Origin of the sequence: Amycolatopsis sp. NPDC059021, assembly GCF_042739895.1 — a bacterium.
Classification (GTDB): Bacteria; Actinomycetota; Actinomycetes; order Mycobacteriales; family Pseudonocardiaceae; genus Amycolatopsis.
In genome coordinates this window covers 373-47,858 of record NZ_JBHYIQ010000017.1, presented here as the reverse complement: position 1 = coordinate 47,858, position 47,486 = coordinate 373, and the positions used below count along the sequence as shown (strand labels likewise).

The 47,486-nt window shown below is 67.3% G+C and carries 66 protein-coding genes and 1 pseudogene; 48 read left to right on the top strand and 19 right to left on the bottom strand.

What is annotated here, in order from left to right; translation table 11 throughout:
- Nucleotides 1-286: 286 nt before the first annotated feature.
- The 3 genes from ACFWX1_RS13140 to ACFWX1_RS13130 all read left to right on the top strand — a co-directional run bounded on the left by ACFWX1_RS13140 (nucleotide 287) and on the right by ACFWX1_RS13130 (nucleotide 2,298).
- Nucleotides 287-838: a hypothetical protein gene (locus tag ACFWX1_RS13140; RefSeq protein ID WP_378386857.1), complete on the top strand. Its 552-nt coding sequence runs from the start codon at nucleotides 287-289 to the stop codon at nucleotides 836-838.
- Nucleotides 839-1,045: 207 nt separating this feature from the next.
- Nucleotides 1,046-1,975 carry a universal stress protein gene (locus ACFWX1_RS13135; protein WP_378386855.1) on the top strand — a complete coding sequence of 310 codons (930 nt, stop codon included), beginning with the start codon at nucleotides 1,046-1,048 and terminating at the stop codon, nucleotides 1,973-1,975.
- A 107-nt stretch (nucleotides 1,976-2,082) separates the two neighbouring features.
- Nucleotides 2,083-2,298 (top strand): DUF397 domain-containing protein, encoded by a 216-nt coding sequence (locus ACFWX1_RS13130; RefSeq protein ID WP_378386853.1) that lies wholly within the window; start codon nucleotides 2,083-2,085, stop codon nucleotides 2,296-2,298.
- 37 nt (nucleotides 2,299-2,335) lie between these two features.
- On the opposite strand, the gene ACFWX1_RS13125 is transcribed toward ACFWX1_RS13130, so the two are convergent.
- Complete coding sequence (locus tag ACFWX1_RS13125; RefSeq protein ID WP_378386851.1) at nucleotides 2,336-3,034, bottom strand: nitroreductase family protein; 699 nt, start codon at nucleotides 3,032-3,034, stop codon at nucleotides 2,336-2,338.
- A gap of 323 nt (nucleotides 3,035-3,357) precedes the next feature.
- Here ACFWX1_RS13125 and ACFWX1_RS13120 point away from each other — a divergent pair, with 323 nt between their 5' ends.
- Nucleotides 3,358-4,587, top strand: a complete 1,230-nt coding sequence (locus tag ACFWX1_RS13120) for a tyrosine-type recombinase/integrase (RefSeq protein WP_378386849.1) — start codon at nucleotides 3,358-3,360, stop codon at nucleotides 4,585-4,587.
- A 40-nt stretch (nucleotides 4,588-4,627) separates the two neighbouring features.
- Here the strand turns inward: ACFWX1_RS13120 and ACFWX1_RS13115 are convergent, their stop codons facing one another.
- Together ACFWX1_RS13115 and ACFWX1_RS13110 are read right to left on the bottom strand one after the other, a co-directional pair.
- Complete coding sequence (locus ACFWX1_RS13115; RefSeq protein ID WP_378386847.1) at nucleotides 4,628-4,792, bottom strand: hypothetical protein; 165 nt, start codon at nucleotides 4,790-4,792, stop codon at nucleotides 4,628-4,630.
- 134 nt (nucleotides 4,793-4,926) lie between these two features.
- The gene (locus ACFWX1_RS13110) at nucleotides 4,927-5,307 is read right to left on the bottom strand and encodes a helix-turn-helix domain-containing protein (protein ID WP_378386845.1); all 381 of its coding nucleotides are present in this window, start codon (nucleotides 5,305-5,307) and stop codon (nucleotides 4,927-4,929) included.
- A gap of 304 nt (nucleotides 5,308-5,611) precedes the next feature.
- On the opposite strand from ACFWX1_RS13110, the gene ACFWX1_RS13105 reads away from it, so the two are divergent.
- From ACFWX1_RS13105 to ACFWX1_RS13055, 11 genes and pseudogenes are all read left to right on the top strand, one after another.
- Nucleotides 5,612-5,851 carry a helix-turn-helix domain-containing protein gene (locus ACFWX1_RS13105; RefSeq protein ID WP_378386843.1) on the top strand — a complete coding sequence of 80 codons (240 nt, stop codon included), beginning with the start codon at nucleotides 5,612-5,614 and terminating at the stop codon, nucleotides 5,849-5,851.
- 77 nt (nucleotides 5,852-5,928) lie between these two features.
- Nucleotides 5,929-6,117 (top strand): hypothetical protein, encoded by a 189-nt coding sequence (locus tag ACFWX1_RS13100; protein WP_378386841.1) that lies wholly within the window; start codon nucleotides 5,929-5,931, stop codon nucleotides 6,115-6,117.
- Nucleotides 6,114-6,338: a hypothetical protein gene (locus tag ACFWX1_RS13095; RefSeq protein ID WP_378386840.1), complete on the top strand. Its 225-nt coding sequence runs from the start codon at nucleotides 6,114-6,116 to the stop codon at nucleotides 6,336-6,338. Before ACFWX1_RS13100 ends, ACFWX1_RS13095 begins: the two co-directional genes overlap by 4 nt.
- A gap of 224 nt (nucleotides 6,339-6,562) precedes the next feature.
- Nucleotides 6,563-6,946, top strand: a complete 384-nt coding sequence (locus tag ACFWX1_RS13090) for a hypothetical protein (RefSeq protein WP_378386838.1) — start codon at nucleotides 6,563-6,565, stop codon at nucleotides 6,944-6,946.
- Nucleotides 6,943-7,938: a YqaJ viral recombinase family protein gene (locus ACFWX1_RS13085; RefSeq protein ID WP_378386836.1), complete on the top strand. Its 996-nt coding sequence runs from the start codon at nucleotides 6,943-6,945 to the stop codon at nucleotides 7,936-7,938. Before ACFWX1_RS13090 ends, ACFWX1_RS13085 begins: the two co-directional genes overlap by 4 nt.
- A gap of 29 nt (nucleotides 7,939-7,967) precedes the next feature.
- A pseudogene (locus ACFWX1_RS13080) lies at nucleotides 7,968-8,777 on the top strand (recombinase RecT); the annotation flags it as partial.
- Nucleotides 8,774-8,911, top strand: coding sequence for a hypothetical protein (locus tag ACFWX1_RS13075; protein WP_378386834.1), 138 nt, complete (start codon nucleotides 8,774-8,776; stop codon nucleotides 8,909-8,911). The pseudogene ACFWX1_RS13080 and the gene ACFWX1_RS13075, both read left to right, overlap by 4 nt.
- Nucleotides 8,908-9,240, top strand: a complete 333-nt coding sequence (locus tag ACFWX1_RS13070) for a hypothetical protein (RefSeq protein ID WP_378386832.1) — start codon at nucleotides 8,908-8,910, stop codon at nucleotides 9,238-9,240. Before ACFWX1_RS13075 ends, ACFWX1_RS13070 begins: the two co-directional genes overlap by 4 nt.
- A gap of 8 nt (nucleotides 9,241-9,248) precedes the next feature.
- Nucleotides 9,249-10,106 carry a YfdQ family protein gene (locus ACFWX1_RS13065; RefSeq protein WP_378386831.1) on the top strand — a complete coding sequence of 286 codons (858 nt, stop codon included), beginning with the start codon at nucleotides 9,249-9,251 and terminating at the stop codon, nucleotides 10,104-10,106.
- A gap of 28 nt (nucleotides 10,107-10,134) precedes the next feature.
- A complete protein-coding gene (locus ACFWX1_RS13060; RefSeq protein ID WP_378386829.1) occupies nucleotides 10,135-11,004 on the top strand; it encodes a hypothetical protein in 870 nt (289 codons plus the stop codon).
- Between the two features lie 600 nt (nucleotides 11,005-11,604).
- Nucleotides 11,605-12,444: a hypothetical protein gene (locus tag ACFWX1_RS13055; protein WP_378386827.1), complete on the top strand. Its 840-nt coding sequence runs from the start codon at nucleotides 11,605-11,607 to the stop codon at nucleotides 12,442-12,444.
- Between the two features lie 69 nt (nucleotides 12,445-12,513).
- Here ACFWX1_RS13055 and ACFWX1_RS13050 read toward each other — a convergent pair whose 3' ends face one another.
- The 9 genes from ACFWX1_RS13050 to ACFWX1_RS13010 form a co-directional block, all read right to left on the bottom strand.
- Entirely contained in the window at nucleotides 12,514-12,909 is a 396-nt protein-coding gene (locus ACFWX1_RS13050; protein ID WP_378386825.1) for a hypothetical protein, read from the bottom strand.
- The gene (locus tag ACFWX1_RS13045) at nucleotides 12,909-13,310 is read right to left on the bottom strand and encodes a helix-turn-helix domain-containing protein (protein WP_378386823.1); all 402 of its coding nucleotides are present in this window, start codon (nucleotides 13,308-13,310) and stop codon (nucleotides 12,909-12,911) included. The genes ACFWX1_RS13050 and ACFWX1_RS13045 overlap by 1 nt, the downstream gene beginning before the upstream one ends.
- Nucleotides 13,311-13,413: 103 nt before the next feature.
- On the bottom strand, nucleotides 13,414-13,716 hold the full coding sequence (locus ACFWX1_RS13040) for a hypothetical protein (protein WP_378386821.1): 303 nt from the start codon (nucleotides 13,714-13,716) through the stop codon (nucleotides 13,414-13,416).
- 98 nt (nucleotides 13,717-13,814) lie between these two features.
- Nucleotides 13,815-14,075 (bottom strand): hypothetical protein, encoded by a 261-nt coding sequence (locus ACFWX1_RS13035; protein ID WP_378386820.1) that lies wholly within the window; start codon nucleotides 14,073-14,075, stop codon nucleotides 13,815-13,817.
- Nucleotides 14,075-14,515, bottom strand: a complete 441-nt coding sequence (locus tag ACFWX1_RS13030; RefSeq protein ID WP_378386818.1) for a hypothetical protein — start codon at nucleotides 14,513-14,515, stop codon at nucleotides 14,075-14,077. Before ACFWX1_RS13030 ends, ACFWX1_RS13035 begins: the two co-directional genes overlap by 1 nt.
- Nucleotides 14,512-14,724 (bottom strand): hypothetical protein, encoded by a 213-nt coding sequence (locus tag ACFWX1_RS13025; RefSeq protein WP_378386816.1) that lies wholly within the window; start codon nucleotides 14,722-14,724, stop codon nucleotides 14,512-14,514. Before ACFWX1_RS13025 ends, ACFWX1_RS13030 begins: the two co-directional genes overlap by 4 nt.
- Nucleotides 14,717-14,911: a hypothetical protein gene (locus ACFWX1_RS13020; RefSeq protein WP_378386814.1), complete on the bottom strand. Its 195-nt coding sequence runs from the start codon at nucleotides 14,909-14,911 to the stop codon at nucleotides 14,717-14,719. Before ACFWX1_RS13020 ends, ACFWX1_RS13025 begins: the two co-directional genes overlap by 8 nt.
- Nucleotides 14,908-15,099 (bottom strand): hypothetical protein, encoded by a 192-nt coding sequence (locus ACFWX1_RS13015; protein WP_378386812.1) that lies wholly within the window; start codon nucleotides 15,097-15,099, stop codon nucleotides 14,908-14,910. Before ACFWX1_RS13015 ends, ACFWX1_RS13020 begins: the two co-directional genes overlap by 4 nt.
- A complete protein-coding gene (locus tag ACFWX1_RS13010; protein ID WP_378386811.1) occupies nucleotides 15,099-15,344 on the bottom strand; it encodes a hypothetical protein in 246 nt (81 codons plus the stop codon). The genes ACFWX1_RS13015 and ACFWX1_RS13010 overlap by 1 nt, the downstream gene beginning before the upstream one ends.
- A 340-nt stretch (nucleotides 15,345-15,684) precedes the next feature.
- Between ACFWX1_RS13010 and ACFWX1_RS13005 the strand changes: the two genes are divergently transcribed.
- The 6 genes from ACFWX1_RS13005 (at nucleotide 15,685) to ACFWX1_RS12980 (ending at nucleotide 21,908) form a co-directional block, all read left to right on the top strand.
- Nucleotides 15,685-16,815, top strand: coding sequence for a DUF932 domain-containing protein (locus ACFWX1_RS13005; protein WP_378386809.1), 1,131 nt, complete (start codon nucleotides 15,685-15,687; stop codon nucleotides 16,813-16,815).
- A gap of 713 nt (nucleotides 16,816-17,528) precedes the next feature.
- Nucleotides 17,529-18,266 (top strand): hypothetical protein, encoded by a 738-nt coding sequence (locus tag ACFWX1_RS13000; protein ID WP_378386807.1) that lies wholly within the window; start codon nucleotides 17,529-17,531, stop codon nucleotides 18,264-18,266.
- Between the two features lie 10 nt (nucleotides 18,267-18,276).
- Nucleotides 18,277-18,636, top strand: a complete 360-nt coding sequence (locus ACFWX1_RS12995; RefSeq protein WP_378386806.1) for a hypothetical protein — start codon at nucleotides 18,277-18,279, stop codon at nucleotides 18,634-18,636.
- Between the two features lie 209 nt (nucleotides 18,637-18,845).
- Nucleotides 18,846-19,304 carry a phage terminase small subunit P27 family gene (locus ACFWX1_RS12990; RefSeq protein ID WP_378386804.1) on the top strand — a complete coding sequence of 153 codons (459 nt, stop codon included), beginning with the start codon at nucleotides 18,846-18,848 and terminating at the stop codon, nucleotides 19,302-19,304.
- Nucleotides 19,264-20,955 (top strand): terminase large subunit, encoded by a 1,692-nt coding sequence (locus tag ACFWX1_RS12985; protein WP_378386802.1) that lies wholly within the window; start codon nucleotides 19,264-19,266, stop codon nucleotides 20,953-20,955. Before ACFWX1_RS12990 ends, ACFWX1_RS12985 begins: the two co-directional genes overlap by 41 nt.
- A gap of 29 nt (nucleotides 20,956-20,984) precedes the next feature.
- Entirely contained in the window at nucleotides 20,985-21,908 is a 924-nt protein-coding gene (locus ACFWX1_RS12980) for a glycoside hydrolase domain-containing protein (protein WP_378386800.1), read from the top strand.
- Here the strand turns inward: ACFWX1_RS12980 and ACFWX1_RS12975 are convergent.
- Complete coding sequence (locus ACFWX1_RS12975; RefSeq protein WP_378386798.1) at nucleotides 21,891-22,127, bottom strand: hypothetical protein; 237 nt, start codon at nucleotides 22,125-22,127, stop codon at nucleotides 21,891-21,893. The genes ACFWX1_RS12980 and ACFWX1_RS12975 overlap by 18 nt on opposite strands.
- A 119-nt stretch (nucleotides 22,128-22,246) precedes the next feature.
- Between ACFWX1_RS12975 and ACFWX1_RS12970 the strand changes: the two genes are divergently transcribed.
- From ACFWX1_RS12970 to ACFWX1_RS12935, 8 genes are all read left to right on the top strand, one after another.
- Nucleotides 22,247-23,686, top strand: a complete 1,440-nt coding sequence (locus ACFWX1_RS12970) for a phage portal protein (RefSeq protein ID WP_378386796.1) — start codon at nucleotides 22,247-22,249, stop codon at nucleotides 23,684-23,686.
- Nucleotides 23,683-24,666 carry a hypothetical protein gene (locus ACFWX1_RS12965; RefSeq protein ID WP_378386794.1) on the top strand — a complete coding sequence of 328 codons (984 nt, stop codon included), beginning with the start codon at nucleotides 23,683-23,685 and terminating at the stop codon, nucleotides 24,664-24,666. The genes ACFWX1_RS12970 and ACFWX1_RS12965 overlap by 4 nt, the downstream gene beginning before the upstream one ends.
- An 80-nt stretch (nucleotides 24,667-24,746) precedes the next feature.
- Nucleotides 24,747-25,388, top strand: coding sequence for a hypothetical protein (locus tag ACFWX1_RS12960; RefSeq protein WP_378386792.1), 642 nt, complete (start codon nucleotides 24,747-24,749; stop codon nucleotides 25,386-25,388).
- Nucleotides 25,389-25,442: 54 nt separating this feature from the next.
- Nucleotides 25,443-26,432: a DUF5309 family protein gene (locus ACFWX1_RS12955; protein ID WP_378386987.1), complete on the top strand. Its 990-nt coding sequence runs from the start codon at nucleotides 25,443-25,445 to the stop codon at nucleotides 26,430-26,432.
- Between the two features lie 112 nt (nucleotides 26,433-26,544).
- The gene (locus ACFWX1_RS12950) at nucleotides 26,545-26,730 is read left to right on the top strand and encodes a hypothetical protein (RefSeq protein ID WP_378386790.1); all 186 of its coding nucleotides are present in this window, start codon (nucleotides 26,545-26,547) and stop codon (nucleotides 26,728-26,730) included.
- A 3-nt stretch (nucleotides 26,731-26,733) separates the two neighbouring features.
- The gene (locus ACFWX1_RS12945) at nucleotides 26,734-27,096 is read left to right on the top strand and encodes a hypothetical protein (protein ID WP_378386788.1); all 363 of its coding nucleotides are present in this window, start codon (nucleotides 26,734-26,736) and stop codon (nucleotides 27,094-27,096) included.
- Nucleotides 27,093-27,422 carry a hypothetical protein gene (locus ACFWX1_RS12940; RefSeq protein ID WP_378386787.1) on the top strand — a complete coding sequence of 110 codons (330 nt, stop codon included), beginning with the start codon at nucleotides 27,093-27,095 and terminating at the stop codon, nucleotides 27,420-27,422. Before ACFWX1_RS12945 ends, ACFWX1_RS12940 begins: the two co-directional genes overlap by 4 nt.
- The gene (locus ACFWX1_RS12935) at nucleotides 27,422-27,739 is read left to right on the top strand and encodes a hypothetical protein (RefSeq protein ID WP_378386785.1); all 318 of its coding nucleotides are present in this window, start codon (nucleotides 27,422-27,424) and stop codon (nucleotides 27,737-27,739) included. Before ACFWX1_RS12940 ends, ACFWX1_RS12935 begins: the two co-directional genes overlap by 1 nt.
- 346 nt (nucleotides 27,740-28,085) lie before the next feature.
- On the opposite strand, the gene ACFWX1_RS12930 is transcribed toward ACFWX1_RS12935, so the two are convergent.
- Nucleotides 28,086-28,712: a hypothetical protein gene (locus ACFWX1_RS12930; RefSeq protein WP_378386784.1), complete on the bottom strand. Its 627-nt coding sequence runs from the start codon at nucleotides 28,710-28,712 to the stop codon at nucleotides 28,086-28,088.
- Nucleotides 28,713-28,790: 78 nt separating this feature from the next.
- Here ACFWX1_RS12930 and ACFWX1_RS12925 point away from each other — a divergent pair, with 78 nt between their 5' ends.
- The 13 genes from ACFWX1_RS12925 (at nucleotide 28,791) to ACFWX1_RS12865 (ending at nucleotide 39,659) form a co-directional block, all read left to right on the top strand.
- Complete coding sequence (locus tag ACFWX1_RS12925) at nucleotides 28,791-29,480, top strand: hypothetical protein (RefSeq protein ID WP_378386782.1); 690 nt, start codon at nucleotides 28,791-28,793, stop codon at nucleotides 29,478-29,480.
- Nucleotides 29,481-29,593: 113 nt separating this feature from the next.
- Nucleotides 29,594-29,800 carry a hypothetical protein gene (locus ACFWX1_RS12920; protein WP_378386780.1) on the top strand — a complete coding sequence of 69 codons (207 nt, stop codon included), beginning with the start codon at nucleotides 29,594-29,596 and terminating at the stop codon, nucleotides 29,798-29,800.
- A 77-nt stretch (nucleotides 29,801-29,877) separates the two neighbouring features.
- Nucleotides 29,878-30,102 (top strand): hypothetical protein, encoded by a 225-nt coding sequence (locus ACFWX1_RS12915; protein WP_378386778.1) that lies wholly within the window; start codon nucleotides 29,878-29,880, stop codon nucleotides 30,100-30,102.
- A 98-nt stretch (nucleotides 30,103-30,200) separates the two neighbouring features.
- The gene (locus tag ACFWX1_RS12910) at nucleotides 30,201-30,539 is read left to right on the top strand and encodes a hypothetical protein (protein ID WP_378386776.1); all 339 of its coding nucleotides are present in this window, start codon (nucleotides 30,201-30,203) and stop codon (nucleotides 30,537-30,539) included.
- A gap of 7 nt (nucleotides 30,540-30,546) precedes the next feature.
- Entirely contained in the window at nucleotides 30,547-34,314 is a 3,768-nt protein-coding gene (locus ACFWX1_RS12905; RefSeq protein WP_378386774.1) for a tape measure protein, read from the top strand.
- A gap of 9 nt (nucleotides 34,315-34,323) precedes the next feature.
- Entirely contained in the window at nucleotides 34,324-35,274 is a 951-nt protein-coding gene (locus ACFWX1_RS12900; RefSeq protein ID WP_378386773.1) for a hypothetical protein, read from the top strand.
- 35 nt (nucleotides 35,275-35,309) lie between these two features.
- Nucleotides 35,310-35,642 carry a hypothetical protein gene (locus ACFWX1_RS12895; RefSeq protein WP_378386771.1) on the top strand — a complete coding sequence of 111 codons (333 nt, stop codon included), beginning with the start codon at nucleotides 35,310-35,312 and terminating at the stop codon, nucleotides 35,640-35,642.
- Between the two features lie 3 nt (nucleotides 35,643-35,645).
- Complete coding sequence (locus ACFWX1_RS12890) at nucleotides 35,646-36,845, top strand: hypothetical protein (RefSeq protein WP_378386769.1); 1,200 nt, start codon at nucleotides 35,646-35,648, stop codon at nucleotides 36,843-36,845.
- A 2-nt stretch (nucleotides 36,846-36,847) separates the two neighbouring features.
- Nucleotides 36,848-37,987, top strand: coding sequence for a hypothetical protein (locus tag ACFWX1_RS12885; protein ID WP_378386768.1), 1,140 nt, complete (start codon nucleotides 36,848-36,850; stop codon nucleotides 37,985-37,987).
- Complete coding sequence (locus ACFWX1_RS12880; RefSeq protein WP_378386766.1) at nucleotides 37,987-38,526, top strand: hypothetical protein; 540 nt, start codon at nucleotides 37,987-37,989, stop codon at nucleotides 38,524-38,526. Before ACFWX1_RS12885 ends, ACFWX1_RS12880 begins: the two co-directional genes overlap by 1 nt.
- A 21-nt stretch (nucleotides 38,527-38,547) precedes the next feature.
- Nucleotides 38,548-38,805, top strand: coding sequence for a hypothetical protein (locus ACFWX1_RS12875; protein WP_378386764.1), 258 nt, complete (start codon nucleotides 38,548-38,550; stop codon nucleotides 38,803-38,805).
- A complete protein-coding gene (locus tag ACFWX1_RS12870) occupies nucleotides 38,798-39,313 on the top strand; it encodes a hypothetical protein (RefSeq protein ID WP_378386763.1) in 516 nt (171 codons plus the stop codon). Before ACFWX1_RS12875 ends, ACFWX1_RS12870 begins: the two co-directional genes overlap by 8 nt.
- Before the next feature lie 58 nt (nucleotides 39,314-39,371).
- The gene (locus ACFWX1_RS12865; RefSeq protein ID WP_378386761.1) at nucleotides 39,372-39,659 is read left to right on the top strand and encodes a hypothetical protein; all 288 of its coding nucleotides are present in this window, start codon (nucleotides 39,372-39,374) and stop codon (nucleotides 39,657-39,659) included.
- On the opposite strand, the gene ACFWX1_RS12860 is transcribed toward ACFWX1_RS12865, so the two are convergent.
- The 4 genes from ACFWX1_RS12860 to ACFWX1_RS12845 form a co-directional block, all read right to left on the bottom strand.
- Nucleotides 39,656-40,030, bottom strand: a complete 375-nt coding sequence (locus tag ACFWX1_RS12860; RefSeq protein WP_378386759.1) for a hypothetical protein — start codon at nucleotides 40,028-40,030, stop codon at nucleotides 39,656-39,658. The genes ACFWX1_RS12865 and ACFWX1_RS12860 overlap by 4 nt on opposite strands.
- Nucleotides 40,031-40,096: 66 nt before the next feature.
- Nucleotides 40,097-40,405, bottom strand: a complete 309-nt coding sequence (locus ACFWX1_RS12855; protein ID WP_378386758.1) for a hypothetical protein — start codon at nucleotides 40,403-40,405, stop codon at nucleotides 40,097-40,099.
- Nucleotides 40,405-40,866 carry an Lsr2 family protein gene (locus ACFWX1_RS12850; RefSeq protein WP_378386756.1) on the bottom strand — a complete coding sequence of 154 codons (462 nt, stop codon included), beginning with the start codon at nucleotides 40,864-40,866 and terminating at the stop codon, nucleotides 40,405-40,407. Before ACFWX1_RS12850 ends, ACFWX1_RS12855 begins: the two co-directional genes overlap by 1 nt.
- Before the next feature lie 11 nt (nucleotides 40,867-40,877).
- Complete coding sequence (locus tag ACFWX1_RS12845) at nucleotides 40,878-41,288, bottom strand: hypothetical protein (RefSeq protein ID WP_378386754.1); 411 nt, start codon at nucleotides 41,286-41,288, stop codon at nucleotides 40,878-40,880.
- Nucleotides 41,289-41,495: 207 nt separating this feature from the next.
- On the opposite strand from ACFWX1_RS12845, the gene cutA reads away from it, so the two are divergent.
- Nucleotides 41,496-41,819: a divalent-cation tolerance protein CutA gene (gene cutA, locus ACFWX1_RS12840; RefSeq protein ID WP_378386753.1), complete on the top strand. Its 324-nt coding sequence runs from the start codon at nucleotides 41,496-41,498 to the stop codon at nucleotides 41,817-41,819.
- Here the strand turns inward: cutA and ACFWX1_RS12835 are convergent.
- Nucleotides 41,816-42,850 (bottom strand): hypothetical protein, encoded by a 1,035-nt coding sequence (locus ACFWX1_RS12835; RefSeq protein WP_378386751.1) that lies wholly within the window; start codon nucleotides 42,848-42,850, stop codon nucleotides 41,816-41,818. The two genes, cutA and ACFWX1_RS12835, sit on opposite strands and share 4 nt — an antisense overlap.
- 569 nt (nucleotides 42,851-43,419) lie before the next feature.
- Here ACFWX1_RS12835 and ACFWX1_RS12830 point away from each other — a divergent pair.
- The 5 genes from ACFWX1_RS12830 to ACFWX1_RS12810 all read left to right on the top strand — a co-directional run bounded on the left by ACFWX1_RS12830 (nucleotide 43,420) and on the right by ACFWX1_RS12810 (nucleotide 47,350).
- Nucleotides 43,420-43,803: a hypothetical protein gene (locus tag ACFWX1_RS12830; RefSeq protein WP_378386749.1), complete on the top strand. Its 384-nt coding sequence runs from the start codon at nucleotides 43,420-43,422 to the stop codon at nucleotides 43,801-43,803.
- 110 nt (nucleotides 43,804-43,913) lie between these two features.
- Nucleotides 43,914-44,300 carry a hypothetical protein gene (locus ACFWX1_RS12825; protein WP_378386747.1) on the top strand — a complete coding sequence of 129 codons (387 nt, stop codon included), beginning with the start codon at nucleotides 43,914-43,916 and terminating at the stop codon, nucleotides 44,298-44,300.
- A gap of 592 nt (nucleotides 44,301-44,892) precedes the next feature.
- Nucleotides 44,893-45,147 carry a hypothetical protein gene (locus tag ACFWX1_RS12820; RefSeq protein WP_378386745.1) on the top strand — a complete coding sequence of 85 codons (255 nt, stop codon included), beginning with the start codon at nucleotides 44,893-44,895 and terminating at the stop codon, nucleotides 45,145-45,147.
- 8 nt (nucleotides 45,148-45,155) lie between these two features.
- The gene (gene tgmB, locus ACFWX1_RS12815) at nucleotides 45,156-46,175 is read left to right on the top strand and encodes an ATP-grasp ribosomal peptide maturase (RefSeq protein ID WP_378386743.1); all 1,020 of its coding nucleotides are present in this window, start codon (nucleotides 45,156-45,158) and stop codon (nucleotides 46,173-46,175) included.
- On the top strand, nucleotides 46,172-47,350 hold the full coding sequence (locus ACFWX1_RS12810; RefSeq protein ID WP_378386741.1) for a methyltransferase domain-containing protein: 1,179 nt from the start codon (nucleotides 46,172-46,174) through the stop codon (nucleotides 47,348-47,350). The genes tgmB and ACFWX1_RS12810 overlap by 4 nt, the downstream gene beginning before the upstream one ends.
- Nucleotides 47,351-47,486: the final 136 nt, after the last annotated feature.

The window sequence follows — 47,486 nt, the reverse complement described above, 5'->3', positions numbered from 1 at the left end:
CGACCCCCGCGCGGGTGTGGGGCGGGGGGGGGGGGGGTTTTTGTCGTTGGGCCGGGGCGGGCGGCGCCCCCCCGCCCGCCCCGCCCCCCGCCCCCGGCGTACTGAGTGACCCGGTCACAGCCGGGCCTCGCGCGGATGTCGAGTCCGTTGTGGACAGTGACCTAAGTCCCCGGCGCCAGGGTCCAACGCACGCAGCGCGGCCACCGGGCCGCGGTCTACCGTCGGCGGATTGGGCGGTCGCGGACGGTGTCCAGGCCGGGCGCGCCTGCCCGGGACGGAGACGGAGATGACCCTGCTTTCCACCGTGCGAAGCCGCCGGATGCTGCGTGCCCACCTGCAGGCCCTCGACGCCGTCCCGGCCGCCGCGGTCCGGCTCCGCGCGGCGCTGGGGCTGGTGCCCGCCGGCCGCGGCACGATCTCCTTCGTGCCGCGGGACGCCGCCGAGCGGACCCAGGCCGAGATCATCGCGGCGACCGCGGGGGACGCCTTCCTCCACAACGTGGTCACCCAGGACGTCCGTGGCCGCAGCACGGTGCGGTGCTGGCGCCGGGACGGCGACCTCGCGCGCCTGCTCGCCGATCTCGTGGACATCACGGAACGGCTGGCGCTGGCCGGGTTCGGCGCTGCGCTGCGGTGTGTCTCGGTCGAGTTCACCGAGGACGGCGAACGGCGGGCGCGCAAACTCGTCCTGACGTACTTCTTCGGCCGCGGTGCCTTCGCGGTGTCCGCGTACGACGGCCGCGCCGTCGCCGAGTACACAATGGAGCGTCGTGCGAGGGAGGCGGTGCGCGGCGTGGTGCGCGTCGAGGCGCTGATTCCCCGGCAGGAACGGGCCTGAGGCCCAGGTCGCGGTGACGCCGCGCCGCCGGACACCGTGACCCCGGACTGATGCATCCGCATCACCGGGCCGGGGCCATGTGGCGCCCGCCCCCTGGGCCGTTCGACTCTGCGCGCCGCACCGGTCCGGCCGCGAAGCTGAGGGGAAACCGAGTTCCGGGCGGGACACCGGCGGTACGGGCCGGCGGACGCCCTCGAGGAGTGGACGATGTCGGATGCGGGAGAAACCCGGCGGGCGGGGCGGGCGACGCTCGTGGAGTCCGTTGTGGACGGAGCGGTCGTGGTGGGCGTGGACGGTTCCGCGGCGGCCGGGCACGCCCTGCGCTGGGCGGCGGAAGAGGCACTGCGGCGCGGCACGCGGCTGGTCCTGCGGCACGCGATGACGCTGCCGGAGCCCGGCGGCTCGCTGACGCTGCCGCCCGAGTGGTACGCGGGGAAGCGGGCGTCGTCGTCCTCACTGCTCGAATCGGCGGCGTCGATCGCGGCCGAATTCGCGCCGGGGGTCCCGGTGTTCGCCCAGTCGATGGACGCCGACCCGCTGACCGCGCTGCTCGCGGGCACGGCGGGCGCGGCGCTGATCGTGGTCGGGCCACCGGAACACGGCCGTCTGCTCGGCTGGTTCTACGGGGCACCGGTGGCGGATCTGCTCGCCAAGGTGCGGTGCCCGGTGGCGGTCGTCCGCGGACGCGTGCGGCCGGACGGCCCGGTCGTGCTCGGCGTGGACGGCAGCCCGGCGGGCGAGACGGCCATCGACGCCGCGTTCACGGCGGCGTCGCTGGCCGGAGCGGAACTGCTCGCGGTGCACGCGTGCCATGATCGCGAAACCATGCTGACCGGCGGTGGCCGCTTCGCGCAGCGAAAGGGCTGGCGGCTGCTCGGGGAGCGGCTGCGGCCCCGTGCCGAGCGGCATCCGGTCGTCGCGGTCGAGCGGATGGTGGTCGCCGAACGGCCGCGGCACTGCCTCGTGACGCTGAGCCACCAGGCGCGGCTGATCGTGGTCGGCAGCCGGGGGCGGGGTGGGCTGTCCGGGCTGGCGCTCGGCTCCACCGGACGGACGCTGTCCCACCACGCGGGGTGCCCGGTCCTCATCACGCCCCCGGGTGGCGGTTTACCCGGTGTGCGCTCCCGCTTACCCTGAGAGAGGGAACCGCTCAGGACCTCCCGGTGCGATCCACCGGGGAGCCCCCAGACCTCGGGACCGGCGCGGGCCCAAGTCGGAACATCCGAGGAACAGGGAGGCCACCGATGCGTACCTGGCACACCATCCTGACCGGCTGGCACACGAGCAGCTATTCGCACTTCGAGGAGAACGCCTGCGTCGACGTCGGCACCGGGGACGGACTGGTCGGGGTCCGCGACAGCAAGCAGGCCGCGTTGCCCGGCCACGTCCGTCCCGTGCTGGTCTTCGGCGCGCCCTCCTTCGGCGCGTTCCTGGCGCACCTCAAGGCCCGACGGCCGTAGCGATGGCTCCTGGGCCTGAACGTTCGGTGCCGGACGTTCAGACCCGGACCAGCACCTGGTCGAGGGATTTGCGCTGCAGGTCGGGCACCACGCAGTCCTCGGCGGGATAGCCGACCGGGATCACCGCGAAGGCCTTCTCGTTGCGGGGCCTGCCGAGGACCTCGGCGAGGAACCGCATCGGCGACGGCGTGTGGGTCAGCGCGGAGAGCCCGGCCACCTGCAGCGCGGTGAGCAGCATCCCGACCGCGATACCGACCGACTCGTCGACGTAGTAGTGCTTGTGCGTGCGGCCGTCGTCCATCAGGTGATACCGCTGCTGGAACACCACGATCAGGTAAGGCGCTTCGGTGAGGTGGGGTTTGATCGCGTCCGTGCCCAGCGGGCGCAAAGCGGACAGCCACTCCTCGCCGAGCCTGCCGTCGTAGGAGACCTGCTCCTCCGCCTCGGCCTCGTCCCGGATCCGCTGCCGGACGTCCGGGTCGGTGACCAGGACGAACGTCCACGGCTGCTGGTGCGCGCCGCTCGGCGCGGTCGAGGCCGTCGCGATCGCGTCCAGCACGACCTGCTCGGGCACCGGGTCGGGGGAGAACATCCGGACGGTCCGCCGCTGCTCCATCCGCTGCCGCAGCTCGGCCGCCTTGGCGACCGATTCGCCCGCCGGCATCCTCGGCGGCCGGTAGGGGACCGGCTGGTAGGGCTCGCCGTAGTTGGGCATCCACCGCTGTGAGGTCGTCATGGCGACGATTCTGGCAACGGACGGCCGTCGCGGTAAGGAAATGCGCCCGTTTGCCGGAACGATGTGTCCGGATAGCGAACAGTCTCGGCTCTCGTTCCGGGTTCGAGCGCCCCAATGTGGCATGAGGGTACTTCTTCGGGGGCCATGGAGTCGATCATGCTCCGTTGCTGGTCAGAGGTCCGAAACCGGATCTTGAAACGAGCACCGACGTGAGTGTGGGCATGGACTTCGCCCACAGAGCTTGATCGGCTCCGTTTCCCCGGGTTACCGTCGGCCCTTCGCAGGGATCGCCGCGCGTGCGCGATGCGAAGGGCCGATCCCCGATGGCAGCGAAGACGCGGAAACCTAGGCGTGGCCTGGGCTACAGCATTGAGGAGATCCACCGGAAGTCCGGCACCAAGTACCGGGCCTACGTCTGGAACGCCGTTGCGAAGAAGAAGGAGTGGGCGCGCAACGCCGACGGTGGGACCATCTTCGACTTCTACGAGCAGGCGGAGGCCGCCGCGAAGCTCGTGCTCGAACGGGTCGACGACACCTACACCGAGGCAGGCATCCCGGTCCAGCGTCAGAAGCGCCGGTTCACGTTCAAGGAGTACGGCGATGCGTGGTGGCCGGACCAGGGCGGCACGGAGAACACGCGGCAGCAGCGGAAGTGGTGCCTGAACGCGCTTAACCACAAGTTCGGGCACCGCTGGATCGACGAGATCACCGAAGCCGAGTTCCGGGCCTGGGATGCCGCGGAGGAGAAGCGGGGCATCGCGACCTCCACGCGCCAGCAACGGTTCTGGGTGCTGCGGGCGATGATGAAACAGGCCCACAAAGACGGGGCCAGGGCCGATAACCCTGCTGCGGATCTCTGGGTGAAGGCGTTCCGAAAGAAGCCGATCAGATACTTCGGAGAGCAGGTTCTCTACGAGGTGGTGGCGTGGCTGCCGATGTGGTTCTGGCCCGCCGCGATCCTGAGCTACTACTGCGGGTTGAGGGCGGCTGAGATCTCCGGCCTCCGCTGGGAACGGCTCGATCTCGACGGCATCGATCCCCATGTGCTCGTGTCCGACGTCTTGGACCCCGGTCGGGTCTTGCGTACGTTCCCGAAGGGCAAGAAGGCGAAGAAGGTCGCCTTGCCGCCCGTCGTGGTGGCCGCGCTGAAGGTGCTTCGAGCCTGGCGGAGGGCAAACGGGTTCGAGGAGCGGCCCGAGGACTTCGTCTTCCGGAACACCCGGAACAAGCCGCTCACTACGGACTACCCGAACAGGCTGCTGAAGAAGGCATGGCTGGCGTCCGGCTTGCCGGGAACGCGCCCGGTGTGGCACCACCTCCGGCACAACGTCGGCAACAACCTCGCCGAGGCGGACGCCCCGGCTCACGTGATCAAGGCGGTGTTGCGGCACGAGAGCCTGTCGACGTCGCAGGAGTACATCGACGAGGTCGACACGAGGCGCCAGCGGGCATGGATGGCACGGTCGCAGGAGATCGCACAACGGCAGAGTGCCGAGGTCATCGAGCTGCGTCGTGAGCCGATCGAGGCTGGGGTCGGCTCCATGGCCAGTTAGCAGACTGCGGGGGCTGGCGAGGTCGCGCCAGCCCCCGCGATCATGCCTCGTCTGTGATGGCCTCCAGCTCGTTGAGAAGCTGGATCATGCCCTCGGTGGGGGGTTGCCCTTCCCGCCAGCGGACGAGCATGTGTCCTTCGCGGTCGGCCACTTCGAGCGGGTGTTCCTGGTCCTTCGGCCCGAGTTCCCATTCTTTCCTGGGCACTCAGCCCCCTCCCTTCGCCCCGCAGCCAGGTGACGCCCCCCGCAGGCCAGACGGGCGCGGTCGCTAGCGCATTCGTCCTATCGTTGGTCCTTTTCGGATCTTCATGATTACACGGCCAGGGGCTTGACGTAGCGTCACAAGGATTCGGCCAGCGCGTGCATCACCGCAATGGCGGCACGCCGGTCACGCTTCGAGAGACTTCGGTAGACGCTGAGTAGTTCCTGCTCATCCTTGGAGCTTCCGGTCTCAAGGTCGATGCCCTGATCCTTGGCGAACGCGAGAACGACGTCGTTGAGCGGGACGTTCAGCATGCGCGCGACCATCTGCAACTTCTCCCAGGTCGGCAACCCGGGACTCTCCCGCCGGAAGAGGTAGTTCAGCTGATTCAGCGGGATGCCGTTCTCCTCGGCAAGCTGCTCCCGGGTTTTGCCGGGCGCAGCCCGCGCGAAGAGCTCTTCGAGGTGCCGGTGGTCAGCGGGCATCCATGTGTCCTTCTCGTTGCGCATGGTGGTCACAGCGATGATCCAGGGGGTCTCGACTCTACGGCCCTAGGCCAACAGGGTGGCGGTGTAGCGCGCTACAGGCTCATCAAGGCCACTGTTCGCCACTCAAACGGAGTAGCGCTGTCTCAGGTTGGTCGCACGACGCTGTCACGCTATCTCAATTTCGCGAGAAAAGTTGACTATTTCGCAAGTGCAGTGGCACGGTCGACTTAGCTTCGATCAACGCGCACACACCCCGCTCACTCAGCGCACGCGCGGCTTACCTGCACTTCTAGCGTTGGTCGAGGCTGCGAAGACGAAAGGAGGGAGACCGTCGGTGATCATCCTGGATGGCGAAAAAGTGTACACGCTTGACGAAGTTTTACACCTGCTCAAGATCACCCGGCCAACCTTCTACCGCTACCGCAAGCGAGGCTGGATCGCCACTCTCAAGCACGGCGGCCGTACCCACGTGAAGGAAAGCTGGATCCGGGACTACTGGACGCGTCGGGCCGAGGAAGGCGCGAAGGACCGCGCCAAGGCCGAGCGTGCTGCACGAGCACGCAAGAGCGCATGAACCGGATCCTCCGCGAGCGCGGGTCGGCGTCCTCCCTCCCTAGCGACGCCGACCCGCTTGATCATCGAAGGCGGACGATGGGAACTCGAATAATGCTTGGCCTGCCTGCCGGGAAACACGCCCGGCTCCACATCGGACACCGGATGCTGCGTGCAACCACGGAGCTGTGGGCGGCGGGGCGCTTCGTCCGTCCAGTCGTCGCGTTGGCTGTGTGCGGAGCGTGCGCGCTGTTCGTGATGGGCATGCTGGTGGGGGTCTCGCTGTGAACGAAGCTGAGAAGGACGCGGCCGTGGACGGCGTCGAGTCGTCGGAGAGCAAGCCACCGAATCCGGTGACCGAGGAGGTCATCGTGCCGCTGGCAGGGCGTTTCAACCGCGAGCCGGATACCCCCGTCTTCAACGCGACGATGGACGCGCTGGCCGACCAGCTGCCTGCCCTCGCCGAGGAGATCGAGACCCCCGACAGCAGCGACGGTGAGCAGGACTGAGCACCACCCGCAACCGAACCCACGAGTGCCCCGGCGGATGCGGACGGCAGGTCCGGCACCAGTTCTTCGCGTGCCGGACTTGTTGGCTACGCCTCCCGGACCCGCTACGCGAGGCCATCACCGCGGCCACACGGCGCATGAGCACCGCGCACTCGGTGGCGATGTACAACGCACACGAGTGGTTCCGCGCGAACCCGCTGCCCGTTCGGCGCGGTGATCAGTGATTGGGGCCGCGCGCGTTCTACCACTTCACTTGCCTGCACCGCGCCCGATCGATCGAGCGCAGCCGCGAGCTGCGGCCGAACCGCCACCCGCTGCTCGGCCACCGGCTGGTCTGGCTCACCGACCTTCCTGAACCTGACCGGTGGGGCCTCGGGCTCACGTCGGCCTGGCTGACCTGCGACCGCACTGCCGTGCGGGTCTCGGTCCAACCGAATGAGGGCATCGTGCGCTGGCCCGCCTGGGCGCTGTGGCACAAGGTGCCGCACGCCTTGGTCGACCTCCTGGAGGAAGGCGCGAGGCCGGAGCACTGGTGGGTCTCCACCGAGCGGCTGCCGGTCAGCGACGTATCCCCGGCGGTCCACCTCGGCCTGCGGAGAACCTCGTGACCGGCGGCTGGCTCGACGTCCCGGTGGCGCTCCCCGCCGACGCGAGCAGAGACGACTGGGAGTTCGTCCGCACCTTCGGTCTCGGCGGATCCGACGTCGCTGCCGCCGCCGGGCTGAACCCGTGGAAGACGCCGTTCCAGCTGTGGTTGGAGAAGACCCGCCGCATCGCCGCGGACTTCGACGAGACCGCTGTCGAGCGGATGCACTGGGGGCAGGTACTCGAACCGGTGCTACTGCGGGAATGGGACGACCGGCATCCCGAGTACATCCTGACCGGCGGCGAGGGCATTTACCACGATCGCGAGCGCGGCTGGATGATCGGCAACGTCGACGGACTGGCCTGGGACTGGTCCGGCGAGCTGGCGGGGATCGTCGAAGCGAAGACCGGCGGGCACCGCGCCGTGGCCGAGTGGGCTGAGGATCAGGTGCCGACCCACTACGTCTGCCAGGTCCAGTGGTACATGGGCCTGCTCGGCGCACCCAGGGCCTTCGTCGTCGCCCTGCTGGACACCCACACCTACCTGGAACGGATCATCACGCGCGACGACGAGCTGATCGCCGACCTCGTGGATGCCACGACGGAGTTCTGGAACTATGTCCGGAGGGACGAGCCACCTCCGGCCGACGCCTCCGACATCACCCGCCGTGCGCTGTCGCGCTGGCCTGGAGTGCCCGGTGATGCAGTGCAGCTGGACCCGTTGTGGCACAAGCATCTTGCGCGTCGTCACGAGCTGAGCGAGCAGATCAAGACTCTGGAGTCCGAGCGGACCGCCATCGACAACCGGCTGCGCGCCGAGATGGGCCAAGCCGAAGAAGCCCTCCTCGACGGGCAGAAGGTCGCCAACCACAAGGCCCCGGCGAAGCCGTCCCGCACGACCGACTTCACCGCCTTCGCCGCCGAGCATCCCGACCTCTACGCCATCTACGTGTCCGAGCGACCTGCGGGTCGCCGGCTGACCTACCCCACGACAGCCAGGAGGGATCAGCAGTAGGCACCGCGAACACCAACGCCAGGGCTGCGCTCGCCCAGCGCAAGACCACTGGCGCGACGGGAGGCAGCGGAGACATCCGGACCTTGATCGAGCGGCAGAAGCCGGAGATCGCTCGCGCTTTGCACGGCACCGCTTTGAATCCGGAGCGGTTCACGCGGGTCGCGTTGACCGTAATCAAGCAGAACAACGACCTGATGCGGTGTCGCCCCGAATCGCTCCTCGGCGCACTCATGACCTCAGCGCAGCTCGGGCTCGAACCCGGCCCGCTCGGCGAGGCGTACTTGGTTCCTTACGGGGACCAGGTGACGTTCATACCCGGCTACCGGGGACTGATCAAGCTCGCCTGGAACTCCGGGCAGTTGCGCAACATCTCCGCCCGCGTCGTGCACGAGGCCGACGAGTTCGACTACTCCTACGGCCTGCACCCGGATCTCGTCCACCGTCCCGCGCGCGGCGACCGCGGGGGCATCACCGATGTCTACGCCGCCGCGACGCTGACCGACGGTGGCGCGGAGTTCGAGGTCTTGGACCTCGGTGCCATCGAAGCCATCCGAGGCCGTTCGCGTGCGAGCAAACGGGGGCCGTGGGTCACCGACTGGGAGGCGATGGCCCGCAAGACGGCCGTTCGCCAGCTCGCCAAGTGGCTGCCGATGGCCACGGTCATGAACCGGGCGATCGCGGCCGAAGGCACGGTCCGCACCGATCTGGACGCCGACGCGCTTGACGATCTCACCGCCGACATGGACGGGGAGGTGATCGACGCCGAGCCCGCCGACGAACCCGGCCAGCTGGAACCACCGCCCGACGAAGCCCCGACCGAGGAGCCAGCCACCCCATGAAGCGCGCAAATGACGCCATCCGGCTGATCACCACCGCCTTGCTTTGCATCAGCGCAGGAATCAGCCTCGCCCAGAACGTCCGGCAGCTCATCCGCGAGGAAGCCGCCGCTGCGCAGGAAGAGGAACGCCCGTGACCGACACCGACAGCAAGACTGAGCAGAAGGCCGAACCGCGCGACTTCGCCGCCTTCCTGATGGAGCACCGCCGGGGCAAGAGCCACGCGGAGCTGTCCGAAGCGCTGCGCGATCTCGTTGTGGCGGTGGAGGAAACCCGTAAGGCCGGGACGCTCACGTACACGCTGAAGATCAAGCCGCAGGAGCGTACGCCCGGCGCGGTCATGGTTGCCGACCAGATCAAGTGCAGCCTGCCGGGGCACGAGCGCAGCGAGAGCATCTTCTTCGCGACCGAGACCGGCGAACTGATCCGCAACGACCCGCGCCAGACCGCGCTGTTCACCGACTAGGAGACCTCGTGTCGAACACCAACGACCAGACCGCCGCCGTGGTCGCTGACATCCAGCGCCGCGCCGACGAGGCCACCCCGCCGCAGCCGTTCGACCTGGCGCCCGAGAAGTCCGTGGTCGTCCGTACGCTGCGCAACGACGAGCGCGTGGATACGACCGACCTTGAGAATTTGCTCGACCAGCCTCGCCGCCCACGCGGTACCGCGCTGCTCACCGATCCGAGCGATTTCGCCGCCTACGTCACCCGGCTGGCTACCGCGTCGACCACCGTCTGGGCCGACCAGGACAGCCTGAAGGTCACCGCCACCTTCAACGACCACGCCAACGGTTTCAGCGCCGGATGGCGCGACCACCGAGCGGTGCTCAAGCTCAAGCACGACGACGACTGGAAGGCGTGGCTCCGGCAGGACGGCTCACTGCTCTCCCAGGAGGACTTCGCCGAACACCTGGAAGACCGCGCACACACCATCGTCAACCCGGACACCGCGACGATGCTGGAGATCGCTCTTACCTTCCAGACCCGGCGCAACGCCTCATTCTCCCGTGGGGCGCGGCTGAACTCCGGCGATGTCCAGCTCGCATGGAGCGAAGAGACCACCGCCAAGGCCGGAGCGAGCGGGCGACTGGAGGTGCCCGCGGAATTCACCATCGCGGTCGCCCCATTCTTCGGCCTGCCCGCGACCGAGGTCACTGCCCGGCTGCGCTGGCGCATCCGCGACGGGCAGCTCGGCATCGGCTACCGGCTCGACCGACCGGATCTCGTCCACCGCAAGGCGTTCGCCGACGTCCGCCAGATGCTCGCCGACTCGCTGGACGCTCCGGTTCTGCTGGGAGCCGCGCCCAGGCTCGAACCCTTCGATCTCTGACCGACCCACCAACGGGGAAAGGCCCGCTGTGCCCCGTATCCGCACGATCAAGCCGAGCTTCTTTCGGTCCGAGGACGTGTCGGCGCTGCCGCTACGAGCGCGCCTAACATGGATCGGCCTGTGGACGCATTGTGACGACGCAGGCCGCACCAAGGACAACGCGAGGCTGATCAAGGGCGACATCTGGCCGCTGGACGACGTGTCCTTGGCCGACATCGAGGAAGACCTGGAGACGCTGGCCGCCCACGAGCGCATTGTGCGCTACCGCGTGGGCGGTCGGCGGTACCTGGAGATCGTCAACTGGAGCGATCACCAGAGCATCCAGAAACCCACTCCCTCGAAGATCCCTCCCGCATCCGAGGGCACTCCACTGCCCGTACCTCCGTCGGGCAGGAGAGCTACCGGAGCCCCACCGGAGAAAACAGCCGGTTATCCACAGTCCGCAGGTAGCGAGCCTCCCCAAGAGCTACGGGAGGACTCCGGTCGCCCTACCACGGGGAAAGGAAAGGAAGGGAAAGGAAAGGAAGGGAGCGCGCGTGCGCGCGAGGCTCCCGCCGAACCCGACCGACGGCCGCCGGACCGCTGCGTCGAACACGAGCACGATCCCGATCCGCCCCGCTGCGGCGTCTGCGCCCGAGCCCGAGAAGCGGCCCAGCGCTGGGACACCCAGCACGCCGCCCGCACCGCGGCCACCCGGACCGCTCGGCAACGAGCCCGCGCCGCCGACCGCGAACGCGCCATCGCGAACTGCGAACTGTGCGACGACCACGGCTACGTCGGCACCAGGGTTTGCCACCACGACCCCGACGCCGAAGCCCGCGCCGCACGCGGCATGGACCAAGTCCGCGCCGCGCTGAAGAACCGCCCGACCACGACAGCCAGGAGTGAGCACCCGTAGCCAGCGCCACCACGTCCCGCAGCCGCGCCGAGATCGGCCGCGCCAACCGGGCCAAGGGCGTCCGCGCCGAACGCGAACTGAGCCGCTACCTTCGTGCCCACGGCTGGCCGGCTGCGGAACGCAAGTCCGACAACGGCTGGCGCAGCGCCGACCGCGCCAGCGCCGACCTCGGCGACATCCGGGGTACCAACCGCCTTGTCTGGCAAGTCAAAGCACGCGGCAACCTGTCCACACTGGACATCAGCCGGATCATCGGCGAGACCACCAAACAGGCCGTTGCCGCCGGAGCTGATTACGGCGTCGTCGTCCAGCGCCGCGACGGGCACCGCGACCCCGGCGCCTGGTGGGCATGGCTGCTCGCCGGAGATCTCGACAGCCTCATCGCCGCCGCGCGGAACGACCCGCCGCTGGCTCCCGACGTCCGGCTGTCCGTGCCCGTGCGACTGGAGCTGGACGACCTACTGCCGCTGCTGCACGCGGCGGGCTACGGGGAGGACACGTGAACCACCGCCTGCCGCCCTCCTCGTCCTGGCCTGAGACCGCGTTCATCGCGGCCTGCCTGCTCGCCGCCGTCCTGCTCGTGGCGTGGTGGGTGATCGCGTGAGCCCGTCCGAACACAGCTGTGTGACCGGCTGCGGCCGACCGACCTACGACATGCTGTGCCGCGCCTGCGTGGCCGAGCTGCTGGCCGCGCTACGCGCACTGGTTCCCGGCGCCGACGGCGAACCCGGCCTGCTCACCGAGCTGGAAATCACCCTGTCCCGCCAGCATGCGGTCGTCCGCGGGACCGGCATCGTCGGCCACTCGGCGAGCACGCCGATGCCGTACCACGAAGCCGCCAGCGAGATGGGGTGGGTGCTGGCGAACACGATCTCGACCTGGGCGCGCGAGGTGCACGAGCGCAACCCGCACCTGCTCCCGCCACCCGGGTCCACCACGGGCGCGGCCAGCTGGCTGACTGGCCTGCCCGGCCTGCTCGCACTGCACCCGGCTGCCGACGAGCTGCACGACGAGATCACTCACGTCGTCGCTCAGGTACGCCGGGTCGTCGACCGCCCGCCGGACCGGGTCTATGCCGGACCGTGCGACGCGCCGGTTGACGGTGAGAGGTGCCCCGACCACCTCTACGCTCGCCCCGGCCAGCGCCGGGTGCAGTGCGGCAGCTGCGGCGCCGAACATGATGTCGACGAGCGGCGGAACTGGATGATTCGCTACGCCGTAGACCTCCGGGTCACCGCCACGGTGGCGCTTGGGTGGGCGCGGTTGCTGCTGGACAAGGCCATCCCGCGCGGCACCTGGGACTCCTGGATCAGCCGAGGCCGGATCGTCCCGCACGGCACCGACGGCCGGGGCCGACCCGTCTTCCGGTTCGGCGACGTCCGGGACCTCGCACTCGCGCACGTGAGTAAGCCACGTCACGCGGCCTTGCGGGCGGGCTGACCTGCATGCAAGATCGAGGTTGTCACTGTCCGGGAGTGTCGCTAGGGGACCCTCCCGGACGTTCTTGCCTCAGCGGTACTGCCCCGCGAGCAAGCTCTCCACCTTCCGAAGCAACGCGGGGATATCGCCGTAGCCGATCTCAACCTGCGACGCCTTCCGCCAGCGGCCAGCCCAGAGTGTCCCGTAACCGATCACCCCGCGACAGTGCAGGTGAACGCGCTCGCCCTCGTGCACGATGGCGCACGGACCGGTCGGCTGCGCCTCAGCCTGCTGGTAGGCCGCCGTGTCCTGGACCTGCTTGAGCGTCACGGCCAGTCCGGGTAGCGCGTCCTCCGGGCACGAAAAGCCGACGCCCGGGTAAGCACCGAGATCGTCAGCTTCCCCACGGAGAAGGTAGGCACTCTCCCTGCGGATCTCGACCACCCAGGAACCGGCTTCGGCAGGCAGCTCCAGCACAGCGCCCATCAGCCTGTCACCTCCGCCTCGGCGGTCCGAACGGCGATCGTCTTTCCGTTGTTGTCCAGCAGCTCGACCCGGTACGCCCCACCGGCTACCTCGTCGAACATCTCGCGGCCGAAGCGCTCCGGCACCTTGTAGTCAGGAGCGACCGACCGCCGCGCCGCCTCCACCCAGCTGTCGGCCTCCTCGTCGTAGGTGTGCACCACGAGGAGCGTGGGGAAGCCGAAACGCTCGCCTGCCGCGTACCGCCGGACGGTGTCCTCGGCGAGCACGAAGGTGGTCCCGGCTCGCTCCGCAGGCAGTCGCCCGTCGTTGACCAGGGTATTGATGTTCTGGCGCGAGCAGCCCACGATCTCGGCCGCCTCGGTCACCGAGACCAGCCGAGGGATCAGCGGGTCACGTACCATCCGGGTGTCTCCCTGCCTTGCTGACTCTTGACAGGAAGACACGATAGCCCCGGCCGCCACGCGACCGGGGCTCTCGCTTACCACGGAGTGTTCACCTCCTTGCTCACGTCGGAATACGGATCGCTTCCTCGGCCGCCGGGTTCAGCAGGAACGCGGGCAAGGTCTCCCGGCCCTCGCTGAGTGCTCGATAGATCCGGTGCCAGCCGTCGATCACCATGAGTTCCGCGGGCTCCTCGCCGATGGGCAGTGGCGCGACGATGAGCGGCTTAGTGAGGTCGGTCTTCGTCATGGCGTACTCGATGTTCACCTTGACCTCGATCAGCTTCACGTGACCTTCGCGGGCAGGCTCCAGCGAAAGGAACTGCCCCAGTCCCGTGATCAGGGTGTGCTCATGAAACGTGGCCACGGACTCGTGCACCTCCAGGAGTTCGCGTGCTCGGGTGATGCACCAGCGCCAAACCGCGAAGTGAAACACCTGACAGCCGCTGTGCGACGGCGGGTGCTTCATGGGAGATCACCCCAGCCGAACTTCTCGCGGGTCTCCCGGTCGAGTACGTGCGGGAACGCCTTGCCTTCGTGCATATGCACGAGGGTCGGCTCGCCCCACAATCCGACGTCCCAGCGGAAGTAGCTGCCGTGCCAGACCATGCCGGGCGCGGCGGGGTGCGAGGGCTCCCGAACGTCGGTCACGTGGAAGTAGCTGCTCGTCCCAATCTGCACGACGTCCCCGGGGTTCACTGCGAGGATTGCGTCCAACTTGCTCATCAGCGTTCGTTCTCCTCGGCCAGCGGACGCAGCCGTCCTCGTGTGTGCTTCCGGACCGCGTCGAACAGCGTGGTCAGCGTGAACGCGACGATCAGGTCCACCGGCACCCCGCGTTGCTGCGCCGCCTTCGCCGCTACCCGCTTGACGAGTGAGTCCCAGCGGCCTGTCTCGACCAGCACCGCGCACATGCCACAGGCGGCCCAGTCGCCGAGGCTTTGGTGATTGCTCATCTTCGGAAGCCGAAAGTCGTCCACCGGGAGCACAGACACAGGCTCGTCATGTGAGCAGAAGTCGCACTTCCCGCGCCAGCCCTTGGGAGCTTCGATCGGCTCCGGCTCGTGGTTGGTGTCGACGTCGAGCGGGTGTGCGTAGGCAACACCGAACTCGTCGGCGTAGTGGTTCAGCCTTCGACTGCACACCTTGCAGATGATGGGTTTCACGACAGGCCCTCCTCATCGGCGATCTCCAGCAGCAGGGCGATGCGGTCGCCGGGGCCGTTGTTGGCGTCGTCCACGAGCTCGTCGAGAGTCATGTTCAACACCGCCTGAACCTCGGGTGCGCCGTAGTCCACTCGGGACTGATTCCTGCGCAGACGGGCCCACCTGTCGACGTCGCTGCCGACGACAGGCTGATCCGAGCTCTCATCCACCGTTCTGATCCTTTTCCGTGATGGCGATGGCGAAGGCCACCGCGATTGCTTGAAGAACGGGCTCCGCGTCGCGCCACTGTTCGGCTGTGCCCGCGTACTGGAGAAATCCAGCAGGGAAGATCCGAACCAGATGGGTACGGCCGTCGGGGAAGACGACCGTCCCATCGATCCGGATCGGATGATTCACTTCCCGTTCCGCGGCGGGTGCGCGGTCGCGGTGTTGTTGCGGCGATTCACGTTCACCCTGCCGCCGCACACGCAGCACTGACCGGCCAGCTTGCCGAAGTACTTCGAGCCGAGGTGCGACAGTGACCGCACCTGCCGCGCAGGCTTGTACGAGCCGCCGCACTGGCTGAGGTTCACATCGCGACCCATTACGAAATCGCCTGCCCGTCCGGGAACTCCCCGCGCTGGAACCGCGCGATCCCTTCGCGGAAGCCGTCCTTGAACCCGTCGGTCTTGGAATCCACGTGGTTGTCGATCCCCTCTTCGGGGTCGCCGCCGTACGCCTCGGCGTAGTTCGCGGCGTCCCAACCCCGTTCGAGTCCGACGTTGTACACCGCGTCGCGGACGTTCGCGCGAACGCGCGGCCGGATGTTCCGGCCTCGACAGAGCTTCACTTCCTGACTCCCTTTCTGATGAGCCACACCGCACCGGTAGCCGCAATCATCAGAAGGGGGACCAGTACCGCACCGGTGGTGCTGTGAAAGGTCACCACTCCCCAGAGGTCCGTCAGGAACTGAACCGGGGGGATGAAGATCCCCTTAAGGAGGTCCCAAACTACCTGCATGATGCTTGCTCCCTGGTGTGTGCTGCCTTGCTGACTCAGCCAGAATGAGGCACTGATTTTACAATCAGCAATACAAAGTGATCTGAATCACTATAGGTTGTCAATCAGCAAGGTTGAGGGCCATTGTTGTGGTGTCAGCAAGGCAGCCACAACACAGCAGGGAGACCAAAGTGGCACATGAGCTTGAGAGACTGGCCGATGGCACCTATGCCTTTGCCGCTGCCCGTGAGCCGGGGTGGCACCGTTTGGGCACTGTTGTGCCTGAACCGATGACAGCACAGGAAGTGCTGAATCTTGCTCACCTGTCCGACTGGAACATTCGGAAGTCTCTCGGCATCACCGCCGTGGTGCCGGGTGAGAAGTGTGAGGAGTGCCGTCGGAAGATCGGGGCAAAGCACACTCAGAAGTGCGCCGTTCCGCATGACAAGGACCGGGAGAACACTGACCTTGTGGTGACCGAAGAGGACACTGCACAACTTCTCCCCGTGGATGGCTGGGTGAGCACCTATCGCACCGTTCCGGTGTCCGGTGAGCTTCAGCCGCTCGGCATCGTGTCCGGTGAGTATCCGATCATTCAGCCGGAAGAGTTCGCCGACTTCATGCAGGCCATTGTGGACACTTCGGGTGCTCTGTTCGACACTGGCGGATCACTCCGGGATGGTCGGGACATCTTCCTGACCATGCAACTCCCGGAGTCGATCAAGATCGGTGGAACCGATGAGATCGGCCTGTATCTCGCCGGTTTCAACAACTACTCCGGACAGGGCAAGCTTCGGGTGGTGACCACTCCGGTCCGGGTGGTGTGTGCCAATACCGAGAGGGCTGCACTTCGCAACCATCGCAGTGAGTACACCTTCCGGCACAGCAAGGGCCTTGAGGGTCGGCTTCAGGAGGCCCGGGAAGCGCTCAAGATCAACTTCGAGTGGACAAAGGTCTTCGAGACCGAGGCCGAAAGCATGATCAACACCAAGATGTCCGTTGATCAGTTCGGTGACCTGATCAAGGCCGTGTGGCCTGAGAAGTTCAGCAAGCCCTTGGATGACTGGAAAAAGCCCCAGACTGACCACTGGGACACCCTTCAAGCCCTCTTCAAGAGTGCCGACACTCAGGAGAACATCCGGGGTACCGCATGGGCCGGGTACAACTCCATCACTGAATATCTGGACTGGGAAATCCCGATCCCGGGGGTCGGAACCGAGGAGGCCGCAACCGCTCGTGCCGACCGGGTTTTCTCCGGTCAGTACAACTCGTTGAAGCACACCGCATTCAGCAAGGCTCTCGACTTCGTGGCCGCCCAGTGACCCGAGCATCCGCACAGTGCCCCCCTGCCCGACAGGTAGGGGGGCACTGCCCTATCCGAGGTTCCCAGGTGTCCGCATCGGGGTGTATTTCCGTCCGTTGGGTGCCGGTACCGCTGGTGTATTTCCGTTGGGCTACAGGGCAGACAGGGGGTAGGGCTTGCCGTTCCGTGCCCCCGCCGTGTGCACCGTTCCGGGGTGTGGTGAGCCCGCTCCGCACCGGGGCCGGTGTGCCGAGCATGCCCGCCAGGCAGCAACCCGCAGAAGGGGTGATCCGGCACAGCAGGGGTACCGCACAGCAGGCCACCGGGCATTCCGTGCCGCAGTGCTCGCCCGTGACCCGGTATGCAGGTGTACCGATGAGCAGTGTCCGGGGCATGCTGGCCGCCCGTGTGCTCAACCGTCCACAGTGGCCGATCACTGGCCGGTCACCCGTCGGGCACTGGTCCGTCAAGGTCTCGACCCCAACCGTCCCGAGCATGGCCGGGGTCTGTGCCGGGGGTGCCACAACCGGCACACTGCCCGAGATCCAGCCACCCGAGGGGGATGAGGCCGCGCCGGTCGAGCAAGCTGGATCCGTCGTCGGCCGCGCCGGTCGAGGTACCCAGGGGGTTACCCCTCCCCGCCCCCGGCAAGGCCGATCGTCAGCCAGGCCCGCTGGTGTCCCGACACATTTCCGGCAGCCCTCGGGCACGTCGGCCGGGAGGGGATAGCCGATGGCCATCAACCCGACCGCCGACCAGACCGCCCCGATCGTCATCGACGGGGTGACGCCGTCGGCAGAGATCCGGCAGGGCCTGGCCCGCGAGGGTAAGCCGGTGTTGCTCGCCTTCTCCCGAGGAAAGGACAGCTTGGCCGCGTGGCTCGCCCTGCGGGACGCGGAGATTGAGGTCCGCCCGTTCCACCTTTACCTCGTGCCGGGCCTTGAGTTCGTGGACGATTCGCTGGCGGACTTCGAGAAGTTCTTCGGGACGGCGATCCCGCAGCTTCCGCATCCGAGTCTGTTCCGGTGGCTGAACAACCTCACGTTCCAGGCGCCGGAACGGCGGCTGATCATCGAGGCCGCGCAGCTTCCGGAACCGGACTACGTCGAAGTCTCCCGGCTGCTGTGCACCGAGCACTACGACCTGGATCCGGACACCACCTTCACCGCCGACGGCATCCGCGCCGCGGACTCGCCGAACCGCCGCACGGCGATGAAGGGGCACGGGCCGGTCCGTCGGCACGTGATGAAGGTGTCCCCGGTGTGGGACTGGCGCATCCGGCACGTCCGGGCCGCGCTCGCCGAGCATCGATGCCCGCTGCCGGTCGACTACGAACTGTTCAACCGGACCTTCGACGGCCTGGATCTTCGATTCCTGGCCCCGATCAAGGAGCGCTTCCCTCGGGACTACGAGCGCATCGTGGAGTGGTTCCCGCTGGCCGAACTGGAGCTGTTCCGTGCCCGACTCTAACGACGATGTGATGGCTCAGCTCGCTAGTTCAGCCGCCCCGATGGGCGGATCGAACGACGACGTTCTGGCGCAGCTCAACGCGGAGCCGGAACCGGATCCGCTCGCCGATGTCGAGTACACCGGAGACCTACCGGAGGACTCCAGTCGGGAACTCAATGCCCTACAGCAGGGGTTCCGCGATCGCGCGAAGCGGGAGGCCGAGAGGTTCCGACTCGCCACGGACTCCGAGTACTGGATCGCCGTGTGCTTCAAGACCAGGGAGGACAAGGAGAGGTTCCTCCGCAACGCGAAGCTGCTGTCCATCGGCGACAAGTACATGGACGGCTACGCCGTGGCCAGGGTGCTCGGCGTGCCGATGGATGACGAGTAGGGAGAGGAGGAGACACCATGCGTCGGACGATTACCCGCGTCAGCGGCGCGCTGGTCCGAGGTGCTGCGCGTCGGCTCGGCATCCGAGCAGCGGGCGCAGCCGGTGGCCGCGCCTCCGGCACGTAACCCAGTCCCACGACGAAGCTCCCGATCCGCGCACCCAGGCTCGGGGGCTTCGTCGTATCCACCCGGTCCAGAAGGGAGCCGAGCATGGGAGCACGCGGCCAGAAGCCGAAACCGACCGCGCTCAAGGTCTTGCACGGCGACCGTCCTGATCGGATCAACCACGCGGAGCCGATCCCGCCGGAGAGCGAAGTGCTCCCGCCGGAGGAGCTGTCCGAGGACGCCCGCGCGGTCTGGGATCGGCTGGCGCCGAGCCTGATCGCCGTCGGCGTGCTCACCCCGTGGGACACGGACGCCTTCGTAGTCGTCTGCGAAGCCCTGGCCCGGTACAAGCAGGCGACCAAACTGGTCAACGGCTCCGCGCTGCTCGTCCAGGGGCCGAACGGGTTCGTCAAGAATCCGGCGCTGGTGGTCCAGCGCGAGGCCGAGACGACCTTCGCGCAGTACGGCGCGAGGTTCGGGCTCACCCCGTCCGACCGTACTCAGCTGAAGGTTGACGCACCGGGTGCCGCCACGGGGCCGGGCGCCGAACGGCTCCTCTCGTAAGCCGCGGTTGCCGGAGTGCGGCTTCACGCTCGACGGCCAGACCTGCCGGAAGCGCGGTGACCACCGCTGCCGCCCTCGGGCTGCCCACGCCGTGGCTTTCTGCGCCGAGCTGTGTGTCCACACGAAGGACAAGTGGGCCCGCCGGCCGTTCGTTCTCGCGGACTGGCAGCGCCGGGACATCATCGAGCCCCTGTTCGGCGAGGTCACCTGGGACCCGGAATGGGAGTCCTACGTCCGCCGATACCAGATCGGCTGGATCGAACTCGCACGGAAGAACGGCAAGAGCGAGTTGTTGGCTTTCATCGCGCTCTACCTCCTCGTCGGCGACGGCGTGGAAGGCGCCGAGATCTACGGCTGCGCCATGGACCGGGGCCAGGCGGCGAAGGTCTTCGATGTAGCCGCCCGCATGGTCAAGCTCTCGCCGGTGCTCTCGGCCCGCCTGGTCGTCAAGGACCACATCAAGCGGATCATCGACGAACGTACCGGCAGCTACTACGAAGTCGTCGCAGCCGACGCGGCGGGCAACCTCGGCCACAACCCACACGGCGTCGTCTTCGACGAAGTGCTGACCCAGCGCGACGCCCGGCTCTGGGACGCGATGCGGACTGGCATGGGCACCCGCGCGCAGCCAATGATGATCGCCGCCACCACGGCCGGGGACGATCCGGCCAGCTTCGCGCGCTCAGAGCACGACGAGTGCGTCCGCATCCAAGACGACCCGGACCGCGCCCGGCACCGCTTCGCCTACGTCCGCAACGTCCCCGAGGACGCCGACCCTTGGGACGAGAAGAACTGGCCGCTGGCGAACCCCGCGCTCGGCGACTTCCTCTCGATCCGGTCGCTACGCCAGGAAGCGGCCGAGGCCAGGAATGACCCGTCCAAAGAGAACTCGTTCCGGCAGTACCGGCTCAACCAATGGGTGCAGCAGGCGCACCGCTGGATGCCGATGCACCTGTACCGGCAGTGCACGGGCACCGTGGCCCCAGCCCCGAGCTGGCTGCGCGCCGAGCTGGCTGGACGCCGGGCATACGGCGGGCTCGACCTCGCGGCCAAACTCGATATGACCGCATGGTCGTTGCTCGTGCCCGATGGTCTGGACGGCGTGCCCTCGATGATGTGGCGGTTCTGGCTGCCTGAAGCCGCAGTGAAGTTTCTCGATAGCCGGACCAACGGCCGGGTCTCCCAGTGGGCCGACGGCGGCTGGATCACCGTCACGCCCGGCGACGTCATCGACTACGACGTGATCTACGCCGACATCGCCGCGGACTGCGTCGCCTTCAAGGTCATGGCGGCCGGGTACGACGAGTGGTCCGGCGAACCGGTCCGGCAGGAGATTCAGAAGAAGACCCGGCTCGACCTCGCACCGATCCCGCAGACCTATCGGGGTCTCACGTTCGGCATGACCGAACTGATGGCGCTCACGAAGTCACGTGGCTGGAGCCATCACGCCCACCCGGTGGCGGAGTGGTGCTTCGACGCCGTCGAAGTTCGCCATCCCGCCGGGGATGCGGACCAGCTCCGGCCGGACAAGCCCGACCGCCAGGCGGTCGGCAAGCGGATCGATGCCGTTCCGACCGCCGCGATGGCGATCACCCGCTGGCGCGAGCTGGCGCAAAAGCATTCCAGGTCAGGACGGATGGTCATCCGCTGACTGACCCGCCTCCTTCAAGGACGGAGCTGATGGCCACCGCACTCGACTACTCGTCCGGATATCCGGCAGCGACAGCGATCCTGGACGCGGGGCACGCCGGGGTCATCCGCTATGTCGGCACGCCTGGCCGCGCGAAGAACATCAACGCACCGGAGTACGCAGACCTGACCGCCCACGGCGTCGGCGTCGCCCTGGTCTACGAGGACCATGCTGGCGATTCCCTCGGCGGATACCCGGCGGGGCAACGCGCCGCCCGGCTGGCCCGTGCCGATGCCGACGCCATCGGCTTCCCGTCTAGCAGGCCGATCTACTTCGCGATCGACTCGGACCAGATCACCGCGACGGACTTCGACCTCGCAATGGCCTATCTCGACGGAGCCGCGGCCATCCTCGGACACCACCGCGTCGGCGTGTATGGAGAGGCCGACATCATCGACCGCGCCGTGCCGGCACATGCGGAGTTCGGCTGGCAGACGTCTGCGTGGTCGCGAGGACGACGTTCCGGCCGCGCGCATCTGTTCCAGCAACCCGGCCAGATCTGGGTCGGCGGGATCGAGTGCGACGTCTCGGAGATCCTCGCCGACGACTGGGGACAGCACGACGGCACTGGGCACCCCGGCGCCGAAACCCGATTCCTGGATGACGAGGAGAGCGCCTTGCTTCTTCTGTCCGGCGCCAACCGCAGCGCGTCCTTCGACATTCCCGCCGGGGCTACGCAACTCCGCGTGAACTGCCCGGTGGGCTTCATCATCGTCCACGGCATCTGGCAGGCCGGTGAAGGCATCCCCGAGGGCGACCGGTTCGACTACAAGTGGAGCCACGAAAGCGACTTCCAGGTGGACCGCCTCCGACCGTGGAAGATCGACGTCGTTCCCGGCGCGACCCAGGGGTCCATCATCTACTCGTACTCCCCTGAGCACCCGGAGAGGACCGCGTCACTGTCGTTCCGCTGACGGTTCGGCGTCGCTGCCGCCGACTTCGTCGAGGGCCTCCACAGCCGCGACCAGACACCCCCTTGTCCACCCTGCGGGTTTCGCATCGAGGATGCCGCTCACAACCCGGCGCGCCATGTCACGGCCGAGCTGGTGGCGGAGCGCGGCGAACACGAGCTCCAGTTCGGTGACATCAGCACAGCGTTCGGCGAAACTCTCAGCGGTAACAGCGGGCTCCATGGCTTCCAGCGTGGCGGTTGCAGCTCGTATCTGCGATCGCCCGATCTGGGATTTCGCCCGTTAGACGCGCGTAACACGGCAAAAGCACCAGACCCACCCCTCGCGGGAGGTGATGGTGTTTGGCCATCGGCGACGTTCCTACCTCGGCAGAACAGCAGTGGATCACCCGACTGACGCTGCGGCACAACGCCGAGTTGCCCGAGCTGCTGAACCTGCTCGATTACTACGAAGGTCGCCAGAAGCTCTCGTACATGCACCCCGAGCTGGTGGACACGCTCGATGAACGGGTCCGGCAGGTCGTGATCAACTGGCCGCGCCTGATCGTCGATGCCCTCGAAGAACGGATCGACTTCCAGGGGGTGCGCCTCGGTGGCGAACCCGAGGCGGACACCGAGCTGGCCCACATCGCCCAGTACTCCGACCTGGACGCGGGGTACCAACAGGCACACGTGACCGCGATGGTCATGAAACGGGCCTACGCCATCGTCGGCGCCAATCCGAAGCCCGCTGACGCGAAGTACCCGCTCGTGACCATCGAGTCCCCCCTTGAGGTTCACGTCGAACTGGACCCGGCCACCCGCCAGGTCGTCGCCGCGATCAAACGCTGGCACGAGACCCTGCCCGGCCAGCAGGTCCGGCACTTCCTGACGCTCTATCTGCCGGACTACACGGTGACCTTCGTTGTCTCCCCGGAACGCGGCGGATACGTCGAGTTGTCCCGGGACGATCACCGGCTCGGTGAAGTGCTCGTCGTGCCGATCGTGAACCGGCCCCAGCTGTGGGCACCGTTGGGGACGTCCGAGCTGGCCGACGTGATCCCGCTGTCGGACGCGGCCTGCAAGGTCGCCACGGACATGATGGTCAGCGCCGAGTTCCACGCCATGCCACGCAGGTGGGTGCTCGGTCTCGACGAGTCGGATTTCACCGACAGCGACGGCAAGAAGGTCTCGGTCTGGCAGACCATCGCGGGCAAGATCTGGTCCACCTCGAAGAACAAGCGGGATGACGGGGTGGAGATCGGCCAGTTCAACGAGGCCGACCTGACGAACTTCCATAACACCCTGCGGGCGCTCGCGGTGCAGGTGTCCACAGTGTCCGGTCTGGCGCTGCACCACCTCGGGTACTCCAGCGACAATCCGGCCAGCGCCGACGGGATCCGCGCGGCCGAGGCCCGGCACGTCAAGCGTGCGGAACGACGCATCCGCGGCTTCGAGACCGCGTGGGAACGGATCATGCGCTTGGTGCTGCTCGTGCGCGACGGCTCCATACCGGAGAACGCCCGCTGGATGGAGTGTGTCTGGAGCGACGCGGCCACGCCCACCTTCGCCCAGAAGTCCGACGCCGTGGTGAAGCTGTACCAGGCCGACCGGCTCGTCCCGCGCCGCATGGCCCGCCGAACGCTGAACTTCACGCAGGCCCAGATCGCCGACATGGAACGCGAGGATCGCGACGACGTGACCCGCGCGATGTACGACCCGGCCTCGGAGTTCGGCATCAAGCCCGCGACGGCTGAGCAGCCGGCACCCGCTGAGCACGAACCTGCACCGGTCGGCACGTGACGACCGCGCTCACGTCGTCGACGGGGACCGAGCACCTGGACGCCACACAAGTGCTGGTGCGACGGCAGGCCGAACAGGTGCAGCGGGCCTGGCGCGATCTCGACCCCGCCGGACTCCGCGCGAGCTTCGGCGCTGCCGTCGTTCCCGTGTTCGTCGCCGCTATTACCGCGGGCCAACAGGACGCCGCCGCGCTCGCAGCACCGTACGTCGCCGACGTCCTGGCCGACACTGACGAACCCGAGCGGCCCGTGCCGACGGTGGCTCCCGCCGCATTCACTGGGGTCACAACGACCGGCCTGCCGCTGGCCGCGCTGGCGGACCTGCTGCTCGTGCGGCTGCTTACCGACATCGGCTCGGGCATGTCCACTATGGACGCACTGCTCGCCGGACTCCGCCGGGCGCTGACGTACACCGCGACCGAGATTACCGACGCCGGACGGACCGCGACCCAAGTCCAGCTGATCGCCGATACACGGATCGCCGGCTACGAGCGCGTGGTGAAACTCCCCGCGTGTGATCGCTGCATCGTGTTGGCCGGGAAGCTGTATCGGTACTCGACCGGGTTCCGGCGGCATCCGCGGTGCGACTGCACCATGCTGCCGGTGACCCGCGACCAGTGGCGCGAATCCAACCTGGACAACCACCCGCGAGCACTGTTCGATTCGATGAGCGAAGCCGAGCAGAAGGAACGCTTCGGCGCCGGGAACGCTGCGGCGATCCGCGCCGGGGCCGACATTTCCCAGGTGGTCAACGCTCGCAGGGGCGCGATGCCCGTCGCCGGGCGCTGGGTGACCACCCAGGGCACCAGCTCGCGCGGGCTGGCTGGGCAACGGATGGGCGAGCTGCGGAAGCAACCCGGCCGCCGCTACCGGATGTCCCAGCTCGCGCGCCCGACGGCCGGACAGCTCATCACCGACTTCTCTGGCCGCTCCCGCGAGGAGCTGGTCGCCGCGCTTCGACGCTACGGCTACCTGCTTTGACTTCGCGCCGCACGGCGCACCCCCACTGCGTCCATGCAGGCGCACGCCACCGCACGGGCATCCCGCACGGGAAGGAACACATGACCGACACCGACGCCCCCGCCGACGGCGGGAACACCGACACCACGCAGCCCAGCGCTGACACCGCTTCGCAGCAACCAGCCGAGCAGCCCACGGACGCCGAGTCCACACAGGACGACGACCGGGACTACCGCAAGCTCTATGAGCAGGCGGTGGCTCAGTCCCGCAAGTGGGAGTCCCGGGCTCGTGAGAACCGGGACAAGGCGAAGAAGTGGGACGAGGCCGAGGAAGCGAACCGCACCGAGGCCGAGCGCAGCGCCGCCCGCGCCGAGCAGGCCGAGGCCCGCGCGAAGTCCGCCATCATCGCCGCGGTGAACGCGGAGATCCGGGCTGCCGCGCTCGGCTGGGCGACGCCAGCAGACGCGCCGCGCTACATCGATGACAAGCAGCGCTACATCGGCGAGGACGGCGAGATTGACGTCGCCATGATCGCCGAGGATGTGGCGGCCGTGCTCAAGGAGCGGCCCCACTTGGCCGCAGTCAACAGCCGTCGCGGTCCGGCCCCCGACCCTGGTCAAGGACACCGAGGCGGTCTCTCCGTCGCGGATCAGATCCGCGAGGCCGAGCGCCGAGGCGATCATCGGGAAGCGCTGCGGTTGAAGACGGCACAACTGCTCGACCACGCCAAGAGCAGTCGCTGAATCGCGCCGTATGTGGGTGTTGAGCGTCGCAAACCGCTCAGGAGTGACCACTAAATACCCGGCATCACCGGAACGCTCGACACGTTCAACAGCCCGAACTACGTCGGGCAGCTCTTCGCGCTCACGCCCACGGACACGCCTCTGCTGTCGTCCATCGGCGGTCTGACCGGCGGCCAGTCGACCGACAGCACGATCTTCACGTGGCAGTCCTATGACCTCCGCGCTCCGGACGCGAACCGCCAGCGCCTTGAAGGTGCAGACGCCCCGCCGCCAGAGGCCCGCGTCCGGCAGAACGCGTTCAACGTGGTGGAAATCCACCAAGAAGCGGTGGCGATCACCTACACCCGCGAGGCCGCGACCGGTCAGTATGCCGGTACCGGTTCGGCTGTGCCGACCTCGGCGGCGGTCACCGGTCCGAACCCGGTCGGCGACGAGCTGTACTGGCAGACACAGCGGCACTTGGAGCAGATCGCGCGTGACATCGAGATCAGCTTCATCACCGGGCAGTTCGCGCAGCCCACCGACAACACCAAGCCCCGTAAGACGAGGGGCCTGCTCCAGGCGATCGCGACCAACGTGATCACCAACGCCACGGCGAAACCGCTGACGCGGGACATGGTCATCGATCTGCTTCAGCTCACCTGGCAGAACGGCGGCCTCACGGTCAGCGAGACCGCCACCCTGATCTGCAACGCCTACCAGAAGCGCATGCTCACCAAGGCGTTCATCGAAGACCGGGGCTATCGGGAAGAGACCCGCAACGTCGGAGGCATCAACCTCCAGACGATCGAGACCGACTTCGGGCGGCTCAACATCATGCTCAACCGGTACATGCCCGCCGACACCGTCGTCGTCGCGTCCCTGGAGGAGCTGGCACCCGTGTTTCTGCGAGTCCCGGGTAAGGGCTTCCTCTTCAGTGAGCCCCTGGCGCGGACTGGTTCGGCCGACAAGTTCCAGATCTACGGTGAGGTCGGTCTGAACTACGGCAACGAACGCGCCCACGGCAAGATCACCGGGCTCACCACGGCGCCCGCGGCTGCGTGATCGGCATGGGCGGCAAACCAAGCAAGGGAACTCCGGCCGACAAGCGAATCTCGGGGCGAGGCCAACGACCAGGGCCGAAGAAGGGCAGCCACAACAAGAAGAAGGGGGCGTCGTGAGGTTCACCTGCGAGCAGCACCCTGGCCTGATCGTGCACGACGTCAACGTGACGTTCGTCGACGGCGAAGCCGAAGTGGACGCCCGGACCGCTGCGGAGCTGCGCAAGCTCCCGGCGGAACTCGGTGTCCTGGAAGCGGACGCGGCCAGCAGCACGAAGACGCGTAGGTCACGGTCGGAGTAGGCGGTGGTCGAGCTGTTCACCGCCGCGACGCTCACCGCGCTGTCCGGGCGCCCGGTCTCCGCCGAGACCGCCGCCGCGATCCACGCCTGGGTTGTCGCGGAGATCTCGGCCGAGATCGGGCCGGTCCCCGACGGGCCGCCGGCTGGCGTCCTGGCCGTGGCGCTGGAGCTGGGCAAGGCGGCGGTGCCGCCTCCGGGAGGAGTCGCGTCGGCCACCGTCGGGCCGTACTCGGCGACCTACGCCGCACACGGTTCCTCCGGTGGCGGCCTCGACCGTGCACAGCGGATCCGGCTCTGGCGCGCAGTCGGCAAGGGGAAGCCGTTCAGCATCACCACGGTCGTGCCGCCGGTCAGGAAGCCGCGGTGATCGGCGGGCTGATCGGCCAGCAGCTCACGGTGGAGCGCCCAGCAGGCACCAACCGCTTCGGCGATCCGCTGCCCGCCACCGAACACCCCATCGACGGCTGCGTGCTCGCCCCCGGCGGATCGAGCGAGACCACGGATCGGGCAGACCAGGTGACCCGCCACATGACCGTCTACACCGAGCTGGACGCCGATCTCCTAGCCACCGACCGCCTCCGGCTGCCCGACGGCTCCCGCTGGCAGGTCAACGGTGAACCCCAGCGCTACCGCAGCCCGTTCCTCGCGGACGCGGGCCTGTGCGTGATCAACCTGGAAAGGGTGACCGGCTGATGGCCGACGTCGAGTTCGTACCCGACCACGAGGGCATGGCCGCGCTCTTGCTCGGCCCCGAGGTCCACGAGCTGGTCATGGGCCGAGCACGCGGTGGCGCCCAGTTCGCCCAGGGCATCGCGCCACACCGCACCGGCGAGTACGCCGCCGGAATCCGCGCAGAGGACGGCGGGCTCGGCGGGCGCCGCCACGACCGCCCTGTCGGGCTCATCGTCGCCACCGCGCCGCACTCGGCCGCCGTCGAGTGGGGGAACAGCCACCAGCCCTACCCACGCCATGTGCTCGCGCGGACCCTCGACATCCTGGATGCGGGCTAGCTCGTGGGCCTGGTGCTGCCGCCGTTCCCGGACGCGGAGACCGTCCTGATGGCGCTGCTCGAACCCGTCGCACCGACCGTCACCGCGACCCCGGCGACGCTCATACCTCCGCTGATCCGTGTACAGAGAGTCGGGGGCAGCGACAACGGGATCACCGACTTCCCTCGGATGGAGGTCGCGTGCTACGGCATCGACCGTGCGCAAGCATGGCAGCTAGCCGAGCAATGTCGTCAGCGCGTACTTGGCAGCGTCCGTACGCAGGTGGGCGAGGTGATCATTGACTCCGCACGTACGGAAAACCCTCCGTCTCAGCTGCCGTACACAACCACCGAGGATGTACGTCGCGTCACTTCTCTTTTTCGCGTAGCTTGGCGACGGCCTCGTTATGCGCTCTACCGTGAGCCAGAGTCCCAAGAGCAAAAACCATATACTCGGGGTATGTAATCTTGTTCGAAAGAACACGTTTTCCGTTACCCAGGCGCGCCGATGCCTGAAAGGATGGAATATCCAGAACTTTCACCCTGGCTTGATCTATGACTTCATGGGCGCTTATTTCAAAAATATGGGACACTCCTTGTTCCATGCGTATCGGCAGATGCGCTTCTTCCCATGAGTGTGCACTTGGACCAATTCGCGGCGGAGAGGCGGTAACTGAAACAAGATCCAAGTTGACCGGCGCCCTGCCGGTATTGTGCACCGTAACCGTGAAACGCATTCGGCGCGCAATGAAGATTTCGTCATCCGAGAGCAGGGGCTCCTCGCCGGGTAATGGATGAGGTACGTATTCGCGTTTAAATGCAGCTGGCATTGGAACGCCAAGCTCGCTAGGCGGGTCCATCCAGCATGACATTCCAATTTTAACAACAATTTGCGGACCGGCGCGGTGAAAACTATAGATGTTCCAGGCAAGCGAACCGGACGCTGCCAGAAGCGACAGTACCGAAACTCCTAAAGCCCACCAGGCAACGTTCATCGTGCTCCTCCTTGCCAAGTACGTGGACAGCGTAGCGAATGCAGACCCGATGTACGGCTCACACCAAAGGACGGACTTGTGACGGCTCCAGCCACCACCACCTACGACGCACTCAAGAAGAAGCAGTCCGCGCTGATCCGTAAGGCGCTTGAGGGCAGCATCTTCATCGCCGACTACTCCGCGCAGCTACCGACTGCCCTGACCTCTGGCGCGTCCGCGGACCTGCTGGCTCTGCCTGCGGGGTACGAGGACATCGGCTGGGTCGACAAGGCCGACGGCGCCACCTGGTCGCAGTCGCTCGACACCTCCGACGTAACCTCCTGGGGCGCGGTCGAACCGACCCGTACGGACATCAAGAAGGAGACCGCGGGCCTCAAGTTCACCGCGCAGGAGACGAAGAAACGGACCCTGGAGCTGTACGAGGGCGTGAATCTCTCCGGCGTCACACCGGACGCGACCACGGGCGAGGTCCGGTTCAGCCGTCCGTCCCGGCCCTCTCCAAGGCACTTCCGGGCCTTCGGCCTCTTCGTCGACGGCGCCGGAGCGGACACGATCTACGTCGCGAAGCTGGCGCCGAAGGCCACGGTCACCGACAAGGAGAACCAGAAGTGGACCGACAACGATGACCCAGTGGGCTACGGGGTCACGCTGACGGCGAAGTACGACGACGCGGCGAAGACGGCGATGTCGTACTTCTTCGGCGGGCCAGGCTGGAAGGCCCTGCTCGAACAGATGGGTTTCAAGACGACGCCGCCCTCCGGCGGCTGAGCGGTCTCACAGACGTGGCGCGGCGCTCACGTTCGGGGTGGCCGTGGCGCCGCGCCACTCCCTTCACACCCTGCATTCGGCCACCCCGCCCGACGACGTACAGGAGGTCCGCGGTGCCGACACTGCGCGCACCCGACGGCAGGCTCTACCGCACCGAGGACGGCGCCGAGGTCATCAACCTCCAGTTCGGCCACGGCTACACCCTCGAACCCGACGAGCCCGACCAGCAACCCGCCACACCGCGCGGCGGGCGGTCCCAGCCGCCAGCCAGCCCCGGCCGCGCCGATCCCTCGACCGTTGCAGGAGAGACCACCCGCTGACCAAGACCTACAAGTTCAACCGCTACCGCGCCGAAGCCAAGGCCGACCCGTTCCCGCTGGAGCTGGACGACGGCGAGGTGATCTCCATTCCCGCGCCGGACGGAGACACGGTGCTGGAGATCGAGGAGTCGCGCAGCTCGCGCCGCACGCTGGAGCTGCTGACCGGTGACAGCTTCGATCGGGTCTACGAGCTGGTGCGCCACGAACCCGCCAGCGTGCTCAACGCGGTGGTCGCCGACATGGTCGACCACTTCGGACTGTCAGCGGCGCCGCCGGGGGGTTCGCGGGCCTCGTCGCGCTGATCGAGCAGTACGGCGAGGCGGCCGAATATGACCTCCAGCACGAGCTGGGGATCAACATTCTGGAGTACTTCCGGGGCCACCGGCCGTGGCCCCAGTTCATGCGCCTGCTGGAGCGGCTTCCGGATCACAGCCACTACAAGGTCGCGATCCACGACGACGACGAGCTGGCCCGCCGCCACCACGACGCCGACCACCATGCCGGGAACCGCCCACGCCGCACGGTGGACGCGCACACCTGGACGCCGGAGCGCGCGGCGCTGACCGACGTCGCCGACATCCTTCTCACGATCCGCGCGACGTTGGACGCCCAGCACTCCGGCCAGTCGCAGAAGGTCACGCCGATGCCCCGGCCCCGGCTCGCCCGCGACCGGATCGAGGCAGCCGACGCTATCCAGCGCCACCGCGACCGCGTCCGTCTGATGCTCGGCAGGGGGTGATCCCCGCGTGCCGTACTCGGCCGGTACCGCCTACGTCCAGATCCTCCCCAGTCTGCGAGGCTTCGGCGCTTCGGCCGAATCACAGGTCGCCTCGGCACTCAACCGCGTCGGAGCGCCTGCAGGACGGCAGCTCGGGCAGCAGCTCGGCAGCGGAGTGGACTCCGGGCTCTCGGGGACGCTGGCCCGGCTGCGAACTCGGATGGATGAGCTGAGCCGGTCCGGTTCGGACTCGATGTCCGCGCTCGCACGCGGCACCGCGCCCGTGCTCGACCAGCTGGCGAAGGTGAACCCGATCCTCGGCCGCGTCCGCGACGGCTTCACCTCCAGCCAGGCCGCCGCGTCGGCGTTCTCCGGCGCGGCCGGAACCGTCGGCGGGCATCTGCGGACGCTGACCGACGCGACCAGCCGACTCGGCACTGGCTTCACCGCGATGGCCTCGGTCAGCGAGAACGCCCTGGCGCGCACGGGATCGGCGATCAGCCGGAGCCTGCTCGCGCCGATCCGGGGCGCGGAGACGATCCTCGCGGGCTACGGAATCACCGCCTCCACCATCTTCACCGGCGCTGGTGTCGCCGCGGTCGGCATGGGCATCCGCTTCGCGGCCAGCCAGGAGCAGGCCGAGATGGCGTTCAGCACGATGCTCGGCAGTGCCCAGAAGGCACAGGCGTTCGTGGTCCAACTCCAGGACTTCGCCGCGCGGACCCCGTTCGATCTGCCGAGCGTGACCACCGGAGCTCAGAGGTTGATGGCGTTCGGTGTCGCGGCGAGCGACGTGTTGCCGACGCTGACCGCGATCGGTGACGCCGTGGCCGGAATGGGTGGCTCGGCGGAGCAGATCCAGCAAGTCGTGCTGGCGATCGGGCAGATGTCAGCCAAAGGAAAGGTGCAGGGGGACGAACTCTTACAGCTGACCGAGGCCGGTATCCCGGCGCTTCGGATTCTGGCCAACCAGTACGGCGTCACGACCTCCGCGATGCAGGACATGGTGTCCAAGGGCCTCGTACCCAGCGCCGAGGCGATCCCGAAGCTGATGGCGGGCATTGAGCAGGGCACGCGCGGCGCGGCCGGGGAGACACAGGCGTTCGCCGGGATGATGGCCAACCAGGCCACGACCTTGACGGGGATCTGGAGCAACTTCAGCGACAACTTCCACCGGGCGATGGGCCAGCTCGTCGGCCCCGTCCTGCCGCTGATCAAGACCGCGCTGAACGGGCTGACGACCGGTCTCGATGCGCTGCCAGGGCTGATCGCGCGCTTCCAGGAATCGGCGCGGCCGGTCGCATCCGTTGTGGGAGCGGCGTTTCGTGACGTGGCCGCGTTCGTGACCGGCTCGGTGATCCCAGCGCTGCGCGCCTTGTGGACAGCAGTTCAGCCCGTCGCGGTGATCGTCGGTGGAGCCTTGCTTGCGGCCCTACGTGGCGCCGCCTCACTGCTGCGGGACTACGTCGGCCCCGCGCTGGTCGCGGTCTCAGGCTGGATCCGGCCACTGATGCCGGTGATCGTCGGCGTGGCCGCTGCTTTCGTTACCTGGTACGGAATCGCGGCGGCCGTCGGCGCGGTGACCCGGGCGGTCGCGCTCGCGCGTGCGGCGCTTGTCGCGGTGCGGGTTGCCTGGACGTTGCTGAACCTGGCGTTCACCGCTTCGCCGATCGGGCTGATCGTCGCCCTGGTCGTCGGCCTGGTCGCCGCGATCGTCTATGCCTGGAACAACTTCGAGGGCTTCCGCACCGTCGTGCTCGCCGTGTGGCAGGCGATCCAGGTCGCCGCGCAGTGGGCCTGGTCCAATGTGCTGAAACCGGCCTTCGACGGCATCGTGACCGGAGTCCAGGCCGTCGGCCAGTTCTTCACCTGGCTCTGGCAGTCGGCGATCAGCCCCGCGCTGACCGCGATCGGGTCAGCCGCGACCTGGCTGTGGTCCAACGTGCTCTCGCCCGTCTTCACCTTCATCAGCCTTGCCGCGCGCGTGCTGGCCGCGGTGCTCGTGACGGTCGTCGTCACGCCTATCGTGCTGGCGTTTCGGTTGTTCGCCGCCGTGGCCACGTGGTTGTGGTCCAACGTGCTGTCGCCGATCTTCGGCTTCATCGGCAACCTCGCGCTGTGGCTGTGGAACAACGCGATCCGACCGGTCATCGACTTCATCGTCGCCTACTTCCGGATGTGGGCGCAGGTCGCGACCTGGTTGTGGCAGAACGCGCTTCAGCCCGCGCTCAGCGCGATCGGTGCGTTCTTCGGCTGGCTCTGGTCCGATGCCGTCCAGCCCGCGCTAAGCGCCATTGGTGCGTTCTTCGGGTGGTTGTGGAACAGCGCCATCCAGCCCGCGATCAACGGCATCGTGGCGGCGGTGCAGTGGCTCGGCTCCGCCGCCTCCTGGCTGTGGACCAACGCCGTGCAACCAGCGATCAACGCGATCGGCTCGGTGATCTCGTGGCTGTGGCAGACCGTGGCGCTGCCGACCTTCGCGCTGCTGCGCGACGGGCTGAACGCGGTCGGAGCGGCCTTCACCTGGGTCTACCAGAACGTGATCAAACCGACCTGGGACGCGCTGGGCACGGCGCTGCGCTGGGTCTACGACCACGCAATCTCGCCCGCCTTCAACGCGGTCAAGGATGCCGTTCACGCTGTGGGACAAGCGTTTTCCGACGCCGTTGACTGGATCGGTCGCGTCTGGGACCAGATGAAGAAGATCGCGGCGGTGCCGGTGAATTTCGTGATTGATCAGGTCTACAACCACGGGATTCGGGCCGTCTGGAACTGGGTCGCCGATTTCCTGGGGCTCGGGAAGCTCGCCGAGGCGCAGCCGATTTCCTTTGCAGGAGGCGGAATCCTGCCCGGCTACGCGCCCGGCCAGGACGTCATTCCCGCGCTGCTCTCGCCCGGCGAATCTGTCCTCACCCCGGAGGCTACCCGCCTTGTGGGCGCGGACACCGTGCTCGCGCTCAACGCCGCTGCGTCGGGTCGCCCCGCCACCGTTGTCGGCGGAAGCGTCGCCCGCTTCGCGGGTGGCGGGGTCGTGTCCTCCCTGCTGTCGTTCGTACAGGGCATCGGCGAGAACGTCGTCGACCTGTTCACCGACCCGGTGGGCTGGATCAAGAAGCACGTCGGCTTCGGCGACTCGCCCTGGATCACCATGCTGGCCCAAGCACCCGCGCACCTCATCGGCAAGGCCGTCGACTGGCTGTGGGACAAGATCAACCCCTTCACCTCCGGCGACAGCGGCTCGGCGCCGAGCGGGAACCTGGATGCCTGGATTCGATCCGCGATGCTGTTCACGGGCGTTCCGGCGAACTGGGCGGGTCCGCTGCACACGCTGATCATGCGGGAGTCCGGCGGCAATCCGCGCAGCATCAACACGTGGGACGCCAACGCGCAACGCGGGGACCCGAGCCGCGGACTCATGCAGACGATCGGCGCGACCTTCGCCGCCTACCGCGATCCCCGTCTCTCGCCGGACATCTATGACCCGATCGCCAACCTGGTCGCGGGCATTAACTACATCAAGGCCCGCTACGGCACGATCTTCGCCGTCCAGCAGGCCGTCGGCTCGACCCCCGCCGGGTACGACCAGGGCGGCTGGCTCCCGCCCGGCCTGTCCACTGTGTACAACGGCACAGGGAAGCCGGAGGCAGTTTTCACTGCCGAGCAGTTCGCCACGCTCGGCCGCGCCGTCGACACGCCGAGCCAGCCGCACATCACCGTCTACGCGCGCACCGACGCCGATCCGGAACACATCGCTCACACGGTTGACCGCCACCTCGCGCTCGGCGCGAGGCTGTAGGAGGTGGCCATGCCGCAGGGCGCGAATGTGTGGACCCTCGACTGGCTGACGCTCCACCCCGACGGCGAACACCGCGATGCCGTCGGGGTGCAATGGATTCTTACGCAGGAGAAAGGTTTCTGGGGGACGCCGGGAACGAACGCGACGTTCTCCTCCCGGCTCGCGCGTCACGGTGCCTACCGGTCGCCGGGCTGGAAGAAGCAACGCACGATCTCGCTGACCGGACGTGCCTACGCCGAGGACTACACGGTTCTACGCCAGGCCGAGGCGCAGTTGCTCGGCCTGCTGTCCGATCCGCGCGCACCTCGGGCGCTCACCTGCTACTCCGAGCTGGGTGCACTGACCTGTGACGTCTTCCTCGACGACGAGATCCTGTGCAGCCCGGTGTCCGTGGTCAGCGAACCCGGTATCGAGTTCAGCATTCAGGTCGTCGCGCCCGACCCCGCGAAGTACTCGGTCGAACGCCAGACCATGACGACCGGGTTGCCCCAGGACAGCGCGGAAGATGGGCTCGACTTCAACCAGGTCGTGCAGCCGGACAAGAATCAGGGCCTGTTCTTCGGCATGGGCGCCGACGACGACGGGCTGCTGTTCGGCACCTCCAACGCGACCGGCTTCATGCGCCTGACCAACCGGGGCAGCGCACCGACCACACCGGTCTTCACTCTGTACGGCCCGCTGACGAAACCGACCCTCACCGCGGGCTCAGCGACGATGCGCTACAACGGCACGCTCACGGCCGGAGAGTACGTCGTCATCGACCCCAACGCCCCCAGCGTCCTGCTCGGCGGTGCGGCTGTCCGGCGCCACCTGCTCAACCCCGCCCAGTTCGACGGGTTCGCCATCCCGCCGGCCAGCCGAACCGGCGGCCCCGGCGTCCTGTCGGTCGGCCTCACGCACTCCGGAGCACTCACCGATTCCGGCTATGTCACCGCAGTCTTCCGCTCTGCGTGGTTCTGATCTCCCTATCCCTTTGCTGTGAAAGGAAACCCTCCATGGGCGTGTACTCCGACGAACCCGATCCGCCGGTCTACTACCAAGCCGTCGAGGCGAACGACTGCGTCCGCTACACCGACGTGCGGCAGGCGAAGTGGTTTATGGACCGCATAAACGCGGCGTTCGGCGGGCAGGCGTCGACCAACGTCCGAATGGCTGACGACGGCACTACGATTCGCTGGTTCGGCTACTACTGGCTGCGCCTGGGTGACTGGCTCTACAAGGGAAACACCGCGATCTCCGATGAGGTGCTGAGGGCGTCAGGACTGCGGCCGGTCCTCACCACCTGGCCTATTACCTCGGCGCAGGCCGAGCCGGAGACCGGGGCGTAGCGCGTGGTGTCCCTGGCTGCGTCGGCGGCCTCGGCGGTCGACCCGTGGGCAGTGCAGTCGCGGATCGGGCTCACGGATGCCCGGCTGGCCCTCGACTCGGTGTTGATGCCGCGCCCGAACTTGAGCTTCATCGACTACCGCAGCGGCGTGATGGCGTCCGGTGACACCGGAGGTGTCGGGGGCAGCTCGCACATGGCGATGCGGGTCAAGCCCGCCAGCTCGGGCCTCGCGGTCACGGTCGAGATGGGCAACGCCGTGATCAACACCCCGTCGATGGGCGCGTACATGTGCGCGCTGGACTCGGTGAAGACGTTGCCCCTGGCGGCCTCCAGCGCAACCACGAACAGGGTCGATCTCGTGGTGGCCAGGGTGTACGACGACCTGAACCCGGCGATCGCCTCGGCTTCGGGAGTACGGAAGTTTTCCGTCGAGGTCTGGCAGGGTGACCCGGCGACTGGGACGCCGAGCATTCCGGTGCCGACGCCCACGGCGGGGTGGACACCACTGGCGGCCATCACGGTCGCGAAGGGCGTAACAACGCTCACCACGGCCGACATCAGGGACATGCGCGGCCCCGGCCTGGTCGCGCGCGGAGGACTCAGGGCGCTCTACGGAGAGGACACGAAACCGACCTCCGCCGCTTTCCAGGAGCCAGGGGCGTTTCCCGGCGAGCAGCGCTGGGTGCAGAGTCCGGGTTTCCAGCACCAGGTCTGGTACGGCGCGGGTTCCGATGCGTCCACCTCGGGTTGGCGCGGCGTGTACAACTGCCTCAGGTACTACGCCGCCGCGCCCCCCGGCGAGACAACCTGGACCGACGGATTCGGTGCCAGCAGGGAAATCTGCCGGGTGGACATCGCCGACCCCGGAGTCCCGTACTTCGTCTACCCGACCGGCCGAGCGGTCGTGACGCTGTCGGCCAACTGCGCCGCCGACCTTCGGATCAACCTCGGCTCCCAGACCGGGGTGGACATCAACTGGACGAGGTTCAATACCTACGGCGCTTCCGCTGACAAAGTCTGCGTGCCCAACGCAGCCGCCATGCACTACGGGCCGCTGACCGGTGCGCAGAGCATCGTTCTCAGCGTCGGCATGCGCGACAGCGTGACCGCCTACTCGGGATTCGGGTATCGCGGGAACGACACCGGAGCGAACGTGCTGTCGGCACTCGTGTACCCCTCGACCGTCCAACCGCCAGCGGTGTGACCATGAGTCCGGAATGGAGGGTGATGGTCGCGGAGACGACGACCGGCACCCTGCTCGCCGACGTCACACCCCGAGATCTGCCGTCGTTCACGCGCAAGCTCACCGACCGTGGACAGTGGACGGTCAACGTGATGCCCGACGACGCGGCGAACACGAACACCGATTTCCACGCGCTCACCGACGCCGGACGCTTCACGTGGGCGATCCTCTGCGGACCGGTGGTCGTGCAGGCCGGGCCGACGTTCACGTACTCCTACAGCGAGTCGACCCGCACCTTGTCGGTGTCCGGCACCGGCATCGCGGGCCTGTTCGATCGGCGGGTCCTGCGCAACGCCGTGCTCTACACCTCGATCGTGAACCCGTCCGAGGATGTGACGATCTCCAACCGCTCCCTGCGCGGAATCGCCCGGGACCTCGTCGCGATCAACCTTGCACAGAACGGTTACGGCCTGCCGATCGACCTTCCCGCCCCGGAGACCGGGCCGAACGTGAGGACGTACTACGGCTACGACCTCGCGAAGCTCTGGGATCGACTGGACGACCTGTCCAAGGTCCTCGAAGGGCCGGAGCTGGACTTCTGGCCATACCTCGTACCGGGGGAGAACAAGCTGCGCTGGCAGATGCTCATCGGTAGCCCGCTGCTGGGCGACCAACAGTCTGCGGCCGTGTGGGACTACGGGGGCGCGCTGTCAGCGATCGACGTCGACGTCAACGGCTCGGCCTCGCCCGCCACCCGCGTATGGGTCAAGGGATCCGGCAATGAACGCGGCCTGCTCACCGGCTACGCCGAGGACCCCAGCCTCGTCGCGCTCGGTTTCCCACCGACCGACTTCGTGGACGGCGACCACACCTCGGTCACGGAGGTCAGCACCTTGCAGAGCTACGCCACCGCAGACCTCAAACAGTTCAGCTCGGCGACCGAGACGTGGAAGTGCTCGGTGCGGATCGACGGAGCGACCGGGACGGGCCAGGAGGTCTCGCCCGCGCTGGGCAGTTGGAGCCTTGGCGACGCCCCGCAGTTCGGGGTCAGCGGGCATCCGTGGATTCCCGACGGGCAGTACCGACGGCGGATCCTCGCCTACAGCAACAAGGACGAAGCCTCGGTGCAGCTCGACCTCCAGCCGACCCCGGCGGCGTTGTGATGCCGCAACCGCCGGGCAGCGGCACGCTCGCCGAGCAGCTGCGCGCCCTGCAAGCCCGCATCGACGAGCTGGCCCGCGCCCGGCCGGCACTTCCCGCCTGCGTCGTCCGCCTCACCGCCGACGCCGACCTCACAGCCGGGCAGGACGTGTTCGCGCAAGGAAGCTGGAGCGCCTCCTACGATCCGCTCGCCCAGTTCGTCGCGGGCTCGCCAGGAGCGCCGTCCTACATCCAGCTCGCGCGGGCAGGCTACTACCGCGTCCACTACCACTGCGCAGTCACCGGGGCGAACGGCACGGCGACCGCGAAGGTTACGGCCAACAGCTCGGCCGCTGTGGGTAACTCGCTGGCCACCGACGCCAGCGTGTTCCCCGCGCAAGGCTCCGACGGCGCGGTGCTCGATGCGCTTCGCTCGCGGGTCTACCTCAACGTCGGCGACAAGCTCTACTGGTCGAACTGGTGCAGCGCCGCCGCCACGCTCAAGTCGGCCTCGTTCGGCGTCCCGACCGAGCTCACCGTTCAGTACGTGAGTTCCCAGTGATGTCGAAGGAGCGCTGCTGACGTGCTTCCCCGCCCACTGGTCACGGCGTTGACGATCCTGATCGCAGCCGCCTGGACCGGGAACGTGATCGTCGGCTTCATCGCGCCGGAGCGGCACGACCCGACGATCAACGCGGTCTTCGCCATCGTGGTCGGCGCCGTCTACGCGCTCGGGCACCGCAGCAAGTCCAAGGCCAAGGCGGCACGGCGGCGGCTGGCCGAACTGATCGCCGGAGAACCCGACGACCCCAAGCCCAACGAGGACGATCCCGATGAGTGACCTGTGGGCCTATGTGTTCGAGTCCGCGGCCTGGGCACTGCTCGGGTTCGTTGGCGGCTACCTCCTCGGCCGCGCCGCCCGGGACGTTCACCGCGTCGCCACCGCCATCACCACGGAGGACACCGTGCCCGACGACCAGCCGCCGCGCTCTCGCCTCCGTGCCCCTGGTGGCCACGTAATCCTGGGGCTCGTTGTCGTCCTGCTCGGCGTGCTCACCGTCGCGCAGGGCATCGTGACCAACAACGCGACCCGCAGGATCGCCGAATGCCAGGCCGCCTACAGCAATGGCTTCGCCGACGCCCTCGATGCCCGCGCCGATGCCACCGCGGATGCGCAGACCGCGCTCGACGAGCTAATGAGAGCGATCAGCGGCTACCTGGCGAACCCGCCCGTGCCGCCGGACAAGGTGCGCACGGCGATCGGGGACTACCTCGCTCAGCGTGCGAAAGCCGAGTCTGAGCGCCAGCAGCACCCCTACCCGCCCCCTCCCCGTGATCTATGCAGATGAGGTGACCATGGACCACAGCCCGTCCCCGGACGGGGTCGACGATGTTCCAGTGATTCCGATGCACCGGAGCACGAGCCGTCGGCCACTGCTCGACGCGATCCACTCGGGTGCCTGGAAGACGCTCCTCGGCACGCTCATCACGGCGGGCGTGACCTTCGGCCTGCTCAACGCAGAGCAGGCCACCGTGGTGAACAACATCGTGGCCGCCGCCGCAACCCTGCTCACGATGATCACCTCGGCGGTCGCGCAGTGGCACATCCTCGGCAAGGCCGAGCCCGCGGTCACCCCCGTCGCTGATCCTCGCGACGACGCCGGAACCCCGCTGCGGCCGAGCAGCAGCTCCTAGCCGAGCGCCCGGGTGTTGATCCGGGCGGCGAACTGGCGGGCCGCCTCGCCCTTCGCCGGATCAATCGCCGCGACCAGCATGCCGTCCGAGCTCTCAACGGACAGGTACAGCTCTCGCGAGTCCCGCTTCTTCTTCGCGGCGAAGGCCAACAACCCGAGCGCGACCAGCCTGGTCGCGGTCACCCGGCGCTCGATCTGCCCGGCGGTCTCCACCGTGGCCCGAGCACCGGCCAGCGCGACCGCCTGGCCCTTGTAGGTCACCTGCCCGTCCACGATCAGTACACCCTCGAAGGCGTCGCCGGACACGTGGGCGTCCGCCTTCGCGCCCGCGTCGTCCCACTCCTTCTTCAACCAGTTCTTGAACCGGCCCACGACTTCCTCCCTCGAAGCACAACGCCCCCGGCTGTCCACGCGGACGGCCGGGGGCGTTTTCGCGTTTCAGCAAGCCCTCGCGAACGGTGCAGAGTCCTTGATCGCCTCCAGCCTGGCCCGACGGGAGAGCAAGGCATCAACCGCTTCCCCGACCACCTTAGTCGAGTTGCCCACCTGATCGAGTGAGGCGACGCGAACCAGATCTCCCGGACGAAGCTTCTGCACCAGCTCGCGCCAGCCGTGCCCGATCTGGGTGTTATAGCCGACGTCGGTAATCACAGTCGTGCAGCCATGCCAGCGAAGAAACCAGACCAACGCCTCAAGATTTCCCGCAGGCGCGTTGGGCTTCACCTTCGCGTAGCCGTAGACCGTCATCAGAGACCCACCGCTGCGGGGCCGACCGGCAGGTCGTTCTCCCTGCGGTACGCCTCATACGCGTCGTAGACCTCGTCCGGGATACGGAAGCCGACCTCGAAGCCCTGCTCCTCCGCCCACTCGCGCGCCAGATCGCGATACTTCTTCTTCGGCAGCCGGAACCGCGACGGCTCGTTCGCCTTCGCCCGGTACCACCTCGGGTCGTGCGCTTCCCGTGGGCCAGCCGGCGAGGACTTCGTACGCGCGGCGACGGTACGGCGGGAACGTGACTTGCCCGCCACCTGGTGACGCCCCAAGCTGCGGGCCGCCTCCAAGAACGGCCGGAGCAGCTCGCGGAGCTGTTCCGCGTTCGCTGCGGTCAGGTCGCTCCGGTACGCCTCGCCATCGAAGGCCCACAGGATCGTCTCGTCGGCCAGCTCGCCTGAGTCGAAGTCGTCGACAACCTGCGTTATCTCTGCCATCTGTCGCCTCCCTAAGCAGCTCGCGTCCGAGCGGTCCGATTACGGCCCATAGTTGCGATATTCCGTACCTTGCTCGCACTTCTGCGAGTCCGCGTCCTGGCGTGCAGGTAGCGCCGGACCAGCTGACGGGGGACCTCGACTCCAGCCTGGAGGTAGCCGTCAACGTAGCTGTATTCGCGGGTGCCGACGCGTTCCAGCGTGTTGCTGTCGAAGGTGTCCAGCCCCTCGGAGAGGCAGCGCCAGCACTGCACCCGCTGAGTGAGACAGCCTCGGTGAGCTCCGTCTTCCTGGACGATGTAGCCCTCGTGGAGCTGGTCCCAACCATGGCCGAGCACGCGGCAGCGGAGGTGCTCCAGTGGTGCGTTCTCCAAGTAGTCCAAGATCTCGGGGTCAAGATCATTCAACCCCTTAAGCGACGACATGCGGAGATCATCTCCCTTGCGAAAAAATGTCATCCAATCGCACGAGATTGCACACCACAGTGTTTGAAAGCGCAACAAGATCGACACGGAAAGTGGACAGGAGCGCAGGTCCGTCACTCGGATGCACTAGAAACGGTGGGTTCTGCGCGAGGGAGCCCCAGCAGTGCGATTGCGCATGGGACGTGCGCAATCGCTAACCTCGTCACTATGGCTGCTGAGCACGTGATTGTGACGTCAACGACCGACGAAGAGGCCAAGGCCCGCGACCTCGCCGCGAAGGTGATCGATGCGAACCTGGGTGCCTGCGCGCAGGTGGTTGGTCCGGTCACCAGCGTGTACCGCTGGGAGGGAACGGTGCAGACTGACCAGGAGTGGCGCGTCGAGATCAAGACCACTGCGGACCGGGTCGCTGAACTCACGGAAAAGATCAAGAGCTTGCACTCGTACGACCTGCCCGAGGTCATCGCGACCCCGATCGAGGGCGGCAGTGCTGAATACCTGAACTGGCTGGTCGAGGAGACTCGGGGTTAGTTCGCGTTACTGGCGGCGAGGCGGCTTGCGAGCTGCTGGCGAGTACGGCCAGCAGACCCGTGATCCGGCAGCATCTCGACGACTTCCCAGAGCTTGTCGACCGCGAGGGTCGCTTCGGTCTTGGTGGCCAGCGGCGCGGCCTTGGCGGTCAACTCCTCCACCCTGTCGAAGTTGCCGCCTCTCACCGCCGACTGCGCAAGGTCGGCCAGGACCAGAGCGCGCACCTTGTTCTCCGTCGGCGCAAGCGAGCTGAGCAGCGTGCTGGCGAGCTGATCCGTTTCGCGATGCGCGACACGCCCATAGGTGGATACGGCCAAGCTGCCGAAGCGGTTGGGGCCGAAAAACGACGTCCAGGGCCGGGACTCCGACGTTGCGTAGTCGAAGACGACAGCCGCCTGGTCCATGGCGCGCAGCGCTGCCGAAGCGTTGCCGACCGCAGCTTCCTCTTCGGCGAGTCGGGCAAGGATCCAAGCCTGGGTGGACGGGTCCGCTCCGCGGACGCGTTGACTGGCGTCCACAAGCATCCGGACCGCTCCAGGCGAATCGTCGTCGCTGGCAGCAAGATACGACCAGTACCCGAGGACACAGGCTTCGAGCGCCGGGTCGCCCGCTTCGCGGGCAGCACTGATCGCGTTCTCGTACACCTTGACTGCTTCATCCGTGCGGGCCAGATCGAACAGCAACCAGCCTGCTAGGGCAGCGGTCTCGCCTGCTGCGGACGTCAGGCGTCGGTGAAGCGATTCGTTGTTCGCGGTTGCGATCATCCGCTTAAGACCCTGGTGGTGGTCGCGCAGCTCCGCGATCAGCTCGCGGGCAGGCGTGGTCTCCTCGGCGTGGAAGTAGTCTCTCGTCTTCTTCTCAGCCATGGCGGTCGTAGGCGCGTCCGCTGGGCGCTTACCCGCCATCGTGTCGCTGAGGCGCATCCAGGGCGAGTCGTCGCTGAGGCGCTTCCCGGGCGCGTCGCTGAGGAGCCCGGAACTCGTGGTAACGATCGCGGCCCCGGCGATCTTGAGTACGTCACGTCGGTGCACATCGTCAAGGGTAGCTGGACCAGGCGATGTATCCGAGTCCCGCGAGGTATACGGCCCCCAGAACCACCCCAACTCCCGAGGTATATGGAGGAGCGTCGCCCACCGGCGTAGCTTCTTGATGTCCGACGGAGCGGGAGCATTCGCACGCTCAAGACGGCTGACCTGCACCTGGCTGATGCCCAGCCAACTACCGAGCGTCATTTGCGACACGATAGGGTCACATGCGTGCCGGTACGCCTTGAAGAAGCGGCCGAAGTGCTGGGAGGCGAGCGCCGTACGGATGTCGGCTCGCTGCCAGAAGTCCGCGGGACGTGTGGGCGCCGAGCCGGCACCTTCGCCGCACGTGACGCATGATTCAGTGCTGCGGCTTCCGTCAAGGTCTGCGCCACAGCCTGGGCACTGACGCCGGAACTGCGCCATCTCATCTCCCCGCCCTCAAGATGCTGCGGGCAGTGTAGTCGCATAAACACGGCTCGTGCAGGAGCTATACGTGCGATGTATATCCGCAGGTTACGGGCTATACCTCGCGGTCGTTGTGCTGTAACGCCGTCTGCGAAGAAGCTCGGATCATGGAAACCATCCTGGAGATCACGGAGAGCACCGGCGCAGGGGGCCGAATGCTCGACGGAGAACTGCCTTCGGGGTTGTCCCATCCGTACGGGAGGAACACCGCTGCGTGTGCGACGTACCGGGGCGGACACACCTTCACCTGGACGCGCGGAGACGACTGGATCGCCGTGCAGCGCGGCCGAGTGGCCAACGCTTCCCAATCGCGGCTGATCAAGGACGCTCACCCAAGCGTGCCACCGATCTATGGCTGGCGGCCGATCATTGCCGCGATCCCTGCGCCAGCACCTCAGCTCTGGCAAGGCTCGGAGGAAATCGTGACGGTAGCCGACGCATGGCTGACTGCGCGCAGGGAGCAGGAACGTCGTAAAGCGCTCCAACTATAAAGACGTCCCGGCCGTCGCCTTCCCTTCCTCGAAGAAAGACGGCCGGGGCTTGGACGCAGCGGCCCTGGGGATGCTTTGGGGGCCTCCAGGGCCGCTGTGCACGAAACGAGGTGAAGCTGATTATGCAACCAGTCACCGACGAGGAGCGCCCACACGTCGAGGCTCTGGCCCGCCTTGTATTAGGGGGCTTCAAGCAGGTCCAGAAGCCTGGCGCCGAAGGTCTGCACTACGAGCGTCGGCGCGGCGCGGTGATTGACATGGTTTCCGTGGAACGTATGGAAGGTGCCTTGGCGGCACGCTGGCTAATCAGCGACTACTTCGACGGTGACTCGACCGCCGAACCGCTGTGGCACAAGGTGGGGACGGTCGCGGAGGTGGTCAGAGCGTTGCTGGCTCTACCTCCGGACGGCGCACCGGGAGCGCCAACTCTCCCCGTTCCGCGAAGCAGCGATCTGCTGATTCCGCCGGGCGGCTTGTTGCTGCCGCACGGGTCGTGACCAGTGGCCCAGGGAAAGGTCGAGAACACGCATGGCCAGGCGTGCTGCACGACAACGTACTTCACCGGATCGTCCCCGGCAGAGGTCGGTGGCTACGAACACGGAAAGAGACCTTCGCCATCGCAGCCTGCGGCACCGTCTGCGTGCTCCAGCCTTCGCCGAAGGACGCCAAGTATTGCCGTAGCACCGCGTGCTGGCCCACGCCGCGCCCCAGAGACACAGCGGACGAGGCGACCGCTGCGGCCCCTCCAGCGAAACCGCGGCTGCCTCCACTGCCTAAACGAGTTCCACAACCAGTACCGCCCAAAAGAAACACCCGAGCTAATCCCGGCACGGGCCTGTTCGATGCAACGCGAAGGGAATAACGAAGCAGTGACGAACCCGGTCGGAGACACTAGCAACGGAAATCAGGAGAACGGCTCCACCACCAATAACCAGGAGCAGTCCGCGGGGTGCCAGCCGTCGGTAGATCAGTCCCAGTCGGGCTCGGGCTGGGGACTGAGCGTGTGGGACGACTAATCCGCCGACTAACGACAGCGATCTGACTGAACGACCCACCGAAGTCGAACGAAAAGGAGAAATTCATATGAGCATGATGTCGATCACCGACGCAGACGAGCGTTTCGGGTTGGGGATTCGGAGGGGATTCGTGCCGACGGCCGAGCCGGTCTCAGACACGGAGGTCACGCCCTTCGGGCTCACGCTGCGGACGTGCCCGAATCCTCGCGATGTCGTCCTCGTGACTTCCGTTGATGGCATCACGATGGCCACCGAAAGTGTGACCGAGCAGTCCACGGACGGCCAGGACGAAGGGGACACCCGGTACGACACCGCCAACGACATCTGATGCCGCCAGTGAACGGGGCCGAGAGGATCGGCGCTGACGCCACGAACTCTGAACCGGACTCGAATGCCAGCACGGTGCTGGTGTTGACCGAGCCGATCGACAAATCTGCCGATCTCGTCATCAAGGAACTGGACAAGCGGGGCGCACGGGTATTCCGAGCCGACACCGGCGACTTCCCGCTCTCGCTGGAGGTGAGTGCATGGTTCGACGGCACCTGGCACGGCGAGATCCGCGGTCCGGACGGATCGGTCGACCTGCGCGAGGTAGGTAGCGTGTATGTCCGCAGGCCGACCGCGTTCACCTTTCCAGAGTCGATGACCGACGCCGAACGGCGGTTCGCCGCCCGTGAAGCCCGTCGGGGGTTTGGCGGAATTCTCATGAGCCTGCCCTGCTCGTGGGTAAACCATCCCTCCAAGGCGGCGGACGCGGAGTACAAGCCCTTCCAGTTCCTGACCGCCTCGGCGGTCGGGCTGAACGTGCCGCGCACCGTGATCACCAACGTCCCGGACGACGCCGCCAAGCACAGCGCTCGCCTGGGTTCCTCGGTCGTCTACAAAACCCTCTCGGGCGCTTCCGTGCCCGACGGGGAGCGTGTGTCGCTGGTTTACACGAGTCCAGTCATGGCCTCGGACATGGCGGACAGCCGGGTCGCGCTCACCGCGCACCAGTTCCAGCAGCGAATCCCCAAGGTGCGGGACGTGCGGGCAACCGTGGTCGGCAAGCGAGTGTTCGCCGCGAACATCCTGACCGACGACGAGACCGCAGGGAACCTGCTGGACTGGCGAGCGGACTACAACGCATTACGCTACGAGCCCGTGAGCCTCCCGGACAGCGTCGAGTCGTCACTGCTGAGGATGACCGAACGCCTTGGGCTGTCCTTCGCCGCCGCCGACTTCGTCGTGACGGCAGACGACCAGCATTACTTTGTCGACCTGAACCCCAGCGGGCAGTGGGGCTGGATCGAGGAGGCCACGGGCCTGCCCATCGCAGCCGCGATCGCCGCCCAGCTAACAGGAGAGGACCAATGACAGCCACGATCAGGCTCGACGGTCAGCAACGAGAACTGGCCTACAACCTCAACCAGGCGCTGATCGAGCAGATGGTGGACACGGGCAAGCTGACCACGCCTGCATGGCAAGAAGCCTTCGAGGCCGTTCCGCGGCACCTCTTCGCGCCGCGGTTCACCCTCCCGGACAACCTGGGCGGTCACGCCCTCGACTTCGGCAACGAGGCGCAGCGGGAGGAGTGGCTTCGCGCGGTCTACCAAAACGAGGCACTGCTCACTGACTTCGACGAGCACGACATCGCCACGACATCGTGTTCGGCGCCGCCGGTCGTGGCGATCATGCTGGAGGCCAGCGTCGCATCCGACGGGGATATTGTGCTGGAGATCGGCACCGGAACCGGATGGACCGCTGCCCTGCTCGCCCACCGCCTTGGTTCGCACGCGGTCACGTCGGTGGATGTCAACCCGCAGTGTGTCGCCCAGGCACGGGAGCGGCTGAGCCGCCTGGGGCTGTCCCCAACGCTCGCAGCCGCAGATGGATACCTCGGCTACCCAGGGCAGGCTCCGTACGACCGGATCATCGCAACCGCGTCCCTGCGAAAGGTACCGCCCGCATGGTTGAGCCAGGTCAACCCGGGCGGGACCATCCTCACAGACCTGCGCGGCGACTTCGCGGGCAACCTGGCACGCCTCACCGTGGACGCCGCCCAGTACGCACACGGCCAATTCCTCCCCGAAACCGTGAGCTTCATGCCGCTGCGCAGCGAGGAGCAACCGTTCCAACAACTGCCCGAGCTGTCCTCACGCGCCGTCGGCGCACAGGGCGAACAGCGCACGACCGACCTCGAACCCGCCATGCTCCGGAAACGAGCGTTCGCCTTCTTCGCGCAGTTGGCCATGCCGGGAACACGGGCTGGCAGGATCAGGGTCACGGGCGGCACAACGTACTTCTGCCTCACAGACCCCCGCAGTCAGTCATGGGCGCGTGTGGAGGTGGACAGCGACACTGACACCGCTGATCGCCGGGTCGAGCAAGGGGGCGACCGTCGCCTGTGGGACGAGCTGGAGGCCGCACGCGAGCTGTGGCACGACCTCGAACTACCACGCCCGGAAGATTTCACGATCACGATCACGGTGCGGGGCGACCAGATCGTCTCCCATCCAGCCACGGATCGGCAATGGTCCCTACCGCTGTAGCACTGCCGATGGCCTGATCCGCCCCTCGGATCAGGACCACCCAGGGGGGGGCCCCCACGGGGGGGTTAGACCCACGGCCTGCCGGCACCACACACGAAGAAAAAAAAAAACCCCGGGGCGGGAATTTTTGACAAAC

Excerpts from the sequence above, each read along its gene's own strand:
- ACFWX1_RS13140 (WP_378386857.1), top strand. The coding sequence starts at position 287 with ATGACCCTGCTTTCCACCGTGCGAAGCCGCCGGATGCTGCGTGCCCAC.
- ACFWX1_RS13135 (WP_378386855.1), top strand. The coding sequence starts at position 1,046 with ATGTCGGATGCGGGAGAAACCCGGCGGGCGGGGCGGGCGACGCTCGTG.
- ACFWX1_RS13130 (WP_378386853.1), top strand. The coding sequence starts at position 2,083 with ATGCGTACCTGGCACACCATCCTGACCGGCTGGCACACGAGCAGCTAT.
- ACFWX1_RS13125 (WP_378386851.1), bottom strand. The coding sequence starts at position 3,034 with ATGACGACCTCACAGCGGTGGATGCCCAACTACGGCGAGCCCTACCAG.
- ACFWX1_RS13120 (WP_378386849.1), top strand. The coding sequence starts at position 3,358 with ATGGCAGCGAAGACGCGGAAACCTAGGCGTGGCCTGGGCTACAGCATT.
- ACFWX1_RS13100 (WP_378386841.1), top strand. The coding sequence starts at position 5,929 with ATGGGAACTCGAATAATGCTTGGCCTGCCTGCCGGGAAACACGCCCGG.
- ACFWX1_RS13075 (WP_378386834.1), top strand. The coding sequence starts at position 8,774 with ATGAAGCGCGCAAATGACGCCATCCGGCTGATCACCACCGCCTTGCTT.
- ACFWX1_RS13050 (WP_378386825.1), bottom strand. The coding sequence starts at position 12,909 with ATGGGCGCTGTGCTGGAGCTGCCTGCCGAAGCCGGTTCCTGGGTGGTC.
- ACFWX1_RS13045 (WP_378386823.1), bottom strand. The coding sequence starts at position 13,310 with ATGGTACGTGACCCGCTGATCCCTCGGCTGGTCTCGGTGACCGAGGCG.
- ACFWX1_RS13035 (WP_378386820.1), bottom strand. The coding sequence starts at position 14,075 with ATGAGCAAGTTGGACGCAATCCTCGCAGTGAACCCCGGGGACGTCGTG.
- ACFWX1_RS13015 (WP_378386812.1), bottom strand. The coding sequence starts at position 15,099 with ATGGGTCGCGATGTGAACCTCAGCCAGTGCGGCGGCTCGTACAAGCCT.
- ACFWX1_RS13000 (WP_378386807.1), top strand. The coding sequence starts at position 17,529 with ATGGCCATCAACCCGACCGCCGACCAGACCGCCCCGATCGTCATCGAC.
- ACFWX1_RS12995 (WP_378386806.1), top strand. The coding sequence starts at position 18,277 with ATGGCTCAGCTCGCTAGTTCAGCCGCCCCGATGGGCGGATCGAACGAC.
- ACFWX1_RS12990 (WP_378386804.1), top strand. The coding sequence starts at position 18,846 with ATGGGAGCACGCGGCCAGAAGCCGAAACCGACCGCGCTCAAGGTCTTG.
- ACFWX1_RS12980 (WP_378386800.1), top strand. The coding sequence starts at position 20,985 with ATGGCCACCGCACTCGACTACTCGTCCGGATATCCGGCAGCGACAGCG.
- ACFWX1_RS12975 (WP_378386798.1), bottom strand. The coding sequence starts at position 22,127 with ATGGAGCCCGCTGTTACCGCTGAGAGTTTCGCCGAACGCTGTGCTGAT.
- ACFWX1_RS12960 (WP_378386792.1), top strand. The coding sequence starts at position 24,747 with ATGACCGACACCGACGCCCCCGCCGACGGCGGGAACACCGACACCACG.
- ACFWX1_RS12935 (WP_378386785.1), top strand. The coding sequence starts at position 27,422 with ATGGCCGACGTCGAGTTCGTACCCGACCACGAGGGCATGGCCGCGCTC.
- ACFWX1_RS12930 (WP_378386784.1), bottom strand. The coding sequence starts at position 28,712 with ATGAACGTTGCCTGGTGGGCTTTAGGAGTTTCGGTACTGTCGCTTCTG.
- ACFWX1_RS12910 (WP_378386776.1), top strand. The coding sequence starts at position 30,201 with ATGCGCCTGCTGGAGCGGCTTCCGGATCACAGCCACTACAAGGTCGCG.
- ACFWX1_RS12900 (WP_378386773.1), top strand. The coding sequence starts at position 34,324 with ATGCCGCAGGGCGCGAATGTGTGGACCCTCGACTGGCTGACGCTCCAC.
- ACFWX1_RS12895 (WP_378386771.1), top strand. The coding sequence starts at position 35,310 with ATGGGCGTGTACTCCGACGAACCCGATCCGCCGGTCTACTACCAAGCC.
- ACFWX1_RS12885 (WP_378386768.1), top strand. The coding sequence starts at position 36,848 with ATGAGTCCGGAATGGAGGGTGATGGTCGCGGAGACGACGACCGGCACC.
- ACFWX1_RS12880 (WP_378386766.1), top strand. The coding sequence starts at position 37,987 with ATGCCGCAACCGCCGGGCAGCGGCACGCTCGCCGAGCAGCTGCGCGCC.
- ACFWX1_RS12870 (WP_378386763.1), top strand. The coding sequence starts at position 38,798 with ATGAGTGACCTGTGGGCCTATGTGTTCGAGTCCGCGGCCTGGGCACTG.
- ACFWX1_RS12865 (WP_378386761.1), top strand. The coding sequence starts at position 39,372 with ATGCACCGGAGCACGAGCCGTCGGCCACTGCTCGACGCGATCCACTCG.
- ACFWX1_RS12855 (WP_378386758.1), bottom strand. The coding sequence starts at position 40,405 with ATGACGGTCTACGGCTACGCGAAGGTGAAGCCCAACGCGCCTGCGGGA.
- ACFWX1_RS12850 (WP_378386756.1), bottom strand. The coding sequence starts at position 40,866 with ATGGCAGAGATAACGCAGGTTGTCGACGACTTCGACTCAGGCGAGCTG.
- ACFWX1_RS12845 (WP_378386754.1), bottom strand. The coding sequence starts at position 41,288 with ATGTCGTCGCTTAAGGGGTTGAATGATCTTGACCCCGAGATCTTGGAC.
- cutA (WP_378386753.1), top strand. The coding sequence starts at position 41,496 with ATGGCTGCTGAGCACGTGATTGTGACGTCAACGACCGACGAAGAGGCC.
- ACFWX1_RS12830 (WP_378386749.1), top strand. The coding sequence starts at position 43,420 with ATGGAAACCATCCTGGAGATCACGGAGAGCACCGGCGCAGGGGGCCGA.
- ACFWX1_RS12820 (WP_378386745.1), top strand. The coding sequence starts at position 44,893 with ATGATGTCGATCACCGACGCAGACGAGCGTTTCGGGTTGGGGATTCGG.
- ACFWX1_RS12810 (WP_378386741.1), top strand. The coding sequence starts at position 46,172 with ATGACAGCCACGATCAGGCTCGACGGTCAGCAACGAGAACTGGCCTAC.